Raw genomic sequence first — 55,266 nt, 5'->3', positions numbered from 1 at the left:
GCGGCAGCGGGATGCCGACGACGGGGGCCAGGCCCATCACCATCATCATGTTGATGGCGAGATAGAAGAACAGCGTCGACGTCAGCCCCAGCGCCAGCAGCCGCTGGAACTGGCCGCGCGCCTTCAGCGCCACCATCATGCCCCAGCCCAGCACGACGCCGAACATCACGATGATGAACATGCCACCGATCAGCCCCCATTCCTCGGCCATCGTCGCAAAGGCGAAATCGGTCTGCAACTCCGGCAGATAGTCGAGGTGGCTCTGGGTGCCGTTGAGGAAGCCCTTCCCCGACAGGCCGCCCGACCCGATGGCGATCTTGGACTGGGTGATGTGATAGCCGGCGCCGCGCGGATCGGTGGCGGGATCGAGGAAGATCAGGACGCGTTTGCGCTGATATTCGTGGAGCATCGACCAGACCAGCGGCATCGCCGCCACCGTCGCCAACCCAGCACTGGCGAACAGCCAGATCCGCACCCCGGCGAGGAACATCACCACGACGCCGCCAAAGGTGATCGACAGGGCGGTGCCGAGATCGGGCTGCAGCATGACCAGCGCCGCCGGCAGCGCGATCAGCGCCAGCGCCGGCAGCAGGGCGTTCCACCGCGTTTCAAAGCCCTTGGGCAGGAAATGATAATAGCGCGCCAGCACGAGAACGACAGCGATCTTCATGAACTCCGACGGCTGCAGCTGGATGAACCCCAGGTCGAGCCAGCGCTGGCTGCCGCCGCCGATGCGGCCGAGCAGCTCCACGCCGATCAGCCCGACCAGGACGGCGCCATAGATCGGCCAGGCCAGCCGCAGCCAGACATCGGGCCTGACCATCGCAATGCCCAGCGCCACGCTCATCAGGACGGCAAAGCGGATGCCCTGTTTCAGCGCCCAGGGCGTCAACGAGCCGCCGGCGGCCGAATAGAGCACGACGAGCCCAAAGCCGGTGATCGCCGTCACCACCAGCACGATGCCCCAGGGCAGCCGGCTCAGTTCCCGTAGCCACGGGCCGTTCAGCATCAGATCTCGTCCCGGGGCAGCTGCGGCTCGTCGGCCGGGCCGATCTCGTACTCCGGCGGCACGATGTCGTCGGTGCGCAGCCACGACGGCATCATCTCGGCCTGCACCGCCGCCGTCGCCTCCGCCTGCTGCTCGCGCTCCGCGGCGGCGCGCTCGGCGGCGAGCTGCGCCTCGATCGGGCCCAGAATTTTCAGCGCCCGCTCAGGATCGTACATGAAGGTCAGCACGTCGCGGGCGATCGGCGCCGCATAACGGCCTCCGGCGATGCCGTGCTCGATGATCACCGATACCGCGTAGCGCGGCTGCTCGGTGGGCGCGAAGGCGACGAACAGGGCATGGTCGCGCTGCTTCCAGGGCAGCGATTCATTCTTCTTGACGCCGCGCCGGCGCTCCTCGGCAGAAATCCGGCGGACCTGCGCGGTGCCGGTCTTGCCGGCGAAATGCACGCCGTCGATCGGCGACCGGGCGCCGCGCGCCGTGCCGATGCCGGCGTTGACGACATCGTACATGCCCTGCCGGACGATGGCGAGATGCTCCTCGGGAATGCCGAGCGAGGCGAACTGTGGCGGCGGCGCATCGTCGGCGGGCGCCAGCAGGCGCGGCACCACGGCGCGGCCGCTCGCCACCCGCGCCGTCATCACCGCCAACTGCAGCGGATTGAGCGCCAGATAGCCCTGGCCGATCGACGAGTTCAGCGTTTCGCCGATGCTCCATGATTTCTTGTAGCGTTTCTGCTTCCACGCCTGGTCGGGCACGATGCCGCCGGCCTGGCCGGGCAACGGCAGCGGGTATTTCTCGCCAAGTCCCAGCCGCCGCGCCATCGCCGCAATGGCATCGATGCCGATACGGCGGCCATATTCGTAGAACCAGACGTCGCAGCTTTTCGGCAGCGCGCCGTGCATGTCGACAAAGCCGTGGCCGCGCCGGCTGTGGCAGTGCCAGGTGTTGTTGCCGAGCTTGTAGCGGCCGGTGCAGCGCACCCCCTGGTCGGGCGTGGCCCCGGCCTTCAGCGCCGCCAGCGCCGTTACCATCTTGAAGGTCGACCCCGGCGGATAAAGTCCCATCGCGCTCTTGTTGAGCAGCGGATTGTGGTCGTTTTCCTGCAGATCCTTCCACAATGCCGCCGGGACCCGCGACGAAAAGATGTTGGGGTCATAGGCCGGCATCGAAACCATGGTCAGCACGTCGCCGGTCAGGCAGTCGATGACGATGACGCTGGCGCTGTTGTTGCCGAGCCGGCGCGCGGTGAAATTCTGCAGGTCGCGATCGATGGTCAGCCGCAGCGTCGCCCCCGGCACGTCGCCGCGGGTGTCGAGTTCACGCACCACCTTGCCGCGTGCCGTCACCTCCACCCGCTGCGCGCCGGCGCGGCCCCTCAGCGCCCGGTCCTCGTGCCGCTCGATGCCGTCCTTGCCGATGCGAAAGCCCGGAAAGATCAGCAGCGGGTCCTTCTGGTCCTTGTACTGGGCCGGCGTCGGGGCGCCGACATAGCCGAGCAGATGGGCGAACTGGTCGGCATCGGGATAGACCCGGCTGAACGCCCGCACCGGCTGCAGGCCCGGCACATCGGCGACCTGGACGTTGAGCGCGGCGAATTTCGGCCAGTCGAGGTCGCGCGCCACCTCGACCGGCATGTACGACGGCTGGATGGCGATATCGGCGCGGATGCGCAGTTCATCGGCAAAGCTGAGGCCGAGGATCTTGCCGAGCTGGGCGAGCACGCGGTCGAGGTCGGTGATCTGTTCGGGGATCAATTCGAGCCGGTAATCGGGCTTGTTGAGCGCCAGCGGCTTGCCATTGCGGTCGACGATCCAGCCGCGGCGCGGCGGAATCAGCCGCAATTGCACGCGGTTTTCCTCCGAAGCGAGGCGATATTCCTCGCCCTCGAAGATCGAAAGATATGTCATCCGCGCCGTCAGCATGGCGCCGACCAGCCCCATGCCGCCGCCCAGCACCAGCGCGCGGCGGGTGAAGCTCTGTTCGCGAATAGCCTCCGAACTCACGTGCGTTCGTCCCCGAAGGCGCGGCGCTGGACCCAGGCGCACAAGGCGACGACGAGCGGATAGGCGACGATGCTGGTCAGCACCTGCCAGGCCAGCGGCAGCAGCGGCACCGGCCGTCCCGCCAGCGCCATCAGCTGCCAGGTCAGCAGCTCGAAGACGACGACAAGCACCGCTGCGACCGCCCAGTCGAAGCCATGGGCGTGATGGCCGTAGCGCGTCTCGAACACCCGGACAAAGCCGGCGGCGGCGGCGAACAGCGTGGCGTTGATGCCCAGCGGCTGGGCGAACAGCAGGTCGGCGACAAGCCCGATCAGGAACGCCACCCAAGGGGTCATCAGCCCCGGTTGGAATGTCGCCCACACAAAGATGCCGATCAGCGCCAGTTGCGGCAACACCGGCACCGGCACCACCAGCGGTACCGTCATGGCGAACACCAGGCCGAGTGTCGTCGCCGCCGGCACGCCAAGCCGCCAGTGCCCCCACCAGTAGCGGCGACGCTCGGCGGCGTTCATCAGCCGCCAGGGCGGTGCGTTGCGGGTCATCAGGGCAGCGGCGCCGCGGGCTTGGCGGTGGGGGCACCGCTGCGGCGGGCCTCGATCGGCACCGGTGCCCCTGTCGGCGTGATCGGCGCCGTCTCGGGCAGCGGCAGATAGGCGGCTTCGACCGTCACATAGGCGGCACCGACCGGGCTGGCGGCGGGTCGCACCGCCGGCGGCTCCGCGGGATCGATGATGATGCCGACAGGAATACCGGGCGGGAACACGCCGCCGTCGCCCGACGTGACCAGCCGGTCGCCGGCCTGCAGCGGCACATCGGCACCACCGCGGTCCTGCAGCGTCAGCGAGGGGCGATTGGTGCCGACGACCAGCGCCGGTTGCCCGGTGCGGACGACGGTGACCGGGATGCGGCTGGCCGGATCGGTGAGCAGCAGCACCCGCGCGGCATGGCTGCCGGCCTCCACGGTGCGCCCGATCAGTCCGTCGGCGCCGATCACCGGCAACCCCGGCACGACGCCGTCGCCACGGCCGGCGGCAATCATCGCCGACCGCACGACGGAACCCGAAGTTGCCGACACGATGCGCGCCGTGCCGATGACCCGGCGCCCGGGCTCGCGCACGCGCTGCAACCGCTTCAGCGCCGCCAGCGCGGCGCGATCGGCGGCGGCGCGCTGCACTTCGGCACGGGCGGCGGCGAGTTCGGCGGTCAGCGCGCGGTTGCGATCGACGGCACCCAGATAGTCGCCGCCCCAGCCGAGCGCGCGCCCGACCCCGTCGAACGGCGCGCGGGCGACACTCCACACCGGCGTCACGATATCGAGCATCACGCCGCGCATGCGGGCAGCGCCATCGGGGTTGACGCGCGCGACCAGCACCAGCAGCAGCCCGGTGGCGATCACCGCACCCGACACGACCGCCCCCACGAGCGCGAGATTCTGCTCGCGGCGCATGGCGCTCGATCGGCGAGGCGCGGGCGTCCAGTCCATGTTCAACTCTCTGGCCCCGGCACGGCAACCCGCGCCGCGGCCCCGTTCACCCTGTTAATCAAATTATGACCGGACGTAACCTGCGAAAGCGCGGTGGCGTGAGGGCGCGGCAATCAGGCCGTCGTCAGCACGCCGCGGTACATCGGGTCCTCGAGCGCGCGGCCGGTGCCGATGGCGACACAGGTCAGCGGATCGTCGGCGATGGTCACCGGCAGCCCGGTCGCCTCGCGCAGCACGACATCGATGTCCTGCAGTAGCGCCCCGCCACCGGTCAGCACGATGCCCTGGTCGACGATGTCGGCGGCGAGTTCGGGCTGGGTGTTTTCCAGCGCCATGCGCACACCCTCGACGATGGCGGCGACGGGTTCGGACAATGCATCGGCGATCTGCGCCTGGTTGATGGTGATTTCCTTGGGCACGCCGTTCATCAGGTCGCGGCCCTTGATCTCCAGCGTCAGGCCGATGCCGTCGGCGGGCGGCTTGGCGGTGCCGATTTCCTTCTTGATGCGCTCGGCGGTCATTTCGCCGATCAGCAGATTGTGGTTGCGGCGGACATAGCTGACGATCGCTTCGTCCATCTTGTCGCCGCCGACACGGACGCTGGTGGTATAGGCGAGACCGCGCAGCGACAGCACGGCGACTTCGGTCGTGCCGCCGCCGATATCGACGACCATGCTGCCGATCGGCTCGGTCACCGGCATGCCGGCGCCGATCGCCGCCGCCATCGGTTCCTCGATCAGATAGACCTGGCTCGCCCCGGCGTTGTTGGCGGCGTCGCGGATGGCGCGCTTTTCAACGCTGGTCGAACCCGACGGCACGCAGATGACGATTTCGGGAAAGCGCGGCAGCTTCGACGTGTGCACCTTGGCGATGAAATACTTGATCATCTGCTCGGCGACATCGATGTCGGCGATGACACCATCGCGCAGTGGCCGGATGCATTCTACGTTGCCCGGCGTCTTGCCCATCATCACCTTGGCTTCATACCCCACAGCCTTCACCGTCTTGGTACCGCGGATGGTTTCGATGGCAACGACCGAGGGTTCGTTGAGGACGATGCCGCGGCCGCGGACGTAGACGAGGGTGTTGGCAGTGCCGAGATCGATCGCCATGTCCTGGCTGAGAAACGAGAACATCCGGCTGAACAGCGACATGGGGCGGGGGACCAAATCTAGGCGTGAGGAAAACGGGACAGGCCGCGCTGGCGCGACTCGTCGGCTTTAGTCGCTTGTCAGGCTGTTTTGCAAGGCGAGCCCCCTTGTTTCGAAGGCGATTAAACCGCTCGCCGCTCTCCGTTCACCGCAAGCCGGCACGGGTTGAACCGGGCGGTTTCGGCGGTGCGGGACCGGTCGGCACGATGCCGTCGGGCGCCGCGTCCGTTGCCCCCTGCCGCCCCGCCGCAAAGAAATCGCCCAAGTATCGAAACGAGCGGAACAAATTTTCGCGGTCGTGTCGCAAGCTGAGGCGCCGTTTGTGCTGACGCCGTCGTATCTCCGATACGACGCCGCGCCTGTCGCGCCCGCTGGTCAAAAGACTAATGGCGCGTTAAGCTGGCGTTGAGCTTGGCAGGCGTGGCGATTTTCCGTCCCGCCGACAGTCGGGACGCAGAATGATGACCACGCGAAGTGGCGTTTGGGGCGGGTTGCACTGGTCGACGGCAGCAAATGTCGGTGTCGCGACGGCGATGCTCGTGCTCGCGGCGCTGCTGTCGGCTGCGCCTGCCGCCGCGACCCTCCCGGTCGCCCCGCAGAGCGGCGATGCCGCCGAGGCCGCGGCGCCGCCGGCGCCACCACCGCCCGACGCGCCGTTCGTGCCGCCCGACAACAAGCCGGCAACCCTGCCGTCATCGCTGGCCGACGGCGTCGCGGCGCTGTCGCAGCCGTTGCCGAACGAGAGCTGGCAGGCCGCCTGGGCCCGGCGCGGCATGTCGATCAGCGATATCGGCCGGGCCGCGTCGCGCGAGCCGCTGCTGCTGCCGATCGCCGCGGCCGGCGTCGTCATGATCATGCTGGCCAGCTATCTTCGGCGCCGCCGTCGCCGCCAGGTCGGATGGGGCGTGCTGCCCGAACGCAGCATCCGCCGGGATCGCGACGCGCCCTAGGTTGCTTGCGAGCATGGAGCGTCGGCCGGTGCCGCCTGCCCAGGACCAGCGGGCTGGTACCATTTCGGCAGCGTCGGCGTGACTCGCGTCCGGCCGCCGCGTAGAACCCGTGCGTGCCCGTGATCCGCCGCCTTCCCGACAATCTCGTCAACCAGATCGCGGCCGGCGAAGTCGTCGAGCGACCGGCGGCGGCGCTGAAGGAGCTTGTCGAAAACGCCCTCGACGCCGGGGCGCGGCGCATCGCCATCGATCTCCAGGCCGGGGGCATCGACCATCTGTCGGTCGACGACGACGGCTGCGGCATGGCGCCCGCCGAGATGCGGCTGGCGGTCGAGCGCCACGCGACGTCGAAACTGCCGGACGGCGACCTGTCGACCATCGCCACCATGGGCTTTCGCGGCGAGGCGCTGCCGTCGATCGCCAGCGTGGCCACGCTGACGCTGACCAGCCGGGCGCGGACAAGACCGGGGGCCGGTGGCGACGGTTGGCAGCTGGTCATCGACAATGGCCGCATTGTCGCCGACGGACCGGCGCCGGCGACATTCGGCACCCGGGTCGCCGTCGATGCGCTGTTCGCCGCGGTGCCGGCGCGGCGCAAGTTCCTGAAATCCGAACGCTCCGAACTGTCCGCCTGCATCGATGTCGTGCGCCGCCTGGCGATGGCGCGACCCGATGTGGCGTTCGAGCTCCGGCATGGCAGCGGCGATGGCGGCAGCCGCCGGCTGCTGTCGGTCGCCGCCGCCGCAGACGCCGGACCGGCGGCGCTGGTGGCGCGGCTCGCGGCGCTGCTGGGCGCCGATTTCGCCGACAATGCCGTGCCGATCGATCTGGATCGCGAGGGCGTTGGCCTCGGCGGCCTCGCCGGCATCCCGACCTACAACCGTGGCATCGCCGACCATCAGTATCTGTTCGTCAACCGCCGCCCGGTAAAGGACCGCATGTTGATCGGTGCCTTGCGCGGTGCCTATCAGGACCTGCTGGCCCGCGACCGCCATCCGGTCGTCGCGCTGTTCCTCGACGTGCCGAGCGACTTCGTCGACGTCAACGTCCACCCGGCCAAGACCGAGGTGCGCTTTCGCGACGCCGCGATGGTGCGCGGGCTGATCGTGTCGGGCCTGCGCCGCGCCCTCGATGCCGCCGGCCACCGCGCCTCGACCCAGGTCAGCGCCACCGCACTCGGCGCCTTTACCGTGCCGGCGCCGGGCGTATCGCGGGTCGGTGATGCCCCGATGACCTGGTCGAACGGCGCGCCGCTCGCCGAGCCGCCGCGGCTGTTCAGCGATTTCCCGCCCGTGTTCGTCGCCCCCGATGCCGGGCTTGCCGCGGCGCCGCCGCCAGCGGCGCCCGCCGCCAACCACCCGCTCGGCGCCGCCAGGGGCCAGATCGCCAACACCTATATCGTCGCCGAAACCGATGATGCGCTGATCCTCGTCGATCAGCACGCCGCCCATGAACGCCTGACGCTCGAGCGGATGAACGCCGCGCTGGGGCAGGGCGGTGTCGCCGCCCAGGCGCTGCTGATGCCGCAGGTCGTCGAGCTCGACGAGATCGCCGCCGGCCGCATCGCCGACCGCGCCGCCGAACTCGCCGAACTGGGGCTGGAGGTCGAAGCCTTCGGGCCGACGGCAGTGCTGGTCCGTGCGACGCCGGCCTTGCTCGGCAGCACCGATGTCGAGGGCCTGGTCCGCGATCTTGCCGACGACCTGTCGGCCTGGGGGTGGGCGGTGACGCTGAAGGAACGGCTCGACGGCATCGCCGCGACGATGGCCTGCCACGGATCGGTGCGCGCCGGCCGGGCGCTGTCGATCGCCGAGATGAACGCGCTGCTGCGCGAGATGGAAATCACCCCCCATAGCGGCCAGTGCAACCACGGCCGCCCGACCTGGGTCAGGCTCGCCCGCACCGACATCGAAAAGCTGTTCGGGCGGCGCTGATAAGTGTTATTCCTTAATGCGAGGCGCTTGCATTAGCATCGCGAATCGGTGATAACGCGTCGCAACAACGCTGTTTTGCGAGGCCTGCCTTGATCGTCTGCGTCTGCAATGCCCTTCGCGAGAACCAGGTCCGCGAGGCCGCCCGCGTCACCCGCAGCGATTGTCCCGTCACCGCCTATGCCAAGCTCGGCTGCAAGCCGAAATGCGGCCAGTGCCTGCCGTTCGCCCGCGAAGTCCTGGCTCGCGAAAGCAGCTTCGCCTGATCGCGAATGCGACCGCTTTGCAGTCGCAATTTACTGATAACATTGGATAATTTGGCTGCGAGATTGACCACGGTCCGGCCTTGCGCCACAGTCCGTCGTGTTATCACGAAAGGCACGACATCATGCGCGGCGATACCAAGGTCATCGAATATCTGAATGCCGTGCTCAAGGGCGAGCTGACCGCCGTCAATCAGTACTGGCTGCATTACCGCCTGCTCGACAATCTCGGCATTAAGCGGCTCGCCGACTATGAGCGCCACGAATCGATCGACGAGATGAAGCACGCCGACCGGTTGATGGAGCGGATCTTCTTCCTCGACGGCCTGCCCGGCATGCAGGCGCTCAATCGCCTGCGCATCGGCGAGGATGTGCCCGAGGTTCTCGCCGCCGACCTGGCGCTGGAGCACGAGGCCTGCGCGCTGCTCAAGGACGCCATCGCCCATTGCGAGACGGTGCGCGACTACCCAAGCCGCGACCTGTTCGCCGAAATCCTCGCCGCCGAGGAAGAGCATGTCGATTTCATCGAGACCCAGCAGACGATGATCACCCAGATGGGCCTGCACAATTACCTGCAGCTGCAGTCGAAGCCCGCCGGCGAATAAGCGCCGACAGCGCGCATGAAAAAGGGCGCCATCCCGGCCGGGGTGGCGCCCTTTTCCTTTGGGTCAGGTCGGCTCAGGCAGCCTTGGGCGCCGCTGCCGCCGGGGCGCTGATGCCGCTATGGGTCGCAGCGTAGAGGCCCCAGAGATTGGCGATGTCCTTCATGCCGGTCTTCTCGCCGACGGCGGCAAAGCTCGTCCGCGCCAGTCCGGCATTGCCCGCCTTCATCGCGGCGATGCCCTTGAACACCTTGGCCTGGTCGGCATCGCTGCCGTTGGCGGCGATGGCCCGGTCATAGGCGGCAATGGCCGGCCCGAACTGGTTGATGCCGAAATAGGCGTTGCCGCCGCGCACCGCCGTCGCCGGATTGGCGGCGAGCTTGGGCGCTTCGGCGCCCGCCTTGGCCGCCATGCCGGTCGCCGCCTGCGCCAGCTTTTGCGCCATGGCGTCGCCGCCGGCACCGCCCTTGGCCAGCGCCGTGGCCGCCACACCGGCCTGGTTCGACACCAGCGCCAGCTTGGCGAATTCCTGGTAATCGACCGGGCGGTCGATGGTGCCGGTCGCGCTCATCAGATGGTACAGCGCCAGCTTGGCCTCGGGGCGCATCTGTTCCTGCTGGAAATTGACCAGCAGCGTCTTCCAGCGCGCCGGCGAGCCGTCGACGCGAACCAGCTTTTCGGTGGTGGCGAGATAGCCCCGCTTGTCGCCGGACTTGTACTGGGCGGCGGCGAGATTCTCGAGATAGGCGGCCTTGGGGCCATTGGCCTTGATCAGGTTGTTGTAGGCGGTGACCGCCTCGCCATATTTGCCCTGCTTGACCGACGCCTGGGCGATCAGGATCTGCATGTCCTCGCCGCCGGCCTGGCGAGCGAGGCCGACCGCCTTCCCATAGTTGCCGGCGCGATAATAGAGCGGTGCGAGCTGACGGGCGCCGGCACCGGCGCTTTCCAGCGCGGCGGCGGCATCGCCATAGCGACCGGCGCGGGTGTAGACATAGCCGGCCATCTGCGCCGACTTCTGCTTTTCCTCGGCGGTGGAGGCGGCATTGCGCGCCGCGTTGACGGCGCTGATCGCGGCGGCGGTATTGCCGGTCTTGGCGGCATTGGCGGCCTGGTTCAGCGCCTTGCCGACGGCCGGAGAAACGGCGGCCTGGGCGGGCATCGCGACGGCGAGGGCGAGTGCGGCGGCACCAAAGAGAGCCGAACGGTGAAAAGCATTGGCGGTCGGTGGCATGAACTTCCTCTTCGAACGGGAAAACAAGGGCGAGCTGTCGTCGGTATCTTCGTCCATCATGCTGCGCACCATGGCACGGCATGACTGGCCCGGGGATGAACGTGTCGATCCGGCAGGATCGATCGGTCACCATGGCCGCAGGTGCCTTACACTTATCGAATCCATCGCCCGGTGCAACGGGGATAAATGTCCACCCGCGCGCCTGTGGCGGCACTTTTGTTGCGCGCAGCTTTGTTGCACCTTGGCCGCGAACGGCTTAAGCGCCCAGCTTTCAGCCTGGGGAGGCCATCATCCGCGCTTTCATCTTTCCGGGGCAGGGCAGCCAGTCCATCGGCATGGGCCGTGGCCTCGCCGATGCCAGCCCGATCGCCCGCGCCGTGTTCCAGGAAGTCGACGATGCGCTCGGCCAGCATCTGTCGCGGCTGATGTGGGAGGGGCCCGAGGACCAGCTGACGCTGACCGAAAATGCCCAGCCGGCGATCATGGCGGTGTCGATCGCGGCGCTGCGCGTGCTCGAATCGGAAGGCAACATCAATCTCGCTGAAAAAGCCGCCTATGTCGCCGGCCACAGCCTGGGCGAATATACCGCGCTGGCGGCGGCGGGCTCGCTCGGCCTCGCCGAAACCGGCCGGCTGCTGCGGCTGCGCGGCTCCGCCATGCAGGCAGCGGTGCCGGTCGGCGAAGGCGCGATGGCGGCATTGCTCGGCCTCGGCTTCGACGCGGTGCAAGCCATTGCCGAAGAGGCTGCGCGCGAAGTCGGGCAGGGCCAGGTCTGCGCCGCCGCCAACGACAACGCCCCCGGCCAGGTCGTCGTCTCGGGCCATGTCGAGGCTGTGGCGCGGGCGATGGCGCTGGCCAAGACCCGCGGCGCCCGCCATTCGGTGCTGCTGCCGGTGTCGGCCCCGTTCCATTGCGCGCTGATGCAGCCCGCCGCCGATGCCATGGCCGAGGCGCTGGCGAACATCGGCATCCAGGCGCCTTTCGTGCCGCTGGTCGCCAATGTCACCGCGGCGCCGGTCACCGATCCCGACACCATCCGCCGCCTGCTCGTCGAACAGGTCACCGGCACGGTGCGCTGGCGCGAATCGGTGCTGGCAATGGCGGCATTGGGCGTCACCGGCTTTGTCGAGATCGGCGGCAAGGTGCTGGGGCCGATGGTTCGCCGCATCACCCCCGATGCAACGATGCAGAGCGCCGGCGACATGGCCGGCGTCGAGGCGCTGGCAAAGGATCTCTAGATGTTCGATCTTTCAGGCATGACGGCGCTGGTCACCGGGGCCAGCGGCGGCATCGGCAGCGCGGTGGCGGCGGCGCTGGCCGCGCAGGGCGCTCGCGTCGCGCTGTCGGGCACCCGCGCCGATGCGCTCGAAGCCGTGCGCGCGCGCCTCGGCGGCGACACCGTCGTCCTGCCCTGCAACCTGTCCGATCCCGCTGCCGTCGACGCACTGGTGCCGCAGGCGCTGGAGGCGCTCGGCGGTCGGCTCGACATCCTCGTCAACAACGCCGGCGTGACCCGCGACAACCTCGCGCTGCGCATGAAGGACGAGGAATGGGACACGGTCATCCGCGTCAACCTCGAAGCCGCCTTCCGCCTCGCCCGCGCCGCGCTGAAGCCGATGATGATGAAGCAGCGCTTCGGCCGCATCATCTCGGTCACCTCGGTGGTCGGCGTCACCGGCAATCCCGGCCAGGCCAATTATGCGGCGTCGAAGGCCGGCCTGATCGGCATGTCCAAGGCGCTGGCGCAGGAGGTCGCGTCGCGGAACGTCACCGTCAACTGCATCGCGCCGGGCTTCATTGCCTCAGCCATGACCGATGCGTTGCCCGATGCGCAGAAGACCGCGCTGACCGGCCGCATCCCGGCCGGCCGGCTGGGCGATGGCGCCGATATCGCCGCCGGCGTCGTCTATCTGGCGTCGCGGGAGGCGGGCTATGTCACCGGCCAAACCCTCCACGTCAACGGCGGGATGGCGATGATCTGAGCCGTCCTTGCTGAACGCCCGTTCACCGCGAGGCCTTGTCACGCCAAGCGCGGGCGGCTATCGCCAATCGTCATACAAACCCGCCAAAGCGCATATCGAAAGAGGGATCCCATGAGCGACGTCGCCGACCGCGTGAAGAAGATCGTCGTTGAGCATCTGGGCGTCGAAGCCGACAAGGTGACCGACGATGCCAGCTTCATCGACGACCTGGGCGCCGACAGCCTCGACACCGTCGAGCTGGTGATGGCGTTCGAGGAAGAATTCGGTGTCGAGATTCCCGACGATGCCGCCGAGAAGATCCTGACCGTGAAGGACGCCATCGGCTTCATCGCGGCCAATCAGAAGGGCTGAGCCGGGCGCGCCCGGCCGCCGGCACCCCGGCGTAATGCCATCAACCGACACTGGAACGGCCTTTCGCGGATATGCGGAGGGCCGTTTCGCGTATAATGACCTGCCAAGGCGCCTGCCGGCGAACAGCGGCGGGCCGAATTGGGGAAGGATGAAGTGCCGATGCGGCGCGTTGTAATTACCGGAGTTGGCATGGTGACCCCGCTGGGCGCCAATGTCGAAACAGTCTGGGCCAATATCCTGGCGTCGAAATCGGGCGCCGCCACCATCACGCGCTTCGATGCGACCGATTATGTCTGCCGCATCGCCTGCGAGGTCATCCGCGGCGACGGCTCCGGCGAAACCTTCAAAGCCGACACCCGTGTCGACTACAAGGTCCAGCGCCAGGTCGATCCGTTCATCACCTATGGCATCGATGCCGCGGGCCAGGCGCTCGAGGATGCCGGGCTGACCGACATGACCGAGGAACAGCGCTTCCGCGCCGGCTGCTCGATCGGCAGTGGCATCGGCGGCCTGCCGGGCATCGAATCGGAATCGATCGTGCTGCACGAAAAGGGCCCGCGCCGGGTGTCGCCGCACTTCGTCCATGGCCGGCTGATCAACCTCATTTCGGGCCAGGTCAGCATCAAATACGGCCTGATGGGCCCGAACCACGCCGTCGTCACCGCCTGTTCGACCGGCGCCCATGCCATTGGCGATGCGGCGCGGATGATCGCGCTCGACGATGCCGATGTCATGCTCGCCGGCGGCGCCGAAAGCGCCATCTGCCCGCTGGGCATCGCCGGTTTCAGCCAGGCCAAGGCGCTGTCGACGCATTTCAACGACGAACCGACCCGGGGCAGCCGGCCCTATGACCGCGACCGCGACGGCTTCGTCATGGGCGAAGGCGCCGGCGTCGTCTGCCTGGAGGAATATGAACATGCCAAGGCGCGCGGCGCCAAGATCTATGGCGAAGTCATCGGCTATGGCCTGACCGGCGATGCCTATCATGTCACCGCGCCGCATCCGGAGGGCTCGGGCGCCTTCCGGTCGATGCAGATGGCGCTGAAAAGGGCCGGGCTCGACCCGTCCGACATCGACTATATCAACGCCCATGGTACCTCGACGCCGATGGGCGACGAGCTCGAGCTGGGCGCTGTCCGCCGCCTGTTCGGCAATGCCATCGAGACCGTGTCGATGTCCTCGACCAAATCGGCGATCGGGCACCTGCTCGGCGGCGCCGGCGCGGTGGAGGCGATCTTCTGCCTGCTCGCCATCCGCGACCAGGTGGCGCCGCCGACGCTCAACCTCGATAATCCGTCGGAGGCCTGCACCGGCGTCGACCTGGTGCCGCATGTGGCGAAACAGCGCCCGATCAAGGCCGTGCTCAACAACAGCTTCGGGTTCGGCGGCACGAACGCGACGCTGGTGATGCGCGGCGTCTGATCGTGACCTGATGCGGCGCACCGTTACCGCCTTTGTCGGCCTGCTGCTGGTCGTCGGCGGCCCGCTGCTCGTTGCGCCCTGGTATGGCTGGGGCGCCACGCCCGGCGCGCCGGTGACGATCACCGTCGCCAAGGGCGCCAGCCTGACCGGCGTCGCCAACGACCTCGAGGAGGCGCGGCTGGTCGACAGCCAGCGCCATTTCCGGCTGCTCGCCCGGCTGCTCGGGTCCGACCGGCCGGTGCAGGCGGGCAGTTACACGCTGGAACCCGGCGTCGGCTGGCGCCGCTATCTGGAGGCGATGCAGCAGGGCCGCGTCACCCGCTACACCTTGACGATCCCTGAAGGGCTGCCGTCGGTGGTGATCGCCGACAAGCTGAACGCCGAACCGCGGCTGATCGGCCGGGCGCGGGTGCCCGACGAAGGCTCGGTGCTGCCCGACACCTATGATTTCCAGCCCGGCGAACCGCGCGGCCGGGTGCTCCGGCGCATGCAGGCGGCGATGACGAAAACGCTCGCCGAACTCTGGCCGAAACGCAGCAAGACGACCGTGGTGAAGACGCCGGAGGAAGCCATCATCCTCGCGTCGATCGTCGAAAAGGAAACCGGCAAGCCATCGGAACGCCGCAAGGTCGCCGGCGTCTATTCGAACCGGCTGAGGCAGGGCATCAAGCTCGATGCCGACCCGACGGTCATCTATCCGGTCACCAAGGGGCGCCCGCTCGGCCGCCGCATCCTGCGGTCGGAACTCAACGCCGACACCGGCTACAACACCTATCTGAAACCCGGGCTGCCCAAGGGGCCGATCGCCAATCCGGGCCGCGCCAGCATCGCCGCAGTGCTCGACCCGGAGCCGACGGACGCACTGTACTTCGTCGCCGACGGCAGCGGCGGCCATGTCTTTGCCGCCACGCTGCCCGAGCATAATGCCAATGTCGCCAAATGGTTCGCGATCCGCCGCCAGCGCGGCGAGATGTGAGCCGACGTCCCGCCCAGCGCCGGCCCGCCCCGCGCCCCGCAGCTGCCTCTCGCGGGCGCGGCGCGCCGCAGCGTACCGGCCTTATCGGCGCCATCGGCCGCATCGTGGCGTTGCTGGTGCTTGTCTGGATCGGTGGCTTCCTGTGGTTCAGCCTGACCCTGCGCGACCCGGCGCCGCTCGGCACGCGCACCGATGCCGTCGTCGTGCTGACCGGCGGTGCCGGCCGCCTGTCGCGCGGGCTGGCGGTGATCGAGGCCGGCAGTGCCCGCCGCATGCTGGTCTCGGGCGTCGGCCGCCAGACGACGCGCAAGCAGCTTGCCGCCGCCGCCGGCGTCGATGTCGACCGGCTGCGCCACACCGATCTCGGCTATGAAGCGGTCGACACCCGCTCCAATGCCGAGGAAACCGCGCGCTGGGTGCAGCGCAACGGCTATGGCTCGATCCGGCTGGTGACCTCGGCCGGGCACATGCGCCGGGCCCGGCTGGAACTCGCCCGCGTGCTGCCGGCGGGCGTCCGCGTGGTGCCCGATTCCGTGCCGGTCGAACCCCAGGCGCCGACGATCGCCACGGAATATACCAAGTATCTTGTCCGCCGCTTTGCCCTCGCCACCGGGGCGACGAGCTGATGGCGGCCCTGCGCTACGCCATCGCCCTGCTGCGCTCGCTGTTGTTCGCCATCGCCTTCTACGGCGGCTCGCTGATCATCGTGCCGCTTGTGCTGCTGACCGGGCGGCTGTCGCCCCGGCTGCTCTTCATCGGCCCCAAACTCTGGGCGGGCTGGTTCTGCTGGTGCGCGCGCTGGCTCGCCGGCATCCGGCTGCAGATCGATGGCCGCATTCCCGACGGCCCGCACCTGTTCGCGCTGAAGCATGAATCGGCGTACGAGGCGATCATGACCCTGTGGTGGTTCGCCCGCCCGGCGGTGGTGATGAAGGCCGAACTGCGCAAGATCCCGATCTGGGGCGCCGCGTCCGATCGCCAGGGCTCGATCTGGGTCGATCGCGAGGGTTCGGCGACGATGCTGCGGGCGATGATGAAGGCGGCGCAGGCAGCGGTGAAGGCCGGCCGGCCGGTGGTGATCTTTCCGGAAGGCACGCGGGTCGGCGTCGGCCAGACACCGGCGCTCGCCTCGGGCTTTGCCGGGCTCTACAAGATGCTGAAGCTGCCGGTGGTCCCGATCGCGCTCGACAGCGGCACCGTCTGGCCCAAGGCGTTCGTCAAATATCCGGGGACTGTCCACATGAAGGTCGGTGCGCCGATCCCCCCCGGCCTCGACCGCGCCGGTGTCGAGGAGCGCGTCCATGCCGCCATCAACGCCCTCCAGGCGTGACGGCATGAGGCGCATCCCGCTCTGGCTGACGCTGGTGCCGCTGGTCGTCGGCATCGCCATCTATGGCTGGCTGTGGTCGGGCTGGGCGCGCGAGTTCCGGGCGACGATCGAGGACTGGCTTCCCGGCGCGACGGTCAGCATCTCGGGCTTCCCCTATCGCATGGAGGCCGATGTCGCGGCGCCGCGCCTCGCCGGCGGCGATGTCGTCCGGCTGACCGCGGCCGCCGATCGCGCCCGAATCAATCGCGGCCCCTGGCAGCCCGAGCTGACGGTGATCGGCACCGATCGCCCGCGCTTTTCGGTGACGGTCGGCTCGCTGCTCAGCGCGACGATCGCCGGCAAGAGCGCGGCAAGCAGCGTCAAGGTCGTCAGCGAAGGCGGCGCCACGCGGCTGGTCCGGCTGTCGTCGGTCATCGAGGCGGCGACGGCGCGGCTCGGCTTCACGCCGGTGGCGATCGCCGCCGATTCGCTGGAACTGCACCTGCGCGAACGCCGCGACGAGGTTGCCATTCCGGGCAGTCCCGCCGGCGCGCCGCGCGGCCAGCTGGTGCTTGCCGGTGAACGGCTGCGCTTCGGCACCGGCGACGCGCTGACCTTCGCCGCCGACATGCTCGTCACCGGCGACACCCGGCTGACCGGCTATGACGCCTGGGCGCGATCGGGGACGATCGAGCTGACCAGCCTGACCCTTTCCGACGCCAGTGGCGAAATCGCCAGCGTCAAGGCGACACTGGCGCCCCAGGGGCGGACCGGGCTGCGGGTGGCGGGCACGATCACCACAGTCTGCCCCGCCAGCATCGCCGCCGCGCTCGCTGCCGCTCCGTCACCATCCGAGAAACGCCTGCGCGCGCCGGTGCGGCTGAGCTTCGAAGGCGTCGCCGGCGCGGTGACGCTGGGCGGGCTGCCGGCGGACCTGGCGACCCGGCCGACACGCGGGCAATTGCCGGCCTGCCCGGTGATCCGCCGCTAGGCGGACCAGGCCGCGGGATCGTCCTCCTCGCCGATCAACGCCAGCCCGTGCGCGATCGACGTCAGTTCCCCACCCGTCGCGATCCGATCCACCCCGAAGCGATGAGTGAAGATGCGCGCGATCCGCGGGATCAGCGACGATCCGCCGGTCAGGAATACCCGGTCGATGGCCTCGCCCGCCACGCCGGCGCTCGCCAGGGCGCGATCGACCGCGGCCTCGATCGCCACGATGTCGGGCGCAATCCACGCCTCGAACGCCGCCCGCGTCACGTCGGCGGCGATCTCCAGCCCAGCGCCATTGAAGCGGAACGTCGCCGCCTCCGCCGTCGACAGGTCGCGCTTCACCTGGCCCACCGCCTCGTGCAGGCGAAAGCCCTGCTCCTGCTCGATCACCGCGATCATGCGCCCGATGGCGGCAGGGTCGAGCGCGCTGCGCTGCAGCTTGTGCAATTCCGCCATCGTCCGCCGGTTGCGCATCAATGCCAGCCGCGACCAATCGGCGAAATCGGCGAAATAGCCGCCCGGAATTTCCAGCGTCTTGTCGAACGACCGGTAATGCCCGCCCTTGCCGAGCAGCGGCATCACCAGCGCCTCGACGATCCGCGCATCGAAACGATCCCCCGCGATACCGACGCCGGCATGGCCAAGCGGCTGGCAGCGTCGTGCGGCACCCCGGGCGGCAATGCGCACCACCGAAAAATCGCTGGTGCCGCCGCCGAAATCGGCCACCAGGATGGTCGCCGGCGCATCGATCCGCGACGCATAGCTGAACGCCGCGCCCAGCGGTTCATAGACGTAATGGACGTCGGCCCCCAGCGGCCCGAACATCGCGGCATAGCGCTGCCGCGCCAGCGCCTCGTCGGGGGCGTGGCCGGCATAGACCACCGGCCGGCCGACGATGACCCGCGCCGGCGCGTCGAGCGCGCCGTTGCTGCGCGCGACAAGGCTGTCGAGGAACAGGCGACCCAAGTCCTCGAAGCGGTAGCGCCGCTCGAAGATCGTGGCGTGCTCGAAACCGGCGTTGGCGGCGACCGACTTGAACGACTGCAGGAAGCGGCTGCCTTCCGGGAACGCCAGATATTCGGCGATCGCCCAGGGCCCGGCCTCGGCCGCGATGCCGCCGCGGACCGCCTCGTCCTCCCAGAAACACAGCGCCGACCGGAAGGCCGGCTCCATCCCGGCCGGGGCGTCGAGGTCGACAAGCGTCGACACGCCGCCACGCGCGATCGCCGCGACGGAATTGGTCGTGCCGAAATCGAGGCCGACGGCGTGGGACGGGATCATCATGGGGCCGGCGTCGCTACACGCAACCGGCGCGCAAGCAAAGCCTTCAGCCGCTGTGCGACCGCATCAGCGCGATGCCGGCGAGGTTCTGCGTCCGCTTGATCGTCCGGATATTGGGCATCACCGCGCCGGCGACTTCGCGGAACGCCGCCATATGCGCCACGCTGTTGCCGCGGCACTTCACCTTGCCGTTGGCCTGGGCGACGACCGCCGCCGAATCGCCGAGCAGCACGAAGTCACCCCCCAGCGATTGCCCGATGCGTAGCGCCGCGATCAGCGCCAGCCATTCGGCGTCCATGCTCGATCCGGACCCGAGATCGTGGCGGATATGGACCTGGCCCGCGGCGACGACGGCATATTCCATCGCGCCGGGATTGGGGCGGCAGCCACCGTCGAAGAAGATTTTCGTGCGTGTGGTCATGCTGGATACTTTCTGTAACGGGTCGGCGGTTGTGAAGGCATGGGCAAAGCCCATGCCGACGTCAGACGAGTTCGGGCGTAAGGCTCGCCCGCCCCGCTGGCCGGCCTGGCGCGGGTCCGCGCGCAGCAGGCGATTGCTGCACAATCGCTCCGCTGCTTCCGGCCGCGCTGCGGCTAGTGTTTCCGCCCGAAATCGGGCTCCTCGGTGTCCTGGCCCTCATCGATGATCGACCGACGGATGGCGCGGGTCCGCGTGAACAATGCTTCCAGCGTCTCGCCCTCGCCCCAGCGGATGGCGCGTTGCAGCGCCACCAGGTCCTCGGTGAAACGGCCCAAAGTTTCCAGCACCGCCTCGCGATTGTTGAGGAAGACATCGCGCCACATCACCGGGTCGCTGGCGGCGATGCGGGTGAAATCGCGAAAGCCGCCGGCCGAATATTTGATGACTTCGCCGCGCGTCACGGTCTCCAGGTCGCTCGCCGTGCCGACGATCGAATAGGCGATCAGATGGGGCAGGTGGCTGGTCACCGCCAGCACGCGGTCGTGGTGCGCGGCGTCCATCGTCTCGACGCGGGCGCCGAGCAGCCGCCAGAAATCGCCCAGCCGCGTCACCTGCCAGGCCTCGGCATCGGCCGGCGGCGTCAATATGCACCAGCGGTCCTTGAACAGGCTGGCAAAGCCTGCATCCGGCCCGGATTTCTCGGTGCCCGCCACCGGATGCGCCGGGATGACGATGACACCGGGCAGCGCCGCGACGAGGTCGATGAGCACCTTTTCCTTGACAGAACCGACGTCGGACACAATGGCCCCCGGCGCCAGCTCCGCGGCGATCTCGGCGCCGATCGCCCCCATCGCGCCGACCGGCACGGCGAGGATGACCAGTTCCGCATCGACGACAGCTGCGCCGGCATTTTCGGTGACATCGTCGGCAAGGTCGAGCGCCAGCACCCGTTCCCGCACGGCCGCGTCACCATCCGACACCGTCAGCCGCACCGTCGGCATCGCCTTGCGCACCGCGCGCGCCAGCGACGACCCGATCAGCCCCATGCCGATGATGGCAACCCGAGAAAACGGCAGCATCAGCCGGTGGCGCCGGCAACAAAGGCGCGGAGCGACGCCGCCGCCGCCCGCGTCTCCGCCTCGGTGCCGATCGAGATGCGGATGCAGCGCGGCATCGCCTGGACGGCGAGATAGCGTGCGATGATGCCGTCCTCCAGCAGCGCCGCATTGGCGGCAGCGGCATTCACCGGGCCGTCTTCCGGAAACTCGACCAGCACGAAATTCGCCGCCGAAGGAATGGCGCGCAGCCCGGCATTGCCGAGCGCAGTGATCTCGCCGGCCAGCCAGTTGCGCCACTGCAGGGTATGCGCACGGGTCTTTTCCACCCAGTCGGTATCGGCGAGCGCCGCGATGGCGCCGGCCTGCCCGGTCGCCGGCACGTTGAACGGCGCCCGGATGCGGTGCATCGCGCCGACCAGCGATTCCTGGGCATAGGCCCAGCCGATGCGCTGGGCGGCGAGGCCGTAGATCTTCGAAAAGGTCCGCAGCGCCACGACATTGGCGTGGGCGCGGGCCAGCGCGATGCCGTCCTCGTATTCACCTTCGGCGAACTCGGCATAGGCGGCGTCGAGCGCAAACACGATGTCGGGGCGCAGCCCGGCGTGCAGGCGGCGTACCTCGGCGGCCGAAATGATCGTGCCGGTCGGGTTGTTGGGATTGGCGAGGAACACGACGCGGGTGCGATCGGTGACCGCCGCCAGCACCGCATCGACGTCGCAGGTATAGTCGACATCGTCCGCCACCACCGGCGTCGCGCCGACCCGGCGCGCGGCAATGTCGTAGACGGCAAAGCCGTGGCGGACATAGACGATCTCGTCGCCCGGCCCGGCAAAGGCGCCGGCGACGAGGTGGATCAGTTCGTCGGATCCGGTGCCGCAGATGATGCGCCCGGCCTCGATGCCGTGCAGGGCGGCCAGCGCCTCGCGCAGCGCGGTCGAGGCCGGATCGGGGTAGAGATGGCTGGCGCCAAGCACCGCCGTCATCGCCGCGACGGCGTGCGGCGACGGCCCGAACGGGTTTTCGTTCGACGACAATTTGGCGACGACCGGCCGGGCATCGAGCTTGGCCTTGCCGGGCACATAGGCATGGATCGCATCGATCCAAGGCTTCATCTGGGGGGCGCTGTTCATGGCCCGGCCTTACGGGCAATCGCCCCGAAACAAAAGGGGCCGCGGCGTCAGCCACGGCCCCCGACTGTCGGCTGCTGCCGCGGTTACATCTTGTAGCTGATGCGCAGGTAACCGAACTGGCCCGGCACGTCATAGGTGGTCGGGTCGTAATTGGGGCCGGTGCAGCTGAAGCAGGCTGGCGGATCCTGGTTGAACACGTTGTTGACGCCGATCGCAAAGGCCATGCGGCGATCGAGGAACGACGGCGTGTAGACGACCTGGACGTCGCCGTAGAAGGTACCGTCGAGCTGGCGATTGTCGAACTCGCGCACCGCCTTGATGTAGCGGCCGGTGAACGAGGCGCCGATATCGCCGATCGTCCAGTCGACGACGCCGGTGCCCTTGAACTTGGGATAGGACTGGTCGGGGAAGCCGCGGGTCACGCCTTCGTAGCTCGTCGTCGTGAAGCCGGTGCTCGACGGCACGGTTTCCGAATAGTCGAACAGGAAGTTGCCGTTCAGCGACAGGCCGAAGGTACCGGCCGAGGTCGCCTGGCTGCGATAGTTGAAGGTCACGTCGAGGCCGCGGGTGGTGATTTCCCCGATGTTCTGGAGCAGGCCGTTGACGCGGATGATGTTTCCACCCGGCGACCGCGAGATGGAGTTGCAGCTGAGCGGATCGGCGGTGTTGACGCAGCGCGCCAGCGTGATGTCGGCGCCGATCGGGGCGATCGCGCCTTCGACCTTGATGTCGTAATAGTTGACTTCAAGGCTGAGGTTGCTGGCAAAGCCGCTTTCGCGGGCCCAGGCCGGGGCATAGACGCCGCCGAACAGCAGCGTGCGCGAGGTTTCCGGCATCAGCGCCAGGTTGCCGCCGGTGGTGATCGAAACCTGGCCGCCCAGCGGTTCCTGGTAGCTGCCGTTGGCCGGCACGCCGTTGGCCGTGCAGTTGGCGCGGACGGTTGCCGACGTCTGGTACGGCGAGCCCGGCACGTTGGTGCAGGGATCGTCGATCGGTGCGTCGGACCGCGAGGCGGCACCGAACAGCTCGCCGATGGCGGGGGCGCGGAAGCCCGTCGCGTACGAACCGCGCAGCAGCAGGTCGCTGAACGGCTTCCACTGGGCGCTGCCGGTGTAGGTGGTGTTGCTGCCGCTGGTCGAATAATTGACGTGGCGGACGGCACCATCGACTTCGAGCAGCTGGAAGAAGGGCACGTCCTTCAACAGCGGGATGCGGATTTCGCCATAGACTTCGTCGGAATTGAAGCCACCGCGCGACGGCTGCGCCGGGATGTCGGAACCGAGGCCGGCCGTGATGATCGGATCGGGATCGAAGCTGCCGCGCTGGACGCGGTGTTCATAGCCGACGGCGAAGCCGACCGCGCCGCCGGGCAGGTCGAACAGGTCACCCGACAGGTTGGCGGTATAGTCGTTCAGGGACTGGCTGCTGCGGCTGCGCTCGTCGAAGCCGACGAAGGCGAGCATCGCCGGGGTGACGGAGCCGACGCCGCCGAAAATGTTGAAGGGCACGCATTCGCCGGTGCAGTTGGCGACCGGGCCGAGCGCCTGTGCCAGCTTTTGTGCATTGACGTTGCCGGTGAACAGCTGGCGGGCGTTGTTGTAGCCGAACACCGCATTGGCATCCCAATACCATTTGCGCGCGCCGACGTTGAACGAGCCGTCGAGGCCCATGGTCAGCGACATGGTGTCGACATTCTGGGTATAGGTGCGCTGGCCGGCCTCGACGAGGCGGCGGCGGATCGTCGAATAATTCGCCGGGGCTTCACCGGGCTTGCCGGCCGACAGGGTGAAGCCGAACGGGTTGAACGGGTTGGTCGCATCGACCGAGATGATGTCGAGCAGGTTGCCGTTGCCGGCGTCGGGGCCGACGAACAGCGGCAGGAAGGCCGCCTGGTTCTGCGAATTGCGCCGGTTCCACAGCGCCTTGACGCGGAAGTTGATGGTGTCGGTCAGCTCCTGCTTGGCGCTTATCCAGGCACCATAGCGTTCGGACGGGGTGAGGAAATAGTTGAACGGCGCGAAGTTGAAGGCATCGGCCGACGTGAACGACTTGAAATCGCTGTTGGGGCCGGTGGGATTCAGCGGATCGAAACGCGGGCGCCCGCTGACCGGCGCCTTCAGCGTCAGGTTGCCGAAGTTGCCGACGGTGACGCGGCCGTTGGGAATGGCGCTTGAGCAGCCGCCGATGGGATCGGCGCAGCTCGTCTGGCCGGGATTGGGGAATTGCGAGGTGTCACGGTCGGCGGTGCGGACTTCGTCCTGCTTCACATAGCTGCCGCCGAAGACGATGCTCGTCGTCGGCCCCTGGATGCCATAGCTGGCCTGGTAATCCTGGGTGTGGCCATCGCCCTGCCGGAACGTGCCGAACTGCCCCGAAACCTGCAGGCCTTCCTGCTGCTGGCGGGTGATGATGTTGACGACACCCGAGATGGCGTCGGAACCATAAAGCGGCGACTGGCCCGACTGCAGCACCTCGATGCGTTCGATCATATTGGCGGGAATGGTGTTGAGGTCGACGTTGGCCGGGATGCCGCTGGCCGAGGAGCCGTTGACGAAGCGCAGGCCGTCGACGAGCACCAGCGTGCGCTTCGAACCGAGGTAGCGCAGGTTGATTTCGGCCGAGCCGGCGCCGACACCGCCGCCATCGGGCGGGTTGCCGATGTTGCCGCTGTTGTTGACGCGGGTGTTGAGGCCGCCGGCGGAGCTCGGCAGGCGCTGCAGGATGTCGGCGATCGACGAGATGCCGGTGCGCTGCAGCGACGCGGTATCGAGGGTGACGACGGGCGCGCGCTGCGACAGCGGATCCTGGCGGATGCGCGAGCCGGTAACGATGATCGCCTCGGCTTCATCGGGTACGGCGACCGGCGAGGTGCTCTGCGCCAGAGCGTTGCCGGTCTGCATGAGCGCGGCGAGCGTCACGCCACAGGCAAGCATCGATCGTACCGTCATGTCAGTCTCCCGCTGTATTCAATTCGCAACACAGTCTCCCGCGCCATTACGCCTGACAACCCCGAAACATTACAATTCTGTCACAAGCGTTGCCTTTATGTCCTGTTGTTGCCGAACCGACACACAAGGTTTCATGTCGGTGAAGGCGCAGGCTGGCGGCCGCAGGCGTGACATCGCGGCGATTAGCCCGTAACCGGCGGTCATCATGCCTGCGACCGCGTCCGCACCTTCCGACAGCCGCTTCGGTCTCGACCGGCGCGTGGCGCTGCCGGGCCCGTTCGCGCTGGCGTCCGGCCAAAGCCTCGCCGGCCTCGACATCGCCTATGAAACCTATGGCACGCTGGCGCCGGACGGCGGCAACGCCATCCTCGTCTGCCACGCCCTGACCGGCGACCAGCATGTCGCCAGTGTCCACCCGCGCACCGGAAAGCCCGGCTGGTGGGCGCGCCTCGTCGGCCCCGGCCAGCCGATCGACCCGGCGCGGCACTTCGTCATCTGCGCCAATGTGCTCGGCGGCTGCGGCGGCAGTTCCGGCCCCGGCAGCCGCGACCCCGCCACGGGGCTGCATTATGGCATGGCCTTCCCGGTCATCACCATCCGCGACATGGTCAACGCCCAGGCGGCGCTGCTCGATCATCTCGGCGTCGGCGTGCTGCAGGCGGTGGTCGGCGGCTCGATGGGCGGCATGCAGGCGCTCGACTGGGCGGTGGCGCATCCGGGCCGGGTGCGCAGCGTCGTCGCCATCGCCACCGCCGCCCGCCATTCGGCGCAGAACATCGCCTTTCACGAGGTCGGTCGCCAGGCGATCATGGCCGATCCGATGTGGCTTGGCGGCAACTACCCGGAACGGCAGCCCCCCGCCGCCGGCCTTGCCGTGGCGCGCATGGCGGCACACATCACCTATCTGTCGGAAGAAGGGCTGACCGAGAAATTCGGCCGCCGGCTGCAGGATCGCGAGGCGCTGGGCTTCGGCTTCGACGCCGAATTCCAGGTCGAATCCTATCTGCGCCACCAGGGCCTCGCTTTCGTCGAGCGCTTCGACGCGAACTCCTACCTCTACATCACCCGCGCCATGGACTATTTCGACCTCGCCGCCCCCCATGACGGCGTGCTTGCCAAGGCGTTCGCCGCCACGAAAGCCCGCTTTGCGCTGGTCAGCTTCACCAGCGACTGGCTCTACCCGACGGCGGAATCGCGCCGCATCGTCCGCGCCCTCAACGCCGCCGGCGCGGCGGTCAGCTTCGTCGAGCTCGAAAGCCCGTTCGGCCACGACGCCTTCCTGCTCGACGCCCCGGAAATGAACCGGGTGGTCGACGGGTTTTTGAGGGCAGGGGCTTGAGCCTCCGCCCCGACCTCGCCGCCATCGCCGATGCGGTGCCGCCGGGCGCGCGCGTCCTCGACATCGGCTGCGGCGACGGCGCGCTGCTGTCGTACTTGCGTGACACCAAGGGAGTCGACGCCCGCGGCATCGATGTGTCGGCCGCCAATGTCGCCGGCGCCGTCGCGCGCGGGCTTTCGGTCGTGCAGGGCGATGCCGATGCCGACCTGCCGGATTACCCCGACGATGCCTTCGACATGGCGATCCTGTCCGACACGCTGCAGGCCATGCGCCGGCCGGGGGCAGTGCTCGACCAGCTCGTCCGCATCGCCAGCCGGGCGGTCGTCAGCTTTCCCAATTTCGGCCATTGGCGGGTGCGCGGATCCTTGCTGTTCGGCGGCCATATGCCGGTGACGCGATCGCTGCCGGTCAGCTGGCACGAGACCCCCAACATCCATTTCTGCACCATCGACGACTTCCGCGACCTCGTCGCCCAACGGGGCTTGCGCGTCGAAAGCGCCGCCTTCCTGTCCGGCGGCACCCGGCGCGGCGCCGGCCTCGCCAACCTCCTCGCCGAACAGGCGGTCTTCGTGCTGGCGCGCTGACGTGAAGGACGGACCGACCGACCCGGAGCTGATCCGCTTCCTGCAGGAAGAGCTCGGCGAGGCGCTGCCGGCGGGCGGCCGCTGGACCTTCACCGGACCGCTGTGGCTGTGGCGCGGCAAGGCCAAGGACGGGTCACCGACCAGCACGGCCTGGCATTTCGTCACCATCAACGGCGCCGTCGCCGACGCCATCCGCGCCGCCGCGCCGGGGCGCAGCGCCGCCTGGGGCTCGGTCTATGTGTCGGTAACGGTCGGCACCACGGGCTGGCAGACCTCGGTGTTCCCTAGCAAGGACGTCAGCGGCTATCTGCTGCCGGTCAAGGCCAGCGTGCGAAAGGCCGAAAAGCTGATCGAAGGCGATATGGTGACGATCGAACTGACGATCTAGAGCACCATCTGCGTCTGCGTCGTCAGGCTGATCAGCTTGCCGCCGTCCGTCTCCACCCGCGTCGTCCACACCGATGTCCGCCGCCCGGCATGGACCAGCGTCGATGTCGCCACCAGCCGCGATCCGACCGGCGCCGCGCCGATCATGTTGGTCTTGCTGTCGATCGTCGTCGTGCCCTTCGCCCCTTCGGGCAGCACCTGCATCGCCCCCGCGGCGCCGGCAAAATCGGCCAGCGTCATCAGGAAACCACCATGCGCCGTGCCCCCGGCGGTGCAATATTCCGCCCGCAACAGCACCGAAACCACGACTTTTTCGCGTTCACACACCTCAAGATCGAACCCGAGATGCGCCGAAAACGGCACCATTTGCACCACTGCCGCCCGGGTTTCCGCGTCCATTTCCGCCTCCGTCACGCCGTTGCCGGCACGATTTCCTCCACCACCCGCCCGATCAGCGCCGGCTTCAACCCGTCGCGCTTCGACACCAGCACCAGGTGATGGCGGTCGGGCAGGGTCTCCACCTGCCAGTCGAGCACCTCGAACATGCCATCCTCGAGCACCGGTTCCAGCGCCTCGCGCACCCAGCCGGGCGCCGCCCATTGCCACGCGCGCCGCGCCTTCACCACCAGCAACGCCATGCCGGCGGGGGCGAGAACGCGCCACAATTCGCGCAATTGTGCCTTGGCTTCGACCTCCGGCAGCGGCGATGTCACCAGGGCCTTGTCGAACAACGCCTCGGCAAAGGGCAGGTGGAGGGTGTCCGCCACCACCGCGCCCGTCGCCGGTTGCCCCGGCCAGGCCAGCCAGGCGACCCGTTCAAAACCATCGGTGTCGGGAATAATCAGCGCCGACGGAGTCCGCCCGGCAATCAGCAGCCGGTGCTGGTCGCCGCCGGTGAACAGCCGCGCCATCGGGCTGTTGTCGATGTGGCGGTAGGGGGTCATTGGAATGGTGCTGCCCGGGGGTGCCGCGGCAAAGCCGCGTCACACGTCAGACGGGTTCGGCGGCGGTGCGCCGCCGCCCCGCTGGCCGCGCTGGCGCGAGTCGGTGCGCTGGTCGGCAATTGCTGCGCAATTCCCTCGCTACGCACCGCCGCGCTCAGCGCTCCACACAAATCGCAATCCCCATGCCGCCGCCGATGCACAGCGTCGCCAGCCCGCGCTTCACATCCCGCCGCACCATCTCGTGCAGCAACGTCGTCAGCACCCGCGCCCCCGACGCACCGATCGGATGGCCGATGGCAATAGCGCCGCCGTTGACGTTGACCTTGGTCGGGTCCAGCCCCAATTCCTGCCCGACGGCCAGTGCCTGCGCCGCGAATGCCTCGTTGGCCTCGATCAGGTCGAGGTCGGCGACCGTCCAGCCGGCCTTTTCCAGCGCCTTCTTCGATGCCGGCACCGGGCCGATGCCCATGACAGCGGGGTCGACGCCCACCGATGCCCAGCTGGCGATGCGCGCGATCACCGGGCTGTTGCGCCGGCTGGCCTCGGCCTCGCTCATCACCACCAGTGCCGCGGCGCCGTCGTTGAGGCCCGATGCATTGGCCGCCGTCACGCTGCCGTCCTTCTTGAAGGCGCCGCGCAGCCCCGAAATGCTGTCGATCGTCACGCCGTCACGGATATATTCGTCGGTATCGACGACCGTGTCGCCCTTGCGGCCCTTGATCGTCACCGGGGCGATCTGGCCCTTGAAGCGCCCTTCCGCCCGCGCCGCGCTCGCCTTGTTCTGGCTCGCAACGGCGAATTCGTCCTGCGCGGCGCGCCCGATCTGATAGCGTTCCGCCACATTTTCGGCGGTGATGCCCATGTGATAGCCGTTGAAGGCGTCCCACAACCCGTCCTTGATCATCGTGTCGACCAGCTCCAGCGCGCCCATCTTGGTGCCGGCGCGTAACGCCTGGGCATGCGGGCTCAGGCTCATCGATTCCTGGCCGCCGGCGATCATGATGCGGGCATCGCCGGACTGGATGGCCTGGCTCGCCAGCGCCACCGCGCGCAACCCCGATCCGCAGACCTGGTTGACCCCCCAGGCCGGGGTTTCCTGCGCGATTCCCGCCGCCATCGCGGCCTGGCGCGCCGGGTTCTGGCCCTGGCCGGCGGTCAGCACCTGGCCCAGGATGACCTCGTCGATCTCCCCGGCATCCACGCCGGCATCGGCCATCGCCGCCATGATCGCCGCCTTGCCCAGTTCATGCGCCGGGGTGCTGCCGAACGCCCCCATGAAACTGCCGACGGCGGTACGGCGGGCGGCGGTGATTACGGTTCCGGTCATGGCGCGATCCTCGAACATTGTGCGATTCGACTGGCGCGGACGCTAGGACCAGTGCTCGCAAAACGCCAGATGCGCGCCGATTATCGCCCCGTCATTGCGCGCCGGCGGGCACTTCGCCCATCGGCATCACCTCGTAACGCGGGTTCCCGGCCCGCCGCCGGATCAGGCTGCCCACCGGAGTCCGATAATCCGCCGTCAGCGAATAGCGTTCGATGCGGTAATGCCCGGTCTTGCCGCGGCTGGGCGTATAGCGCCGCGCCGCGATCCAGCGCGTCAGCGGCGCGGTCCATGCGCGGGTGCGCGAGCCGCGCAGCACGCTGATGTCGTCGACGCTGCCGTCGGGCCTGATCCAATAGCCGATGTCGGCCCAGCGCAACCCGGTCAGCGCTGCGCCATTGGCACCGCGATCCTGCCCGATGGGGTCGCTGGGGTCATCGGTGTCGCCGCGCCCGGGCTTCGGCTGTTCGGTCTGCGACAGCAATTGCGGCACATCGCCGTCGGGAATGGTCTCGAATTGCGCCAGATAGCGCCCGGCCAGCGCCTCGTCCCCGGCATCGGTCGCCAGCCGCACCGCTGTCGCCAGCGCCGCGCGCTGCACCTGCGCCGCATCGCCCGCGGTCCGCCCCGGTGCCACCGGGCGCGCCGCCAGGCTGTCGAGCAACGCAAAGGCCGCGGGCCGACGCTTCAGCCACGCCAGCACCTGCGCCCGTTGCAGCACCGCTGCATCCGCCAGCTCGGCATGGCCGGCCGCGGCGGCCGTCTCGGCAATCTCCGCCAGATGACGCTCCGCCATCGCGGCGCGGCCGACACGGACCTCCCATACGGCCCGGCGATAGGCGGCGCTCAGCGTCGGCAGCGCCGTCCGCCCCAGCCCGTCGCGCAGCACCAGGTAACCTGCATTGGTCGCGCGCTCGGTGATGCGCTGGTCACCCTCGTGCGCCGACAGCGTTGCCTGGGCGGTATAGACCTGCGCAACGGCGATCGGCTCCTGCGTGGCGGCGCGCTTGACCCGTGATACCGCCGCGCCGAGCGTCTGCTTGGCCTCGTGATAGCGGCCCTCGTCGAACAGCGCCGATGCATAGGCGACCGAAACCGCCGCATCCTGACGCGTCGGGCAGGGTCTCGCCACACAGGCCGCCGCTGCGGCGGCCAGGTCCGACAGCCGCGTCGCCGTCACCGTGATGGTGCCATCGTCGGCGATCACCGCGCCGGGCGGCGGCGTTGCGGCCTGCAGCAGAACCATCACGACCGGCAGCATCACGGTTTTCCCTGACCGTTGGTAGCAGGCGCAGAATTACCATCGCGAAACCGGCCCGGCAAACCGCGGCGCCGTGACAAAACCGCGCCGCCAAAGCGACCGGGCGGCCTATTCCCGCAACCACCGTGCCAGCGGATCCCACAGGATCTGCGGCGCCCGGCCCCCGACCACCATGCCGACATGGCCGGCATCGAGCGGCAGGGCGGTGCCGATCCCGCACATCGACAGCGCCGCGCCCGGCGGCACGATGCGGTCGCGACCCGCGATGATGTCGAGGATCGGCAGGCGCAGCGCCGCGGCATCGACGCCGGCGCCACCGACGCACCAGGCGCCGCGGCCCGGCCGGTCGTCGCGGAACAGGTCCTCGGCCAGCCCCCGCGCCGCCGCCAGTGATAGCGGCTGGCCGGTGTTCGACCAGTCTTCCAGCGTCACAAAGGCGTCGGCGGCTGGGCCGTCGGGCAGGTCCGCGAACCTTTCGTACTTCGCCGCCAGCGCCGCACTGTCCAGTTCCCAGAATGCCGGCTGCAGCAACTCCATCGGCAACGCCCCCAGACCCGTCGCCAGTGGCCCGGCGCCGGCCCACCAATCGGCCATCGCCGCGCGCGCCGCGGCCTCATAGCCGCCGAAATGCCAGGGCGTCGCCAGCAGCGCCAGCCGCCGCACCCGGTCGCCGAGCAGCGCCGCCGCCGCCACCGCGAGCGTACCGCCCAGGCAATAGCCGGCCAATGACACCGGCGCACCCAGCCCGGCCAGCAGCGGGACCAGCCGATCTTCGACGAGTTCCGCCAGTCCCAGCGGCTCGGTCACGCCCCAATCCACCGAAAACACCTGCAGGCCGCGCGCCGCCAGCCCGTCGAGCAGCGAGTTGCCGGGCGCCAGGTCGAGCACCGAGGGCGGGTTGATCAGCGACGGCACCACCACCACGACCGGCCCGGCGCTGCCATGGTCGCGCCCGGCCCCGCCATGGCCTCGCAACGTCACGTTGCCGGTCTGCGCCACGACCGCCCGCAGTGCCCGCGCCGGCGCCGGTGGCGCCTCCTGATAGCGTCGCAGCCCCGCCAGAATGCGCGCCAGCCGCTCCCGATCACCGGCACAGGCCCGCGTGGCATGGGCAAGGAACAACGGCAGCGGATGCGGACCGCGCGCCCGGCCGCCGGCGCCGGCATGCTGCAGCGATTCCGCGCCCTCTGCTGCGCCGTGTTGCGGCGCAACATCACTCTGTGATAGGCCCATGCTTTCGCTGCCTTCAGGAAATCCCATGGCCGATGCTCCCCGTTCGCATGACCCCAAGGAGCCGGTGGTCATCAAGAAATACGCCAACCGTCGGCTGTATAACACCGAAACGAGCAGCTATATCACGCTGGAACATCTCGCGACGATGACCCGCGAGGGCCGCGACTTCCAGGTTTTCGATGCCCGCAGCGGGGAAGACATTACCCGGTCGGTGCTGACGCAGATCGTCATGGAGGAGGAATCGACCGGCCAGACCATGTTGCCGGTGCCGTTCCTGCGCCAGATCATCGCCATGTACGGCGATTCCATGCAGTCGATGGTGCCGCATTACCTCGAAGCGTCTATGGCGGCCTTTGCCGAGAACCAGAACAAGTTCCGCGATGCCGCGCTGAAACCCTTCGAACAGCTCGCCAAGCAGAACATGGCGCTGTTTCATGCCGCCACCGAGATGCTGACTGGTGGCCGCGGCGTGGCAGCTAAGGGCAAGCCGATGGCAGGTCCTGCCCCCGCCGCGTCTGTCGCCGGCCGTGACGACGAGATGACCGCGCTCAAGGCACAGCTCGCCGCGCTGCAGGCACGCCTCGACAGCATCGCCAAGGGCTGACCCCGATACAGCGTCGTAACCTCAATATTTCGTACGCTTTCCCACCCGTTGCCCGCTTGCCCGCCGTCGCCGCCATCGCTATGAGCCGGGCCGGGGAACGGGTGTCCGCTTCTGGACAGCCGGATCGGTCTTGCCGCGGTGCTGGCCGGGGGGTCGGCGGCACCTGAGCGACCGTAGGGTGGAGTCGTTTGAATGGATTCGTCGGCACCAGTGCGGGACACCAATGACAGCGAGGCCGCGGGCGATATCGCCGGCGCCAGCGATGTTGTCCTGCCGCTCGGCTATCGTCCCAGCGCGGACGAAGCTTTCATGAACCCGCGCCAGCTCGCCTACTTCCGGCGCAAGTTGCTCGATTGGAAGGATTCGATCCTGCGGGAAGCCGCCGGCACGCTCGAAACCCTGAAGGCCGAGCCGATGCGGGAGCCCGATGTCAACGATCGCGCCTCGAGCGAGACCGACTGGGGCATCGAACTGCGCACCCGCGACCGCCAGCGCAAGGTCATCTCCAAGATCGACTCCGCGCTCCGCCGCATCGAAACCGGCGACTATGGCTATTGCGAAGTCACCGGCGAGCCGATTTCCCTGCAGCGCCTGGAAGCCCGGCCGATCGCCACGATGACGCTGGAGGCGCAGGAGCGGCATGAGCGGGATGAGAAGATAACGAGGGATGAGTGAAGCGCCGCGGAGCGTAACGCCGCCGATTGCGTAGCGATCGGTGCGTTGCGCGCCGACAGGCGCAAGCTCGGCCGGCGGGGCGCCGCCGCCTTCCCGCGGCGAACCCGTCCGACGTCACGGCGTGGCTTTGCCACGACGCTCTTGCTTCTGCCTAAATCCTTGAGCGCCCAAGCCGCCGCGGCAAAACCGCGTCGTGACGCAGACGGGTTCGGCCGGCGGAGGACCGGCCGCCCCGCTGGCCGCGCGGCCGCGCCTTGCCTAATGCAACCGCTCAATCTCTTCCTTCAGCTTCAGCTTCTCCCGCTTCAACCGCGCCAGCCGGACCTGGTCGGGCAGGGGGCGGCGCGTTTCGGCGTCGACCGACGCGTCGAGCGCGGCATGGCGGGCGTTGAGGCTGGCGAGATGGGCATTGGCCATCATGTTCTCCCGTTGAAGTTACCGGACATTTTGCCGGTGCCCTTGGGGAAGGGACGGCAATAGAAACATAGACGGCAGGGGTTGTCCAAGCTTGATTCGGGCGTCGGGGCGGGGCGGTATCTAGTTGCGTCGGGGCGGCATCTACCGCCAGATATGGTGTGGCTGGGCAGCGTCGAAACCAGTGGTTAAACCGTCTTTCGATACAGCGAAGACGACTCGGGGCAGCACAGGAGGCCGGCGACTTGGAGGAGCAGGAAATCCGGGCGCGTATCGAGATCGCGCGGCGCGACCACCGGGATCTGGACACCGCAATCGAGGCTTTGCGCCTGATGCCGACGGTCGACATGATCCAGTTGCAACGCTTCAAGAAGCGCAAGCTGCGGCTGCGGGATGAAATCGCCATGCTCGAGGACATGCTGATCCCCGACATCATTGCCTGATCGTTCCGTGTCGATCGACTCGGTGGTAGAACACACCATGATTCGTGGGGATTTTAACAGTGCTCGGGGCGTTGCGGCGCTGGCGGCGATGCTGTTGCTTTCGGGATGCATGACCATGACCGCAACCGGCGGGCCGAACGGCGCTGTCAACGCCGGCCGGTGCCTGGCGGCGGCACAGCGCACCCCGGCGCCACGCCGGGCGCTCCAGCCGTGCAATGCCGCGCTCGGCGATGCAGCGCTGTCGGCGGGGGACCGGGCTGCGACGTTGATCAACCGCGGTATCGTCCATATGCACCTGAACAATCTGCCCGCCGCGATCGCCGATTTCGACGCCTCCATTGGCAGCCGGCCCGAGGTACCCGAGGCCTATGTCAACAAGGGCATAGCGCTGGTCAACATGGGCGAGCGCGACGCGGAGGCAATCGCCGTGCTCAACGCGGCGCTGGAACGCAACCCGGCGCGACCGGCGCTGGTCTATTACTCCCGCGCCGTCGCCAACGAACAGCTCGGCCGTGCCCGCGCCGCCTATGAGGACTACAGCCGCGCGGCACAGCTGGATCCCACCTGGACCGAGCCGGCGACGCAGCTGCAGCGCTTCCGTGTCGTGCGCGGCAAGACGGCTTCGGGGTAAGAAAAAGGCCCCCTTCCGGCGGGAAGGGGGCCTCACGTCTGGCCGCCGGATGCCGTTATTCGGCGGCGAGCTGCGTCACCTGCGACGGGGCCAGGTCGACGCGCGGGGTGGCATCCACCGGTGCACCGATTTCGACCTTGCGCGGCTTCTTGTGCTCGGGGATTTCGCGCACCAGCTCGATGTTGAGCAGGCCGTGCTCATAGCTGGCACCCGTCACCTTGATGGTGTCGGCGAGCTGGAACCGGCGCTCGAACGCGCGCTTGGCGATGCCGCGATGCAGGAACGTGCGCTCGTCGGCCTCGGCTTCCGCCTTGGCGATACCGGTGACGATCAGGGTGTTCTCCTGAACGGTCAGGTCGAGCTCGTCCTGGCCGAACCCGGCAACGGCCATCGCGATGCGATAGGCGCCGTCGCCCAGCTTTTCGATATTGTACGGGGGATAGGCGGTTTCGCCGCCATCGACGCGGCCGGCAAATTCGACGAGGCGGTTGAGGTTTTCATAGCCGATCGACGAACGCAGCAGCGGAGAGATGTCGAATGCACGCATGGCATGTCCTTTCACAAGCGAGTTGCCAAATTGCTCCGCCCGTAGGGCCGGAGTCGCCGCCATCCCGTTCGGCGATGGCGACAGCAGGGATTTCGGAATCGCCGAGGCGGAGTTCAAGGGGGTAGCGCGATATCGTGGCGTCGGGCAGAACGCCGCTATGGTCGAGCCAAGGCGCCAGGAACTCGAAAGGCTGTATCGCGAAGCCGTGACGGTCGCCGACCGGGCGCGGGGCTGGTTCGACGGCCCGGGTGCCCGCTGGCGGGCTGGCCTGTCCCCGGACAACCAGGCGCTCGTCGCCACCGAGAGCCTGGCCGCGACGTCGCGGCTGATGGCATCAATGTCGTGGCTGCTCGATCCGTCCCATGCCGTCGAAGGGGCACCGCTGCCACCGTTCAGCGGCGATACCGGCGGCACGGTGCCGGCGCTGTTCACCGGCACGCCGGGAGAGGCCATCATCATCGCCTCACGCCACATCGCTGCCCGCATCGCGGCTCTGTCCCAGGAGAGTGCATGATCGCACCGTTTCACCTCGCCATTCCCGTCGACGACCTTGCCGCCGCGCGGCATTTTTATGGCGAGGTGCTCGGCTGTGCCGAGGGGCGATCGTCCGAAACCTGGGTCGATTTCGATTTCCAGGGGCATCAGCTGGTCATCCACCGTGCGCCGCGCGCCGCCATCGTGCGCAATCCCGTCGACGGAGACGCCGTGCCGGTCCCGCATTTCGGCCTCGTGCTGGCCTGGGACGACTGGCAGGCGCTTGGCGACCGCATCGCCGCCAGTGGCACCGCATTCGAATTGCCGCCGCATGTGCGCTTTGCCGGCAAGCCGGGGGAGCAAGGCACCTTTTTCCTATTCGATCCGGCCGGCAACGCGCTCGAGTTCAAGGCAATGCGCAACCCCGCCAACCTGTTCGCCAAACAGTAGCTAAAGCGACCGCACCAGCTGGCGCACGACGGCGATCCACGGCGCATCGAGCACCAGTTGCCGCGCCCCCGATGCCGCCGGCAGCAATTGCACCCGGCCGCCTTCGGTGGCCACCAGCCGGCCGAAGGCAAAACGTCCCACCGGGCGCGGCACCAGCACATCGCGGTTGATCGCCCGACCAAATGTCTCTGGCTCCAGACGTTCGGCCCATAGCGCGTCGCCGGCGCGATAATCGCCCTGGGTGACCTCGACGATGATGCCGACCATCGTGCTGGCCGGCGTCGGCGGCAGCAGCGTGATCGGCTTGCGCGGCGCCGCGGCACCGTCGGCACTGATCAATGCCGCCACCGGCAGCTCGAAGCGATCGGGCAGCGTCACCAGGTCGGCCGCTTCGACCCCGAGGGCGGCCGCGATGCGGTTCAGCCAGCCGACCGACACCGTGCGGGTGCCGGTTTCCAGGCGCCCGATGGTCTGCGCCGTCGTCGGCGGCGTGCAGCGCGCAGCCACATCGTGGAGCGTCAGCCCCTTGGCCTTGCGCACTTCACGGATACGCGTGAGCATCGTCGCCTCTATCTATTTGAACCGTTCAGGTTCTCTCTGTCCTACACTTTGCAATTCGTGGCAAGACTTTCCGTGTGCGATGCCCGTGCGCAGAAGGAGGATCACGAACCATGAAGGCTCAAAAGACCGTCAAGCAGCCCACCGACGTTGCGCCGCCGACGATGAACCGGATGTTGGCCCAGCGCCGACTCGCCCCTGGTGATGCCATCGACCGGCTGGATGTTACCGTGAACCTGGCCGAATCGCCCCTTGCCTGGCTGGTCCGGCGCGGCATGGTCACGCCGGCCCAGTTCGCCGCCAGCGAGCGGCTGCGCCACGATTTCATGGTCGCCGGCCGTGCACCGCGCGTCACCATGCGCTGGGATCCGGCTCCGGGTGGCCACGGTGGCGGTGCCGGCCATGATCCGACGACGGCACAGATCAGTGCCCGGCAGCGGTTCGATGCGGCGGTCACCGCCGTCGGACCCGGGCTGACCGATGTCCTGTGGCGCGTGATCTGCCTCGGGGAGGGGCTCGAAACCGCCGAGCGGGCGCTGGGCTGGCCCAATCGCGCCGGAAAACTTGTACTCAAGCTGGCACTCGATCGTCTGGTCGCGCATTACGGCCTCGCATGATGCTGCCATGGGAGACGAAAATGCGCCTGCTGCCACTGTTGCCGTTGTTGATGATGCCGGTCCTTGCCGCGTGCGGCGCGCAGGGCGAATCGATGGGCCGCATGGGCGGCGCCGCGCCGCGGCTGATGATCAATACCCAGCTGCTTGGGCCGGGCGGGGAGCAGCTTGGTACGGCGACGCTGGCGCAGGAGTCCGACGGGGTGAAGGTGACTGCGGCGATGACCGGCCTGCCGGCCGGCAACTATGCCATTCATCTGCACGCCGTCGGCAAGTGCGAAGGCCCCGCCTTCACCACCGCCGGCGGTCATTTCAACCCGGCGATGAAGCAGCACGGCAACATGAACCCCGCCGGCGAACATGCCGGTGACCTGCCCAACATCACCGTCGGCGCCGATCGCCGCGGCACGCTCGACGCCATGCGGCCCGGACTGCGGCTGGCCGACGGCGATGCGCCGCTGCTCGATGCCGATGGCGCCGCCATCGTGCTGCACGCGGCGCCCGATGATTACCGCACCGATCCGTCGGGCAACAGCGGCGCGCGCATCGCCTGCGGGGTCATCACCCGCAGCAGCGCCGCACCGTCCTGACTGGGGTTTCGCTGGGGCGACCGACGGGGATTGAACCCGCAACCTCCGGTACCACAAACCGGCGCTCTAACCAATTGAGCTACGGTCGCCACGCGAGCGGCTGCCGATAGCGGAGGCAGCCGCCGCGTGCAAGTCCGCGCGCCTGTGCCATTTACACTTTCGCCGGCGGCTGAGTTCATTTATTGCGCAATGGCGTAATTTTCTAGCCGCGAGACCGCCATGCTTTTCGACGCCGCCGATTTCGATGCCCATGAAGCCGTGCATTTCGTGCACGATGCCGCCACCGGGCTGCGCGCCATCATTGCCGTGCACTCGACTCATCTGGGCCCCGCCGCCGGCGGCTGCCGCTGGTGGTTCTATGAGGATGACGTGGCGGCGCTCACCGACGCGCTGCGCCTGTCGCGTGGCATGAGCTACAAGAACGCCATGGCGGGGCTGCCGATGGGCGGCGGCAAGTCGGTCATCCTGCGATCCGACGCGGCACCCAAGTCGGAAGCGCTGCTCGAAGCATTCGGCGCCGCTGTCGACAGCCTTGGCGGGCGTTATGTCACCGCGGAGGACGTCGGCATTTCCGTCGCCGACATGCAGATTGCAGCACGCCGCACCCGCCATGTCACCGGGCTGCCGGTCGCTGGTGGCGCGGCCGGCGGCAATCCGGGGCCGTTGACGGCCGAGGGCGTCTTCGTCGGCATGCGCGCCGCCGTGGCACACAAGCTCGGCAAATCGGACTTTGCCGGCGTTCATGTCGCCATCCAGGGCCTTGGCAGCGTCGGCGGAGCGCTCGCCGAAAAGCTGGCGGTCGGCGGCGCGGTGCTGACGCTGGCCGACATCGACGCCGATCGCGCCCGCGCCTTTGCTGCCCGGCTGGGTGCCACCGCCGTACCCGTCGACGCCATCGCCGGGGTCGCGGCCGATGTGTTCAGCCCCAATGCGCTCGGCGCCGGGCTCGATGAAGCGACCATCGCCGCCCTCCAGGTCGCCGTCGTCGCAGGTGCCGCCAACAATCAGCTCGCCACCCCTGCCGATGGCGCGCGCCTCGCCGCGCGCGGCATCCTTTATGCTCCCGATTACGTCATCAATGCCGGCGGCATCATCAACGTCGTCGCCGAATATCTGGGGCAGGGCGACGCCGCCTCGGTGGCCCGGGCCATCGCCCGCATCGAGGAACGGTTGGCCGATATCTTCGTCCAGGCCGATCGCAGCGCCACCCCGACCGATGTCGTCGCCGATACGCTGGCGCGGGCCCTGATCGGGCGCTGACCGGGCGCCGATCGGGCCGGCGCAACGCCGGTTCAATAATCCCGCTTCCACCGCAGGTTGGCGCTCGTCCCGCCCAGCGTCGCGACTTCCGAAAGGATCGACAGCGAGCGCGTCAGCGACACCTCGATGTTGGTGGCGGTATAGCCCTGGGCATCGGTCGCCAGCTCGACATAGACATTGCGGCCGATGTACTGGCCCGCCGCCACCGCGGTCTTGCGGCCGTTGGCTGTATCGGCGGGCAGGATACGCAGCCGATCGATGCCAAGGCCCTTCCGCACCGCGTTGATCGGGTTGAGCCCGCCGCCACCGCCGCGCAACGAGGCAAGCGCGCCGGCGAGCTGGATGGCTTCGGGTGCCGACAGGTTCGTCACCGAACTGCCGAACAAGACCCGGCTCAGCACCTCGTCCTCGGGCAGCGACGGTACCGAGCTGAACTTGATCTCGGGCCGTGTCGCGGTGCCATCGATATCGAGCTGCGCCGTGAAGCCCGACGTCGTGCTCGTCGCCGACACATCGATGATCGGATCGGGCGGATAGCCGCCGGCAAAGCGCAGCGCGCCCTTGGTCAGGTTGAAGCGCTTGCCGGCGAAATCATAGTCGCCGCGCACCAGATCGACCCGGCCGATGACCTCCGGCGTGCGCGCGCCGCCCTTGATCTTCACATTGGCGCTCCATTCCGACTCGACACCCATGCCCGACACCATGAGCCGCCGGTCACCGCGGACATCGAGGCTGAGCAGCCAACGCTGCGGCGGCAGATAGGTGGCGGCCCGGCGCCCGAGCACGCGGGTGTTGCGTTCGGTCACCTGCAGCACTGGTACCTCCACCGCCGCGGCCCGGCCGAGCCGGAACGATGCCTTTTCGACCGTCAGCTTCCCCGACACGACGCCGCCATAAGGGTCGGTCGCGATGCGAACGCTGCCGCTGGCGGTGCCGGTATAATCGTCGCGATTGAGCAGCTGGGCGTTCTTCAGCGCCAGGCGAATGTCCATCGGAAAGGCGCGTTCCGCCGACAGATCGATGCCGCCGGTACCGGTGATGGTGCCGTCGCGCCCGGCCCGGCCCGAAAAGCGCGTCAGCTCCAGCCGCGAAGCGGTGAAGCGGCTGTCGAGCGAGACCTGGTCGACGACGGCGCCGAGCAGCGTCGATTCGACCCGCGCGCCCTCTGCCCGGGCCGTGCCGGTGATCTGCGGGTCACCCAATTGCCCGCGCACATCGGCCGCGACGGCAATCGGCCCGCGCACATCGAGCGCCTCGATCCCCGAAAGCCCCCACAGCGACTGCGCCGGGCCATTGTAGCGCGCCTGGGCGAACACCGGGCTGGCAAGCAGCCGCGCCATGACCGTGCCGGCGCCGCCCTGGATCGGGCCGATCCGGGCCTGGGCGCGCCCCTCGACCTTGCCGCCGCGGACGATGACGGCGCGGGCGATGATGCCGGCCTGAGATAGTTCGGCGTTGAGGCCGACGTCGATCGGCGTCGATGCGGATGCCAGGCCGGCGCGCGACAGGCTGTTGAGCCGCAGCGTCGCGGTGCCCGACGGGACGTTGCCGGGATCGAAGGCAAGATCGACATTGCCCGAAATGCGCCCGCTGAAGTCGAGCGTCGGCCAGGCGGTGGTCAGCAGCGCCAGCGACACCTTGTCGAAACGCGCATGCAGGTCCTTTCGGGCGCCGAACAGCCCCGACAATTCGGCGCTGCCATCGGCCGTCACGATGCTGACCGGTGCCAGCGCCCAGCCGGCGGCGCTGCGGCTGAGCACCGCGGGGCCGCTGAGGCGTACCGGTTTGTTGTCGAGTTTGCCGCTGGCGGTGACGGTCACCCGGTCCGGCGTGAAATCGACCGACGTGTCGAGCGCAAAGTTCGCGCTGGTGGTGCCGCTGACCGTCGCCGTGGCGCGGCCGCGGCCGCCGGCATAGGCGATGTTGCCGGCACCCTTGTCGATGCGCAGCCCGTCGCGTTCGATGCCGGCCACGTTGAAGCTGCCGGTGGCGCTGGGCCCGCCAGGCGGCAACAGCACCGACAGACGCAGGCTACCCCGGTCGATCGTCACCGGCACATCGAGTGCCAGCTGGGCATTGTCGGCGGTAACGTCGATGTCGGCCCGCTGCACGGCACCGGCGGCGGCCAGCAGCGCGGTACCGTCCAGCCCCGGGCCGGTAAAGCCGATGCGCCCGGCAAAGGGCCCGGCGGCGGTCTGCGCGATGCGGCCCTGGCCGGTCAGCCCGGCGATTGTCGCACTCGCGACCTCGATGGTCACGGGCGAGGTCGCGGTGCGGATCAGCCCGCGGCCGGTGACCGGGCCGTAGGTCGAGGCGCCATTGGCGACAAAGCGCCAGCCTTCCGGCGCCGGCGCCACATTGGCGGCAAGGTTGGCAAGGCCGATGCCGAAGCCGGGCCGGACCAGCACGACATCGACGACGGGCGCATTGATCGGCCCCTTCAACGCCAGCGTCAGCGGTCCATAATCCCGCGAATTGCCGCTGCCGCGCGCCGTCACCAGCCCCGCCGGCGTGCGCGTGCCCGCCGCTATCAGCGCAATGCCGGGCGATGTCAGCCGGGCATTGCTGAACGCCAGCGACAGGTCGCCGAGCACATCGATATCGGCGACGATGCGCGGCAGGCCGCCGGTAAGCGCTGCAAAGAAGCCATTGTCGAGGCGCGTCACCCTGATATCGGTGCGTCCCGTGACACGCGCACCACCCGGCGCCGGCACGACGCGCAGGTCGGCCAGGATGTCGGTGAGGCCGAGGCCTTGCACCAGGTAGCGCGGCAGGCCGCCCTTCACAGTCAGCAGGAAGCGCTGGCCGTCGATGACATCGGCAGTCGCGGTGCCGTTCAGCCGATCGGAGCGGAAGGCGAGCGCCTTCGACACCAGCCGCCCGCCGGCGAGGGTCAGCGGCCCGTCGATGCGAATGTTGGTCAGCAGCGGGGCAGCCACATCGCCAAGGCCGGTCAGGCGCGCCGCCGACAGGCTGACCGGGATGACCAGCGGCCGCCGGCCGCCGTGGACGATGCCGGCGGCGCGGATGTCGGTGGCGACGGCCTGGCGCCAGCCGGCGCTGGCGGCGGTCAGGCGATAGTCGATCAGCGGGTCGGCGAAGGTGCCGGCGAGCCTTGCGGACAGCTGCATGTTGCGCGCCGAGACCGCCGGATTGATGGCGCGCGGGTCAAGCAGCCGCGCGCTGACGACCACATTCTCGATCGATTCCGTGCTGAAATCGATATTGCCGCGTGCGTCGGCGGTCACCGCAGCGGTCACCGCGCGCAATGCCAGCTGCGCCTTGCTGCCTTCGACCCGCGCGCTGCCGTCGATGTTCAGCACCGGCCCCGCCAGCCGCCCGGCGACACCGCGCAGCAGACGCGCCGGCGTGGCCGTGCCGCGTGCCGTGAACAGCCCCGATCGCGCCGTGATGGCGACATCGGCCAGCGGCGTGCCCCCTAGCCGGGCATTGAGCCGGCCCTGCCAGACCTGCCAGCTGCCATCACCGCCCAGCGCGATATCGAGCGGCTGGGCAAGGCCGAGGACCCCGGCGATGGCACCGCCAAGGGGTGCGGTGACCAGGGCATCGACATCGAAGACATTGCGATCGGGTTCCGAATCCAGCGACAGCCGGACCGTATCGCCTGCGCCGGTCACCCCGGGCTGGGCCAATGTCAGCGCCACCAGCTGCAAGCGGGCGCGACCGGCCCGGATATCGGCGCTGCCGCCGACGCCGAGCACGCGCAGCCGCCCGCTGACTGGCGGTTCGAGCACCAGCCGGTCGATCTTCAACCGGGCGATGTCGAAGTCGAAATCGGGCAGGATGCGGTCGCTGCCGCTCGGCCGCAGCGCCGGCTTGCGCAGGATGCGGACCTCGGGCGCCAGCAGATAGCGAGCGGTGAAGCGTTTCTGGACCAGATCAAGCGGCCGCCAGTCGATCGAAAGCAGCGGGATCGTCGCGAAAGCGCCGGCCGGATCGCCGATGACGATATCGTGGATCGTCGCCTGGCCGAACAGCGAGCCGTCGATGCGGCCGGCGCGGATCGTCAGGCCCGACGCCGGCTTGTAGCCCGGGAGCTGCCGGACAATGAAGGCGCGGCCGCTTTCGGTGTCGATCCAGCGCGTCGCGCCATAGACGAGCCCGGCCAGCAGCACGACGACGAGCACCACCAGCAGCAGGATGCGGGCGATGCCGTTGCCGCCGGCACGGCGCAAAGGGGCGTCGTCGGCCATCAGAAGGCCTGGCCGATCGATACATAGAAGGCGACGCGGGGGTCGCCGGTGCGCCGGGTCACCGGCGTCGCCACGTCGATGCGCACCGGGCCGAAGGCAGTGTAGTAGCGCAGGCCGATGCCGGCGCCGATGCGCAGGCTGTCGAGCTTGGGCAGCGTCGAGGCATAGACCTGGCCGGCATCGACGAAGCCGACGACGCCGAGATCGTTGCCGAACGCCTGGAAGCGGTAACGGACTTCGGCCGAAGCCTCGGTCAGGCTGTTGCCGCCGGTCGGCGTGCCGTCGGCATTCTGCGGGCCGACGCCCTGGAAGTCGAAGCCGCGCACCGAGCCGCCGCCGCCGGCATAGAAGCGCCGGTCGGGCGCGATGCGGCCGCGGCTGGCACCGGCGATGCCACCGAAGTGAATGCGCCCGGCCAGAACGATGGAGTCACCAAGCGGCCGATAGACAGAGCCTTCGACCTGCAGCTTCACATAATTGAGGTAGGAGCCGCTGCGGAGGGTGAATTCGGGCGAGACGCGCCCGGTCAGCCGGAAACCGCGGGTCGGATCGAGCAGATTGTCGGACTGGTCCCAGGTCACGTTGCCGGGGAAAGCCAGGATGAAATAGGTGTTGTTGGGGTCATTGGGGGCCGATCGATCGCGCTGGCGCGTCACCAGCAGCTCGCCGCCGATCGAATAGGTGATCGGCTTTTGCCAGATGATGTTCGATTCCCGCGCCACCGCGCCACCGATGGCAAAGGTCGATGCGTCGAAAGCGTTCTGCTGTTCGGCCGACAGGCCCATGCGCAGCGACAGCGTCTGGTCGCGCTTCTTCCAGTTGCGCCGCTGGATCTCGCCGGCGAGCACCTGCTGGCGCTCGGCGGCGACCGTACGGACCGTCAACGCGCCTTCGGGCGGGAACAGGTTACGGTGCGTCCAGCTCGCCTCCACGCGCAGGCCCTGGCCGGTCGAATAGCCGCCGGTAGCGGCGACGGTGCGCACCGGTGCCGCTTCGGTGGTGACGACCAGGTCGACGACCTGGGCACCATCGGCGTTGATGCGGCCACCCGGCACCGGCTTGACGATGACGCCGCCGAACAGCCCGGTCTGGATGAGCGCGCGGCGGAGGTCGTCGCGGCCGGCCTCGGTATAGGGCTGGCCGGGCTTGAAGCGCGCCAGCACGGCGAGATGCTCGTCGTCGAACTTCTGGGTTTCGCCCTCGATATGCAGGCTGCCGAAGACGCCGCGCGCGCCGAGGTCGATGGTCTGCGCCAGTGTGGCGGTGCGGGTGGCATGGTCGACGACGATGTCGGGCTTGCCGATGACGGGGAACGGGTAGCCGGCGTCGGCGAGCTTGGCGGGCAGCGTGTCCTGCGCTGTCGTCACCCGGGTGGCATTGATCGGGTCGCCGGCGGCAATGCCGAGCAGCGGGGTAACCACGGCGGTCACCTGCGCGGCGCTGCCGGCGGCATCGGCGGGCGGCGACACGATGACGCTGTCGAAGCGGTACTGCGGGCCGGGATCGACCGTCAGCGTCACGCTGGTGGTCGCCCCAGGGTCGGTCGGGGTCGCTACGACGACCTGGGTGTTGCCGCCATAGCGGCCGATCGAGCGCAGCAACTGGTCGATCAGGTCGCGATCTTCGGCGATGCGGCGGTTGATCTGGGCCAGGTTGGACACTTCCCCCTTGCGCGTCCACAGCGACGACAGCGCCCGCCATTCGTCGTCGAGGCCGGTTTCCGCGAGGCCGGTCAGGGCCACGGTGTAGCGGACGTCGCCGGCGGGGGCCACGGCCTCGCCGGCGGTGGTGGTCTCCACGGTCGGCCAGGGCACATTGCCCGGCAGCGGCGCGAATTCGTCGAGCGATGGTTCCCCGGTCGGCAGGGGTACGGCGGTGGGCGGTGCCAGGTCGGCCGGCTGCGCCGCAGCGGCCATCGGCAGCAGGGCCAGCAGCGAGACGCCGAGCGCCCGGCCCAGCAGCCGCCTTTTGGTCCATTCCCGCGCTTCCACGCCAGCGGTCCTAGCCCAGCCCGGGCAAAGCGCAAAGCCGTCGCGGGTCCGCAAGGGACTGGCGGCCCACCGATGGGCGTGTCAAAGCACCCTCATGCCGACTACGCCACCCGAACCGCCCGCGTCCCGCCGCCCAGTCCAGGGTGGTGGCTGCCTGATTGCCGCCGGGCTGATCATCGGCCCGATCGTCGGAATGCTGTTCGGAGAGACGTCGATGGGGCTGGTCGGCGGGCTCGTTTTGGGCGTTATCGGGGCCATTGCCGTCGCCGTGATCGACCGGCGGCGCTAGGTCGCAGGCGCCAGTTCACGACCTAGTTGAGGCGCCGGCCGACCCACACCACCCGCCCGATCACCGTTACCCCGGCCGGATCGCAGTCGTCCCAGCTCGGATAGGCGTCGTTGTCGCTGCGGATCGTCAGCCGGCGGGTCGCCGGATGCACCGACAGCCGCTTGACGAGCAGGGCATCGTCGGTGCGCAGCACATAGATACCGTCGCGCAGCCGCTCGCGATCATCGGTGTCGACGAGGATCTGGTCGCCATCGGCGAGCGTCGGCAGCATGGAATCGCCTTCGACATTGATCACCGACAGCGCCTCCGGCCGGCCATTGGCGACGCTGCGCACCCAGCTCGCCTGGAAGGCGAGGGTCGCGAGCGGGGTCTCCTCGCCCGGCTCCACACCCGGACCCGCCGATGCGCCGATGGCGAGCTGCGGGATGAGCACATAATCCTCGCTGCGCTGCACGAGACCGGGCCGGGCGACCACGGCCCTGGCGGTGCTGTCGTCGGGACCGCCGAGCAGACGTTCGGCGATGCCGAAATGCTGGGCAAGCACGCGCCGGTCGTTTTCCGACAGACGGCGGGGCACGCCGCGTTTGACGAATTGCTGGATATAGGTGGGATTGCGGCCGAGACGCCGGGACAACGAGGCATAATCCTCTCCACGCGACGCAATCAGCCCGTCCAACCGCTTGCGGATGGCGAAACTGTCCATAACTCGCGGAACCTCCTCTCCCGGTCCGCTTGAATCGAACTCTACCATAGTTTTTTACCTAGACTAGTAGGATTTTGCAGGCGATGTTTTGTCGAACCTGCCGAATCGGACGTGATTTGGCGCCATTGGGGAGGTAAGCTGATGTCTTTGCTCGTAACTGTCGAACGCCATCTCCGGCGCCGGGCGATACCACCGTCGCGATTCGGCCGCGACGTGGTCGGCGATCCGCGATTCGTCTTCGACCTGCGCCGCGGCCGCGAGCCGCGCCCGGCCATGGCCGATCGGGTGCTATCCTTCATCGCGCGCGAAGTCGGCGATACAGACCGAAAGGGTGCCGCATAATGCAACATGGGGGCAACCACATCGCGCTGGCCATCGTGCGAGGGATCAGCGAACTGAGCAGCTTGGCGATTGCGGATAGGCAAAAACCGACTGTCGTAGTCGAACACGTCAGCTCGACCGATTGGGCGAGCGCAACCTTCATCGGCGCCACCCATGAAATCGCACTGCAGATCGTGGGCAACGACGACGCCGTTCGGGCGGCCTTGGCCGCGATCAGCGCCGGGTTGCCCGATCACGAGTTCACCATAGCCGGACATATCGTGGCGGAAATCGCCGTACTCCCAGGATGCGAGGCTGCAGTTGCTGACCATATGATTTCTAAATCATTAACAGTCAATGCGCTCACGATCAGTGATTAACGCACTGTTCGCAGATAAGGTGCCAAAGCCCACAGTCCGCCTCTGCGACAAAGTTGAGCGCTGCTCAAAAAAGCGGTTGCGCAACAATCTCCCGGCCCTATTGATATGAGTCGCAATCAAATTCGGTTGTCGAGACGGGCGGGCGAGCGATGCAGCGGGGGCAGGAGCGATCCATCGGACTGGGGCTGGTGTTCACCCTTGTCGCCGGGTGCCAGGCCTCCACGCCGCCGCCTGCGGCCGCCACCGGCGATGCCTTGCCGGTGGCCGTCACGCCCGCCGTGCCGGCGACCGGCACCGCCAGCCTGGAGCTCAGCGGCACTGTCAGGCTGAAGCGGGAGACGGCGCTGGGCTTCAACACTGCCGGCCGCATCGCCGCGATCATGGTGCGCGAAGGCGACAGTGTGGCGCGCGGCCAGGTGCTTGCCCGGCTCGATCCCACCAGCCTCGATGCGGCATCTGCTTCGGCCGGCGCCGAAGTCACGCGGGCCGACGCCGATTATCGTCGGCTGGCAGCGCTGTTCGACAAGGGTTGGGTGACCGCGCCCCGCGTCGAGACAGCACGTGCCGCGGCTGCCGCCGCGCGCGCCCGGGCCTCGCAGACCGGTTTCGACGTCGGACTCGCCACCATACGCTCTCCGTCGGCCGGTATCGTTCTGCGCCGCCCCGCGGAACCTGGCCAGATCACCACGCCCGGCCAGGTGGTGCTGATCGTGGGTGAACGCTCCTCGGGCTATGTGCTTCGCGTGCCGCTGGCCGACGCCGACCTCGCGCGGGTCAGGCGCGGGCAATTGGCCGCCGTTACCCTGCCGGCGCTCGGCCCCGAGCCATTGGCGGCGACCGTCAGCGAGATCGGCGCGCGCGGCGACGACACCACCGGCACCTTTCGCGTCGAACTGACGCTGCCCCCGCGGGACGACATGCGGTCGGGCCTGATCGGCACGGCGCGGCTGCGCTTTGGTGGGGTCGGGCCGGTGGACGGCGATGTCACGGTGCCGGCAACGGCGATCTTTGCCGCCCGCGCCGATGAAGGCTTTGTCTATGTGCTGGACGGCGCCGGTTCGACGGTACGGCTGCGCCAGGTTGCCCTTGGACCGCTGGGCGACACCGCCGTTACCGTCACCTCCGGCCTCAAACCCGGAGAGCGGGTGGTGACATCGGGTGCCGACCGGCTGCGCGACGGCATGCGCGTCAAGGTTGCGCAAGCCGCCGTGACCACGGCCGCCCGGCCTGCAGCAAGACCCGCCGCCTGACATGGGCTTCATCGCCTTTGCGGTCCAGCGCTGGCAGATCACGCTGGTGGCGTTCGCGCTGCTCGCCGCGATCGGCATTTCCGCCTTCCTGACCATCCCGCGCTCGGTCGACCCGCATTTTCCGTCGCCGTTCGTCAACGTCGTCGCCACCGTCCCCGGCGCCGAGCCGTCCGATATGGAAACGACGATCGCCAAGCCGATCGAGGATGTCATCCAGGGCCTCGACGGGATCGTCCGCGTCCAGTCGCGATCGACCGACGGCACTGCCGTCATCACCGCCGAATTCAGCTGGAACGGCGACCCCGAGAAGAATTACGACGAGGTCGTCCGCGAGGTGAACGCCATCCGCGGCACGCTGCCGTCGGCCCTGCAGCGGCTGGAATTCCAGAAGACGCGGACCACCGAGGCGGCCGTCGTCCAGTTCGCGCTGGTCAGCGACACCGCCAGCTACCGCCGCCTCGAAAAGCTCGCCAAGGACCTGCGCGAGCGGATGAACCGGGTGTCGGGAGTGCGCAACAGCCGGGCCTGGGCGATCCCGACGCCGGAGGTGCGCGTCGCCATCGATGCCGGCCGCATGGCGCAACTCGGCCTGCCGGTGACGGCGCTGACAGATGCGCTGCGCCAGGGTTCCACCGACCTGCCGCCGGGCAGCGTCCACATCGGCGACCAGCGATTGAACGTCCAGGCCGGCGGCGCCTTTCGCAGCATTGCGGAAATCGCCGACGAACCGGTCCGCGCCAGCGACGGCCGCGTCGTCAGGGTCCGCGATGTCGCCGCCGTCGGCTGGAATTACGAGGAACAGCCGCATTACGCCCGCTACAACGGCAAGCGCGCCGTCTGGGTAACGATGACGCAAAAGGACAATCTCAACGTCCTCGATATCCGCGATGCGGCTGTGAAATCGGCGGAAGAGTATCGCAAGCTGCTGCCGCCCGATGTGCAGCTGGAAATCGCCTTCGACCAGTCGCTCGACATTTCGCGCAAGCTGGACCAGCTCGGCCGCGATTTCGCCATCGCGCTCGGCCTGGTGCTGATCACGCTGCTGCCGCTCGGCTGGCGGGCATCGCTCGTCGTCATGGTGTCGGTGCCGCTGTCGCTGGCGATCGGCTGCGCGGTGCTGGCGTTTTCGGGCTTCACGCTCAACCAGCTGGCGATCTCGGGCTTCATCATCGCGCTGGGGTTGCTGGTCGACGATTCGATCGTCGTGACCGAGAACATCGCCCGCCATTTGCGCGAGGGCGAGAGCCGGGAGGCGGCGGCGCTGACGGGCACGCGCGAGATCGCCGTTGCGGTCATCGGCTGCACCTTCGTGTTGCTGTTCGCTTTCCTGCCGCTTGCCTTCCTGCCCGAAGGCGCCGGCAAGTTCACCCGGTCGTTGCCGGTCGCCGTGCTCGGCACCGTCGCCGCCTCGCTGCTGGTGTCGCTGACCATCGTGCCGTTCCTCGCCAGCCGCATCATGCCGCGCACCGAAAGTGAGCATGGCAACCGGTTCCTGCAGACCATCCAGGGCGGCATCCAGCGCTTCTATGCGCCGACGCTGCACTGGTCGCTGACCAACCCCTGGAAGGCGATGGCGGCGGCAAGCGTGCTGGTGTTTTCGGGCTGTGCGCTGGTGCCGTTTATCGGGTCGAGCCTGTTTCCGCCCGCCGATGCGCCCTATTTCCTGGTCAGCGTCACTGCCCCCGAAGGCGCCGCCATCGCCCAGACCGAGCGCGCCGTGCGCCATGTCGAGGCCGCGACACGCGGCGAACCCGACGTCGTCGCGGTGATGGCCAATGTCGGCCGCGGCAACCCGCAGATTTTCTATAACCAGCGCAATTTCGACCAGCGCAGCAACGTCGGCGAAGTGCTGGTGACCCTGAAGGGCTGGGACCCGATCGCCGGCCCGGCGCTGGTCGCGCGGCTGCGCCAGCGTTTCGAAACCAACCCCGATGCGCAATTCGTGCTGAAGATCTTCCAGAACGGCCCGCCGATCGATTCGCCGATCTCGGTCAAGATCGTCGGGCCCGAGCTCGACGTGCTGAAGCGGCTGGCGGCGGAAACCGAGGCGGTGATGCGCAAGGTTCCCGGCACCCGTGACGTCGTCAATCCGGTGGCGGTCGATCAGCAGCGGCTCGATCTGGGGCTCGACGCCTCCAAGGCGGCGCTGCTCGGCGTCGTCCCCGGGGCGCCGCGCCGGGCATTGCGGCTGGCGCTGTCGGGTGAAAATGCCGGCCGGCTGCGCGACCGCGAGGGTGACAGCTATAATGTCGTCGTGCGGCTGCCGCTCGATGTCCGCCACGAACTGTCTGAACTCGACAGGATCTATGTGCCGACGGCCGGCGGTGCCATCCCGTTGCGCCAGATCGCAACGCCGCAGCTCGACAGCGCGCCGCCGCGGATCAACCGTGAACGCCAGCAGCGCATCGTCTCGGTCCAGTCGCAGATCGTCGATGGTTTCCTGACCGCAAAGGTCAACAGCGCCGTCTATGAGGCGATCAAGGCGGTGAAGCTGCCCGCCGGCTACAGCTTCGACCAGGGCGGCGAGGCCGAAGTCGCGGCGCGCAGCTTTGGCGGGTTGGGGCCGATCATCGCGATCGCGGTATTCGGCATCCTGGGCGTGCTGGTCATCGAGTTCGGCCGCTTCCGCGAGACCGCGGTGGTGGCGGGCGTCATTCCGCTCGGGCTGTTCGGCGGGCTGGTGGCGCTGTTCCTGACGGGCAACTCCTTGAGTTATACCGCCGTCATCGGCTTCGTCGCGCTGATCGGCATCGAGATCAAGAATTCGATCCTTCTCGTCGATTTCACCACCCAGTTGCGGCAGAAGGGCATGGGCCTGCGCGACGCCATCGAGCGCGCCGGAGAGGTGCGTTTCCTGCCCGTGCTGCTGACCAGCGTGACGGCGATCGGCGGCCTGCTGCCGCTGGCGCTGTCGGGATCGGGACTCTATGGCCCGCTCGCCTGGGTGATCATCGGCGGGCTGATCTCGTCGACATTGCTCAGCCGCATCGTGACGCCGGTGATGTACCTGCTGATCGTGCGCGGGCATGAACCGATGCCGGTGGCGACGGCCTGATGCGGGGCCAGCCGGCTGCCGTTGCGCTGCTTATCGGGCTGATGTGCGTCGTGCGTTTCGGGCTGGCGGCCTATGGCTATCTGCTGCCGGCGGCGCTGATGGAACAGCTCGCAGCGCCGGCCGCGGATAACTTGCAGATGCCCTATATCATCCGGGTCTGGGCGGTGCGTGACATGGTCATCGCCGTGCTGGTGGCGAGCGCAGGGCCGGCGATGATCCGCACGCTGCTGATCGCCTGCATCGCCATCGATGCCAGCGATATCCTGTCGGCCTGGCTCGGCGGCCGGGCCGGGCTGTTCGATCCGGGGGCGACCCTGTCGCTGATGACCACCGCTATCGCCGCACTGGTGCCCGAGAGCCTGGCATTGCTGCTGATCGCGCGGCGTCGCTAGCCATCCTCCCCAATGCAAGCGGTGTCACCGCGCCGGCGGCGTGCTAGGCTGCTGATATTGGGAGAGTGACATGGCAGATTATGACCTGGTGATCCGGGGCGGCGAGATTCACGATGGGCTCGGCAATGCGGGCGTTGTGGGGGATGTCGCGATCAGCGGTGACCGCATCGTCGCCATCGGCACCGTCACCGGCAGCGGCATCGAAGAGATCGACGCGACCGGCAGGATCGTCACCCCGGGTTTTGTCGACGTGCACACCCATTATGACGGCCAGGCGACCTGGGAACACCGGATGACGCCGTCGTCGGGGCACGGCGTCACCTCGGTGGTGATGGGCAATTGCGGGGTCGGTTTCGCGCCGTGCAAGCCCGACCAGCACGGCATGCTTATCGGGCTGATGGAGGGCGTAGAGGACATCCCCGAGGTGGTGATGACCGCCGGGCTGCCGTGGAACTGGGAGACGTTTCCGCAATATCTCGATGCCCTGGCGGCGCGCCAGCTCGACATCGACGTCGCGGCGCAGCTGCCGCATTCGGCGCTGCGCGTCTATGTGATGGGCGAACGCGGCGCCAACCGCGAAGCGCCGACGGACGCCGATCTCGCCGAAATGCGCCGCCTGACGACCGAGGCGATCCACGCCGGCGCGCTCGGCGTCACCACGTCGCGCAACATGCTGCACCGGACGCGGGCGGGCGAGCTGGCACCAAGTCTCAATTCGCCCGAGGACGAGCTGCTGGCGCTGGCGGCCGGGCTGCGCGATGCCGGCGCCGGTGTGTACCAGCTGATCCCCGACATCCATGGTGAGGCCAGCGACGAGTTCGCGCTGATGCGCCGGGTGGCGGCGGCTTCGGGGCGGCCACTGTCGTTCTCCCTGCTGCAGATGGCGACCGGCGACGAGGACGGCTGGCGCCAGTATCTGAGCGCGCTCGAAGCCTCCCATGCCGAGGGCGTTACCATTCGCGGCCAGGTCTATCCGCGGCCGGTCGGGCTGTTGTTCGGCCTCGACCTGTCGTTCCATCCGTTCTCGCTGCACCCGAGCTTCCGCCCGCTCGCCGAGTTGCCGCTGGCCGAAAAGGTCGCGGCGCTGCGCGATCCGGCCCTGCGCGCGCAGCTGCTGTCGGAGGAGCCGAGCGACACCAATCCCTTCTACATGGCGATCGTCCAGGCTTCGACCGCGACCTATGTGATGGGCGAGCCGCCGGTCTATGACCCGGCGCCGGAGGATCGTATCGACCGCATCGCCAAGCGCGAGCAGCGTACGGCGGCCGAAGTCGCCTATGAGCTGCTGATCGCTAACGACGGCCGCAACATCCTGTTCCTGCCGGGCGCCAATTATCGTGACGGCAATCTGGCGGCCGCGCGGGAGATGTGCACCCACCCCGACACGATCATCGGGCTGGGCGACGGCGGCGCGCATTATGGCGTCATCTGCGACGCCAGCTTCACGACCTATTATCTGCAGCGTTTCGTCCGCGATGCCGCGCCCGGGCAGGCGGTGCCGTTGGCCGCGGCGATACGATCGCTGACGTCGGTGCCGGCAACGGCCGTCGGTCTCGACGATCGCGGCCGGCTGGCGCCGGGCTACAGGGCCGACATCAATGTCATCGACATGGCTGCGTTGACGTTGCACGCGCCGACCATGGCGCGCGACCTGCCCGCCGGCGGCAAGCGCCTGCGCCAGCTCGCCGACGGTTATGCGGTGACGATCAAGAGCGGCGTCGTCACCTATCGCGATGGCGTGCCGAGCGGCGCGCTGCCGGGCCGGCTGGTGCGCGGCGCGCAGGTCGCTGCCTGACGCCGCGCTGCGGGATCAGGCGTCGGCGTGTGAATGGCCGTGGGCGTCCATGTATTTCTTGACCTGCGCCGCATAACGCTGGCTTACCGGCTTGAAATCATTGGCGGCTTCGTCATAGGCATAGACCTCGCCGTCCTTGATGTCATAGACCCAGCCGTGGAGCTGCAGCGTCCCCATCGCCAGCGCCACCGCTACCGTGGGGTGCGTCTTCAGGTGGTTGAGCTGCAGGATGACATTCTGTTCGAGCAGCAACAGCATGCGGGCATGGTCGTCGAGATCGCCGCCGATCGCCGCCACGATATCGACGGCCGCACGCGAATAGCCCAGCCAGTCGCGGACATGCGGCAGCGCGTCGAGTTTTTCAGGCGCCACCGCGCCCTTCATGGCGCCGCAATCGGTGTGGCCGCAGATGACGATGTGCGGCACCTTCAGCCCGCCGACGGCGAATTCGATCGCCGCGGTCGTCGCCCCGGTGGAATTGGAGTGCGGCGGCACGATGTTGCCGGCGTTGCGCACGACGAACAGGTCGCCAGGCTCGGTCTGGGTCAGCATGCCGAGCTCGATGCGCGAATCGGAGCAGGTGATGAACAGCGCCTCGGGCGATTGGCCCTTGCTCAGCGTTTCGAACAGCGGCTTCTTCTCTGGGTAGACGTCGCGCTGAAAACGCACGACGCCGGCGGCAAACTTGGGCACGGGCTACTCCTGTGATGGCAGCCGCTTCTACAACCAACATTACAAAAGAGCAATGTTGGACCGTGGTGCCCCCTCGTCAGTCGTATGCGAGGCGCGGATACCAGCTGGCCAAGCGGCCGCGCGGCGTCTTGTCGAGCAGGTTCCACAAGGGCGCGATGTCGGGTGCGCCGCGCGGATCCTGGCCGGGATCGGCGGTGTTGCCGCCCAGTTCCTCGGCCCAGAAATGCCGGACGACGCCGTCTTGGCGGACGAACACATTGAGCGCCGCCGGGTCGTCGCCGCCGGTTTCATAGCCGGCATAGTCGCGCAAGTACGCGTCGTTGTCGTCCTGGTAGAGCGGGATCGGGGCCCAGCCGCGTTCCCGGGCAAAGGCCGCCAGCCGCTCGTAGGGCGACCGCGCGACGACCGCCAATGCCGCCTGCTGGCCGATATCGGCGGCGTTGGCGGCCAGCGGCCCGATGAAATTGGTGCACATCGGGCAGGGCCGCGCGCGTTCCGGCCCGAACATGAAGCTGTAGACGATCAGCGTGTCATGGTCGCCGAACAGCCCGGCAAAATCGCTCGCGCCATTGTTGCCGATGAAACGATAATCGCCGCGCACCTCGCCACCCGGCGGCAGCGCCTGCCGCGCTTCGGCAACGCGCGCCAGCCGGCGGCGCAGTTCGATCTCCTCGGCCAAAAGCGCGGTGCGGGCGGTGCGATATTCGGCGCTCTCGTTAGGAAAGCGGATCGGCGTTGCTTCGGCAAGCTGCCGTGCTGGAACGAGGGTCATTCGGTCCTCCTGTCGGGCATGGTGTCGAAAACCGTGATATCGGGCGGCAGCGGCACCCACGCCGGGCGGTCGCGCGCGAAGATACCGATGCGGGGGGTGAACGCTGCCGGGTCATCGAGCGAGCCCGCATAAATGGTGTGGTCGGTGTCGATCCCGATGATGCCGCCGAACACCAGGCCCCCGCACGTCGGGCAAAAATTGCGCACGGAATCGGTACCACGCGCCGCGCGCCCGACGTGCTGCCGGGCCGCGCCACTGAAGCGCAATGCCGCCGCGTCGAAATTCATGAACGGCATGAACCCCGATCCCGATGCCTTGCGGCAATCGGCACAGAAGCAATAGCCGGCCATTGCCGGCGCGGCCGAAGCCGCATAGCGCAGGGCGCCGCACAGGCAGCCGCCGGCAATCGCCGCGCGGCTGCCTGTCATCGGGCGTCCAGCCGCTCGGCGACCTCGGCCAGCTGGACGGCAACGGCGCCCCAGCCGGTTGCGAAGCCCATCGCCTCATGGGTCTGCTTCGTCGCCTCATCCCAATGCCGGGCGGTGGCGCGGTAATCGGTACCGCCATCGGCAGCCGGTGCGA

Annotated in this window: 56 protein-coding genes and 1 tRNA gene (2 of these 57 cut by a window edge); 30 read left to right on the top strand and 27 right to left on the bottom strand. The window is 68.5% G+C overall.

The window, feature by feature from the left end:
- The 5 genes from rodA to ACP7AI_RS07385 all read right to left on the bottom strand — a co-directional run.
- Positions 1-1,009 carry the 5' portion of a rod shape-determining protein RodA gene (gene rodA / locus ACP7AI_RS07405; protein WP_426165671.1) on the bottom strand. It extends 95 nt beyond the left edge of the window, so 1,009 of the gene's 1,104 nt are visible here — the first part of the coding sequence; the start codon lies at positions 1,007-1,009; its stop codon lies off the left edge, out of view.
- Entirely contained in the window at positions 1,009-3,012 is a 2,004-nt protein-coding gene (gene mrdA, locus ACP7AI_RS07400) for a penicillin-binding protein 2 (protein WP_426165669.1), read from the bottom strand. Before mrdA ends, rodA begins: the two co-directional genes overlap by 1 nt.
- Positions 3,009-3,554: a rod shape-determining protein MreD gene (mreD, locus tag ACP7AI_RS07395; RefSeq protein ID WP_426165667.1), complete on the bottom strand. Its 546-nt coding sequence runs from the start codon at positions 3,552-3,554 to the stop codon at positions 3,009-3,011. The genes mrdA and mreD overlap by 4 nt, the downstream gene beginning before the upstream one ends.
- Complete coding sequence (gene mreC, locus ACP7AI_RS07390; protein ID WP_426165665.1) at positions 3,554-4,495, bottom strand: rod shape-determining protein MreC; 942 nt, start codon at positions 4,493-4,495, stop codon at positions 3,554-3,556. Before mreC ends, mreD begins: the two co-directional genes overlap by 1 nt.
- 113 nt (positions 4,496-4,608) lie before the next feature.
- Positions 4,609-5,649 (bottom strand): rod shape-determining protein, encoded by a 1,041-nt coding sequence (locus tag ACP7AI_RS07385; protein ID WP_426165663.1) that lies wholly within the window; start codon positions 5,647-5,649, stop codon positions 4,609-4,611.
- Between the two features lie 458 nt (positions 5,650-6,107).
- On the opposite strand from ACP7AI_RS07385, the gene ACP7AI_RS07380 reads away from it, so the two are divergent.
- The 4 genes from ACP7AI_RS07380 (at position 6,108) to bfr (ending at position 9,395) form a co-directional block, all read left to right on the top strand.
- A complete protein-coding gene (locus ACP7AI_RS07380; protein WP_426165661.1) occupies positions 6,108-6,596 on the top strand; it encodes a hypothetical protein in 489 nt (162 codons plus the stop codon).
- A 119-nt stretch (positions 6,597-6,715) separates the two neighbouring features.
- A complete protein-coding gene (mutL, locus tag ACP7AI_RS07375) occupies positions 6,716-8,530 on the top strand; it encodes a DNA mismatch repair endonuclease MutL (protein WP_426165659.1) in 1,815 nt (604 codons plus the stop codon).
- Between the two features lie 89 nt (positions 8,531-8,619).
- Positions 8,620-8,793, top strand: a complete 174-nt coding sequence (locus tag ACP7AI_RS07370; RefSeq protein WP_426165657.1) for a (2Fe-2S)-binding protein — start codon at positions 8,620-8,622, stop codon at positions 8,791-8,793.
- Positions 8,794-8,915: 122 nt separating this feature from the next.
- The gene (bfr, locus tag ACP7AI_RS07365) at positions 8,916-9,395 is read left to right on the top strand and encodes a bacterioferritin (protein ID WP_426165655.1); all 480 of its coding nucleotides are present in this window, start codon (positions 8,916-8,918) and stop codon (positions 9,393-9,395) included.
- A 73-nt stretch (positions 9,396-9,468) separates the two neighbouring features.
- On the opposite strand, the gene ACP7AI_RS07360 is transcribed toward bfr, so the two are convergent.
- Positions 9,469-10,626 carry a tetratricopeptide repeat protein gene (locus ACP7AI_RS07360; RefSeq protein ID WP_426165653.1) on the bottom strand — a complete coding sequence of 386 codons (1,158 nt, stop codon included), beginning with the start codon at positions 10,624-10,626 and terminating at the stop codon, positions 9,469-9,471.
- A 290-nt stretch (positions 10,627-10,916) separates the two neighbouring features.
- Between ACP7AI_RS07360 and fabD the strand changes: the two genes are divergently transcribed.
- The 8 genes from fabD (at position 10,917) to ACP7AI_RS07320 (ending at position 17,657) form a co-directional block, all read left to right on the top strand.
- Positions 10,917-11,864: an ACP S-malonyltransferase gene (gene fabD, locus ACP7AI_RS07355; protein WP_426166576.1), complete on the top strand. Its 948-nt coding sequence runs from the start codon at positions 10,917-10,919 to the stop codon at positions 11,862-11,864.
- Complete coding sequence (gene fabG, locus ACP7AI_RS07350; RefSeq protein ID WP_426165651.1) at positions 11,865-12,608, top strand: 3-oxoacyl-[acyl-carrier-protein] reductase; 744 nt, start codon at positions 11,865-11,867, stop codon at positions 12,606-12,608.
- A gap of 111 nt (positions 12,609-12,719) precedes the next feature.
- Positions 12,720-12,959, top strand: a complete 240-nt coding sequence (locus ACP7AI_RS07345; protein WP_426165649.1) for an acyl carrier protein — start codon at positions 12,720-12,722, stop codon at positions 12,957-12,959.
- A gap of 159 nt (positions 12,960-13,118) precedes the next feature.
- On the top strand, positions 13,119-14,381 hold the full coding sequence (gene fabF / locus ACP7AI_RS07340; protein ID WP_426165647.1) for a beta-ketoacyl-ACP synthase II: 1,263 nt from the start codon (positions 13,119-13,121) through the stop codon (positions 14,379-14,381).
- 10 nt (positions 14,382-14,391) lie between these two features.
- Positions 14,392-15,357: an endolytic transglycosylase MltG gene (mltG, locus tag ACP7AI_RS07335; RefSeq protein WP_426165645.1), complete on the top strand. Its 966-nt coding sequence runs from the start codon at positions 14,392-14,394 to the stop codon at positions 15,355-15,357.
- Entirely contained in the window at positions 15,354-15,983 is a 630-nt protein-coding gene (locus ACP7AI_RS07330; RefSeq protein WP_426165643.1) for a YdcF family protein, read from the top strand. The genes mltG and ACP7AI_RS07330 overlap by 4 nt, the downstream gene beginning before the upstream one ends.
- A complete protein-coding gene (locus tag ACP7AI_RS07325; RefSeq protein WP_426165641.1) occupies positions 15,983-16,687 on the top strand; it encodes a lysophospholipid acyltransferase family protein in 705 nt (234 codons plus the stop codon). Before ACP7AI_RS07330 ends, ACP7AI_RS07325 begins: the two co-directional genes overlap by 1 nt.
- A gap of 4 nt (positions 16,688-16,691) precedes the next feature.
- Positions 16,692-17,657: a hypothetical protein gene (locus ACP7AI_RS07320; RefSeq protein ID WP_426165639.1), complete on the top strand. Its 966-nt coding sequence runs from the start codon at positions 16,692-16,694 to the stop codon at positions 17,655-17,657.
- Here ACP7AI_RS07320 and ACP7AI_RS07315 read toward each other — a convergent pair.
- The 5 genes from ACP7AI_RS07315 to ACP7AI_RS07295 all read right to left on the bottom strand — a co-directional run bounded on the left by ACP7AI_RS07315 (position 17,654) and on the right by ACP7AI_RS07295 (position 24,497).
- The gene (locus ACP7AI_RS07315; RefSeq protein WP_426165637.1) at positions 17,654-18,943 is read right to left on the bottom strand and encodes an Hsp70 family protein; all 1,290 of its coding nucleotides are present in this window, start codon (positions 18,941-18,943) and stop codon (positions 17,654-17,656) included. The genes ACP7AI_RS07320 and ACP7AI_RS07315 overlap by 4 nt on opposite strands.
- A gap of 43 nt (positions 18,944-18,986) precedes the next feature.
- Entirely contained in the window at positions 18,987-19,361 is a 375-nt protein-coding gene (locus ACP7AI_RS07310; RefSeq protein WP_426165635.1) for a ribonuclease HI, read from the bottom strand.
- A gap of 173 nt (positions 19,362-19,534) precedes the next feature.
- Positions 19,535-20,440, bottom strand: a complete 906-nt coding sequence (locus ACP7AI_RS07305; RefSeq protein WP_426165633.1) for a prephenate/arogenate dehydrogenase family protein — start codon at positions 20,438-20,440, stop codon at positions 19,535-19,537.
- Positions 20,440-21,549 carry a histidinol-phosphate transaminase gene (gene hisC / locus ACP7AI_RS07300; protein ID WP_426165631.1) on the bottom strand — a complete coding sequence of 370 codons (1,110 nt, stop codon included), beginning with the start codon at positions 21,547-21,549 and terminating at the stop codon, positions 20,440-20,442. Before hisC ends, ACP7AI_RS07305 begins: the two co-directional genes overlap by 1 nt.
- Positions 21,550-21,632: 83 nt before the next feature.
- Positions 21,633-24,497, bottom strand: a complete 2,865-nt coding sequence (locus ACP7AI_RS07295) for a TonB-dependent receptor domain-containing protein (RefSeq protein ID WP_426165629.1) — start codon at positions 24,495-24,497, stop codon at positions 21,633-21,635.
- A 205-nt stretch (positions 24,498-24,702) separates the two neighbouring features.
- On the opposite strand from ACP7AI_RS07295, the gene metX reads away from it, so the two are divergent.
- Genes metX through ACP7AI_RS07280 form a run of 3 tightly spaced genes read left to right on the top strand, consistent with a single transcriptional unit; the run spans position 24,703 to position 26,808 of the window.
- Positions 24,703-25,836 (top strand): homoserine O-acetyltransferase MetX, encoded by a 1,134-nt coding sequence (gene metX, locus ACP7AI_RS07290; RefSeq protein ID WP_426165627.1) that lies wholly within the window; start codon positions 24,703-24,705, stop codon positions 25,834-25,836.
- The gene (gene metW, locus ACP7AI_RS07285; protein ID WP_426165625.1) at positions 25,833-26,420 is read left to right on the top strand and encodes a methionine biosynthesis protein MetW; all 588 of its coding nucleotides are present in this window, start codon (positions 25,833-25,835) and stop codon (positions 26,418-26,420) included. The genes metX and metW overlap by 4 nt, the downstream gene beginning before the upstream one ends.
- A 1-nt stretch (position 26,421) precedes the next feature.
- Positions 26,422-26,808: a DUF1905 domain-containing protein gene (locus ACP7AI_RS07280; RefSeq protein ID WP_426165623.1), complete on the top strand. Its 387-nt coding sequence runs from the start codon at positions 26,422-26,424 to the stop codon at positions 26,806-26,808.
- Here the strand turns inward: ACP7AI_RS07280 and ACP7AI_RS07275 are convergent.
- From ACP7AI_RS07275 to ACP7AI_RS07255, 5 genes are all read right to left on the bottom strand, one after another.
- Positions 26,805-27,206, bottom strand: a complete 402-nt coding sequence (locus tag ACP7AI_RS07275) for a PaaI family thioesterase (protein WP_426165621.1) — start codon at positions 27,204-27,206, stop codon at positions 26,805-26,807. The two genes, ACP7AI_RS07280 and ACP7AI_RS07275, sit on opposite strands and share 4 nt — an antisense overlap.
- 11 nt (positions 27,207-27,217) lie before the next feature.
- Positions 27,218-27,751, bottom strand: coding sequence for a hypothetical protein (locus ACP7AI_RS07270; RefSeq protein ID WP_426165619.1), 534 nt, complete (start codon positions 27,749-27,751; stop codon positions 27,218-27,220).
- 154 nt (positions 27,752-27,905) lie between these two features.
- Positions 27,906-29,078: an acetyl-CoA C-acetyltransferase gene (locus ACP7AI_RS07265; RefSeq protein ID WP_426165617.1), complete on the bottom strand. Its 1,173-nt coding sequence runs from the start codon at positions 29,076-29,078 to the stop codon at positions 27,906-27,908.
- Positions 29,079-29,169: 91 nt separating this feature from the next.
- On the bottom strand, positions 29,170-30,339 hold the full coding sequence (locus ACP7AI_RS07260) for a hypothetical protein (protein ID WP_426165615.1): 1,170 nt from the start codon (positions 30,337-30,339) through the stop codon (positions 29,170-29,172).
- Positions 30,340-30,444: 105 nt separating this feature from the next.
- Positions 30,445-31,596 carry an alpha/beta fold hydrolase gene (locus ACP7AI_RS07255; protein WP_426165613.1) on the bottom strand — a complete coding sequence of 384 codons (1,152 nt, stop codon included), beginning with the start codon at positions 31,594-31,596 and terminating at the stop codon, positions 30,445-30,447.
- Between ACP7AI_RS07255 and phaR the strand changes: the two genes are divergently transcribed.
- Entirely contained in the window at positions 31,595-32,173 is a 579-nt protein-coding gene (gene phaR / locus ACP7AI_RS07250) for a polyhydroxyalkanoate synthesis repressor PhaR (RefSeq protein ID WP_426165611.1), read from the top strand. The two genes, ACP7AI_RS07255 and phaR, sit on opposite strands and share 2 nt — an antisense overlap.
- Before the next feature lie 192 nt (positions 32,174-32,365).
- Positions 32,366-32,848, top strand: coding sequence for an RNA polymerase-binding protein DksA (dksA, locus tag ACP7AI_RS07245; RefSeq protein ID WP_426165609.1), 483 nt, complete (start codon positions 32,366-32,368; stop codon positions 32,846-32,848).
- A 258-nt stretch (positions 32,849-33,106) separates the two neighbouring features.
- On the opposite strand, the gene ACP7AI_RS07240 is transcribed toward dksA, so the two are convergent.
- A complete protein-coding gene (locus ACP7AI_RS07240) occupies positions 33,107-33,265 on the bottom strand; it encodes a YdcH family protein (RefSeq protein ID WP_426165607.1) in 159 nt (52 codons plus the stop codon).
- 242 nt (positions 33,266-33,507) lie between these two features.
- Here ACP7AI_RS07240 and ACP7AI_RS07235 point away from each other — a divergent pair, with 242 nt between their 5' ends.
- Both ACP7AI_RS07235 and ACP7AI_RS07230 read left to right on the top strand, forming a co-directional pair.
- Complete coding sequence (locus ACP7AI_RS07235; protein WP_426165605.1) at positions 33,508-33,705, top strand: YdcH family protein; 198 nt, start codon at positions 33,508-33,510, stop codon at positions 33,703-33,705.
- Between the two features lie 109 nt (positions 33,706-33,814).
- Entirely contained in the window at positions 33,815-34,336 is a 522-nt protein-coding gene (locus ACP7AI_RS07230) for a tetratricopeptide repeat protein (RefSeq protein WP_426165603.1), read from the top strand.
- 55 nt (positions 34,337-34,391) lie between these two features.
- Here ACP7AI_RS07230 and ACP7AI_RS07225 read toward each other — a convergent pair whose 3' ends face one another.
- Positions 34,392-34,883 carry an Hsp20 family protein gene (locus tag ACP7AI_RS07225; protein WP_426165601.1) on the bottom strand — a complete coding sequence of 164 codons (492 nt, stop codon included), beginning with the start codon at positions 34,881-34,883 and terminating at the stop codon, positions 34,392-34,394.
- 157 nt (positions 34,884-35,040) lie between these two features.
- Here ACP7AI_RS07225 and ACP7AI_RS07220 point away from each other — a divergent pair, with 157 nt between their 5' ends.
- Positions 35,041-35,397 carry a DUF1465 family protein gene (locus ACP7AI_RS07220; RefSeq protein WP_426165599.1) on the top strand — a complete coding sequence of 119 codons (357 nt, stop codon included), beginning with the start codon at positions 35,041-35,043 and terminating at the stop codon, positions 35,395-35,397.
- Positions 35,394-35,807: a VOC family protein gene (locus ACP7AI_RS07215; protein ID WP_426165597.1), complete on the top strand. Its 414-nt coding sequence runs from the start codon at positions 35,394-35,396 to the stop codon at positions 35,805-35,807. Before ACP7AI_RS07220 ends, ACP7AI_RS07215 begins: the two co-directional genes overlap by 4 nt.
- Here ACP7AI_RS07215 and ACP7AI_RS07210 read toward each other — a convergent pair whose 3' ends face one another.
- Positions 35,808-36,368, bottom strand: coding sequence for a helix-turn-helix domain-containing protein (locus tag ACP7AI_RS07210; RefSeq protein WP_426165595.1), 561 nt, complete (start codon positions 36,366-36,368; stop codon positions 35,808-35,810). It lies immediately after the preceding gene.
- A gap of 161 nt (positions 36,369-36,529) precedes the next feature.
- On the opposite strand from ACP7AI_RS07210, the gene ACP7AI_RS07205 reads away from it, so the two are divergent.
- Together ACP7AI_RS07205 and ACP7AI_RS07200 are read left to right on the top strand one after the other, a co-directional pair.
- Complete coding sequence (locus tag ACP7AI_RS07205) at positions 36,530-36,982, top strand: DUF6456 domain-containing protein (RefSeq protein WP_426166574.1); 453 nt, start codon at positions 36,530-36,532, stop codon at positions 36,980-36,982.
- A complete protein-coding gene (locus ACP7AI_RS07200; protein WP_426165593.1) occupies positions 36,979-37,569 on the top strand; it encodes a superoxide dismutase family protein in 591 nt (196 codons plus the stop codon). The genes ACP7AI_RS07205 and ACP7AI_RS07200 overlap by 4 nt, the downstream gene beginning before the upstream one ends.
- Before the next feature lie 12 nt (positions 37,570-37,581).
- Here ACP7AI_RS07200 and ACP7AI_RS07195 read toward each other — a convergent pair.
- Positions 37,582-37,658: transfer RNA gene (locus ACP7AI_RS07195), tRNA-His, on the bottom strand.
- A 130-nt stretch (positions 37,659-37,788) separates the two neighbouring features.
- On the opposite strand from ACP7AI_RS07195, the gene ACP7AI_RS07190 reads away from it, so the two are divergent.
- Positions 37,789-38,829, top strand: a complete 1,041-nt coding sequence (locus ACP7AI_RS07190) for a Leu/Phe/Val dehydrogenase (protein ID WP_426165591.1) — start codon at positions 37,789-37,791, stop codon at positions 38,827-38,829.
- Between the two features lie 32 nt (positions 38,830-38,861).
- Here the strand turns inward: ACP7AI_RS07190 and ACP7AI_RS07185 are convergent, their stop codons facing one another.
- Both ACP7AI_RS07185 and ACP7AI_RS07180 read right to left on the bottom strand, forming a co-directional pair.
- The gene (locus ACP7AI_RS07185) at positions 38,862-43,043 is read right to left on the bottom strand and encodes a translocation/assembly module TamB domain-containing protein (RefSeq protein ID WP_426165589.1); all 4,182 of its coding nucleotides are present in this window, start codon (positions 43,041-43,043) and stop codon (positions 38,862-38,864) included.
- A complete protein-coding gene (locus tag ACP7AI_RS07180) occupies positions 43,043-45,034 on the bottom strand; it encodes an autotransporter assembly complex protein TamA (RefSeq protein WP_426165587.1) in 1,992 nt (663 codons plus the stop codon). The genes ACP7AI_RS07185 and ACP7AI_RS07180 overlap by 1 nt, the downstream gene beginning before the upstream one ends.
- A gap of 94 nt (positions 45,035-45,128) precedes the next feature.
- Between ACP7AI_RS07180 and ACP7AI_RS07175 the strand changes: the two genes are divergently transcribed.
- Positions 45,129-45,323 (top strand): hypothetical protein, encoded by a 195-nt coding sequence (locus ACP7AI_RS07175; protein WP_426165585.1) that lies wholly within the window; start codon positions 45,129-45,131, stop codon positions 45,321-45,323.
- 22 nt (positions 45,324-45,345) lie between these two features.
- Here ACP7AI_RS07175 and ACP7AI_RS07170 read toward each other — a convergent pair whose 3' ends face one another.
- Positions 45,346-46,026, bottom strand: coding sequence for a S24 family peptidase (locus tag ACP7AI_RS07170; protein WP_426165583.1), 681 nt, complete (start codon positions 46,024-46,026; stop codon positions 45,346-45,348).
- A gap of 341 nt (positions 46,027-46,367) precedes the next feature.
- Here ACP7AI_RS07170 and ACP7AI_RS07165 point away from each other — a divergent pair, with 341 nt between their 5' ends.
- The 5 genes from ACP7AI_RS07165 (at position 46,368) to ACP7AI_RS07145 (ending at position 53,219) form a co-directional block, all read left to right on the top strand.
- Positions 46,368-46,727 (top strand): hypothetical protein, encoded by a 360-nt coding sequence (locus ACP7AI_RS07165; protein WP_426165581.1) that lies wholly within the window; start codon positions 46,368-46,370, stop codon positions 46,725-46,727.
- A gap of 149 nt (positions 46,728-46,876) precedes the next feature.
- Entirely contained in the window at positions 46,877-47,977 is a 1,101-nt protein-coding gene (locus ACP7AI_RS07160; protein ID WP_426165579.1) for an efflux RND transporter periplasmic adaptor subunit, read from the top strand.
- 1 nt (position 47,978) lies between these two features.
- Positions 47,979-51,032, top strand: coding sequence for an efflux RND transporter permease subunit (locus ACP7AI_RS07155; protein WP_426165577.1), 3,054 nt, complete (start codon positions 47,979-47,981; stop codon positions 51,030-51,032).
- Complete coding sequence (locus ACP7AI_RS07150) at positions 51,032-51,424, top strand: hypothetical protein (RefSeq protein ID WP_426165575.1); 393 nt, start codon at positions 51,032-51,034, stop codon at positions 51,422-51,424. The genes ACP7AI_RS07155 and ACP7AI_RS07150 overlap by 1 nt, the downstream gene beginning before the upstream one ends.
- 70 nt (positions 51,425-51,494) lie before the next feature.
- Positions 51,495-53,219, top strand: coding sequence for an N-acyl-D-amino-acid deacylase family protein (locus tag ACP7AI_RS07145; RefSeq protein WP_426165573.1), 1,725 nt, complete (start codon positions 51,495-51,497; stop codon positions 53,217-53,219).
- 15 nt (positions 53,220-53,234) lie between these two features.
- On the opposite strand, the gene ACP7AI_RS07140 is transcribed toward ACP7AI_RS07145, so the two are convergent.
- From ACP7AI_RS07140 to ACP7AI_RS07125, 4 genes are all read right to left on the bottom strand, one after another.
- Positions 53,235-53,912, bottom strand: a complete 678-nt coding sequence (locus ACP7AI_RS07140) for a carbonic anhydrase (RefSeq protein WP_426165571.1) — start codon at positions 53,910-53,912, stop codon at positions 53,235-53,237.
- Between the two features lie 76 nt (positions 53,913-53,988).
- A complete protein-coding gene (locus ACP7AI_RS07135; RefSeq protein WP_426165569.1) occupies positions 53,989-54,684 on the bottom strand; it encodes a DUF899 family protein in 696 nt (231 codons plus the stop codon).
- Positions 54,681-55,112, bottom strand: a complete 432-nt coding sequence (locus ACP7AI_RS07130) for a GFA family protein (RefSeq protein ID WP_426165567.1) — start codon at positions 55,110-55,112, stop codon at positions 54,681-54,683. The genes ACP7AI_RS07135 and ACP7AI_RS07130 overlap by 4 nt, the downstream gene beginning before the upstream one ends.
- Positions 55,109-55,266, bottom strand: the final stretch of a protein-coding gene (locus ACP7AI_RS07125) for an SRPBCC domain-containing protein (RefSeq protein WP_426165565.1). 307 nt of this gene lie beyond the right edge of the window; 158 of the gene's 465 nt are visible here — the last part of the coding sequence; its start codon lies beyond the right edge, outside the window; its stop codon occupies positions 55,109-55,111. The genes ACP7AI_RS07130 and ACP7AI_RS07125 overlap by 4 nt, the downstream gene beginning before the upstream one ends.

It is taken from the genome of Sandarakinorhabdus sp. DWP1-3-1 (assembly GCF_049896705.1).
Lineage (GTDB): Bacteria > Pseudomonadota > Alphaproteobacteria > Sphingomonadales > Sphingomonadaceae > Sandarakinorhabdus.
Note: the sequence above shows the minus strand (reverse complement) of the source record. Positions and strands in the feature narration are given on the sequence as shown.

Coding starts and splice junctions, on each gene's coding strand:
- mreD (WP_426165667.1), bottom strand. CDS start 3,554: ATGACCCGCAACGCACCGCCCTGGCGGCTGATGAACGCCGCCGAGCGT.
- mreC (WP_426165665.1), bottom strand. CDS start 4,495: ATGGACTGGACGCCCGCGCCTCGCCGATCGAGCGCCATGCGCCGCGAG.
- ACP7AI_RS07385 (WP_426165663.1), bottom strand. CDS start 5,649: ATGTCGCTGTTCAGCCGGATGTTCTCGTTTCTCAGCCAGGACATGGCG.
- ACP7AI_RS07380 (WP_426165661.1), top strand. CDS start 6,108: ATGACCACGCGAAGTGGCGTTTGGGGCGGGTTGCACTGGTCGACGGCA.
- bfr (WP_426165655.1), top strand. CDS start 8,916: ATGCGCGGCGATACCAAGGTCATCGAATATCTGAATGCCGTGCTCAAG.
- ACP7AI_RS07360 (WP_426165653.1), bottom strand. CDS start 10,626: ATGCCACCGACCGCCAATGCTTTTCACCGTTCGGCTCTCTTTGGTGCC.
- fabG (WP_426165651.1), top strand. CDS start 11,865: ATGTTCGATCTTTCAGGCATGACGGCGCTGGTCACCGGGGCCAGCGGC.
- ACP7AI_RS07345 (WP_426165649.1), top strand. CDS start 12,720: ATGAGCGACGTCGCCGACCGCGTGAAGAAGATCGTCGTTGAGCATCTG.
- fabF (WP_426165647.1), top strand. CDS start 13,119: ATGCGGCGCGTTGTAATTACCGGAGTTGGCATGGTGACCCCGCTGGGC.
- mltG (WP_426165645.1), top strand. CDS start 14,392: ATGCGGCGCACCGTTACCGCCTTTGTCGGCCTGCTGCTGGTCGTCGGC.
- ACP7AI_RS07325 (WP_426165641.1), top strand. CDS start 15,983: ATGGCGGCCCTGCGCTACGCCATCGCCCTGCTGCGCTCGCTGTTGTTC.
- ACP7AI_RS07320 (WP_426165639.1), top strand. CDS start 16,692: ATGAGGCGCATCCCGCTCTGGCTGACGCTGGTGCCGCTGGTCGTCGGC.
- ACP7AI_RS07315 (WP_426165637.1), bottom strand. CDS start 18,943: ATGATGATCCCGTCCCACGCCGTCGGCCTCGATTTCGGCACGACCAAT.
- ACP7AI_RS07310 (WP_426165635.1), bottom strand. CDS start 19,361: ATGACCACACGCACGAAAATCTTCTTCGACGGTGGCTGCCGCCCCAAT.
- ACP7AI_RS07305 (WP_426165633.1), bottom strand. CDS start 20,440: ATGCTGCCGTTTTCTCGGGTTGCCATCATCGGCATGGGGCTGATCGGG.
- hisC (WP_426165631.1), bottom strand. CDS start 21,549: ATGAACAGCGCCCCCCAGATGAAGCCTTGGATCGATGCGATCCATGCC.
- ACP7AI_RS07295 (WP_426165629.1), bottom strand. CDS start 24,497: ATGACGGTACGATCGATGCTTGCCTGTGGCGTGACGCTCGCCGCGCTC.
- metX (WP_426165627.1), top strand. CDS start 24,703: ATGCCTGCGACCGCGTCCGCACCTTCCGACAGCCGCTTCGGTCTCGAC.
- ACP7AI_RS07275 (WP_426165621.1), bottom strand. CDS start 27,206: ATGGACGCGGAAACCCGGGCGGCAGTGGTGCAAATGGTGCCGTTTTCG.
- ACP7AI_RS07270 (WP_426165619.1), bottom strand. CDS start 27,751: ATGACCCCCTACCGCCACATCGACAACAGCCCGATGGCGCGGCTGTTC.
- ACP7AI_RS07265 (WP_426165617.1), bottom strand. CDS start 29,078: ATGACCGGAACCGTAATCACCGCCGCCCGCCGTACCGCCGTCGGCAGT.
- phaR (WP_426165611.1), top strand. CDS start 31,595: ATGGCCGATGCTCCCCGTTCGCATGACCCCAAGGAGCCGGTGGTCATC.
- ACP7AI_RS07255 (WP_426165613.1), bottom strand. CDS start 31,596: ATGGGATTTCCTGAAGGCAGCGAAAGCATGGGCCTATCACAGAGTGAT.
- dksA (WP_426165609.1), top strand. CDS start 32,366: ATGGATTCGTCGGCACCAGTGCGGGACACCAATGACAGCGAGGCCGCG.
- ACP7AI_RS07240 (WP_426165607.1), bottom strand. CDS start 33,265: ATGGCCAATGCCCATCTCGCCAGCCTCAACGCCCGCCATGCCGCGCTC.
- ACP7AI_RS07230 (WP_426165603.1), top strand. CDS start 33,815: ATGACCATGACCGCAACCGGCGGGCCGAACGGCGCTGTCAACGCCGGC.
- ACP7AI_RS07225 (WP_426165601.1), bottom strand. CDS start 34,883: ATGCGTGCATTCGACATCTCTCCGCTGCTGCGTTCGTCGATCGGCTAT.
- ACP7AI_RS07220 (WP_426165599.1), top strand. CDS start 35,041: ATGGTCGAGCCAAGGCGCCAGGAACTCGAAAGGCTGTATCGCGAAGCC.
- ACP7AI_RS07215 (WP_426165597.1), top strand. CDS start 35,394: ATGATCGCACCGTTTCACCTCGCCATTCCCGTCGACGACCTTGCCGCC.
- ACP7AI_RS07210 (WP_426165595.1), bottom strand. CDS start 36,368: ATGCTCACGCGTATCCGTGAAGTGCGCAAGGCCAAGGGGCTGACGCTC.
- ACP7AI_RS07205 (WP_426166574.1), top strand. CDS start 36,530: ATGAACCGGATGTTGGCCCAGCGCCGACTCGCCCCTGGTGATGCCATC.
- ACP7AI_RS07200 (WP_426165593.1), top strand. CDS start 36,979: ATGATGCTGCCATGGGAGACGAAAATGCGCCTGCTGCCACTGTTGCCG.
- ACP7AI_RS07190 (WP_426165591.1), top strand. CDS start 37,789: ATGCTTTTCGACGCCGCCGATTTCGATGCCCATGAAGCCGTGCATTTC.
- ACP7AI_RS07185 (WP_426165589.1), bottom strand. CDS start 43,043: ATGGCCGACGACGCCCCTTTGCGCCGTGCCGGCGGCAACGGCATCGCC.
- ACP7AI_RS07175 (WP_426165585.1), top strand. CDS start 45,129: ATGCCGACTACGCCACCCGAACCGCCCGCGTCCCGCCGCCCAGTCCAG.
- ACP7AI_RS07170 (WP_426165583.1), bottom strand. CDS start 46,026: ATGGACAGTTTCGCCATCCGCAAGCGGTTGGACGGGCTGATTGCGTCG.
- ACP7AI_RS07165 (WP_426165581.1), top strand. CDS start 46,368: ATGCAACATGGGGGCAACCACATCGCGCTGGCCATCGTGCGAGGGATC.
- ACP7AI_RS07160 (WP_426165579.1), top strand. CDS start 46,877: ATGCAGCGGGGGCAGGAGCGATCCATCGGACTGGGGCTGGTGTTCACC.
- ACP7AI_RS07155 (WP_426165577.1), top strand. CDS start 47,979: ATGGGCTTCATCGCCTTTGCGGTCCAGCGCTGGCAGATCACGCTGGTG.
- ACP7AI_RS07150 (WP_426165575.1), top strand. CDS start 51,032: ATGCGGGGCCAGCCGGCTGCCGTTGCGCTGCTTATCGGGCTGATGTGC.
- ACP7AI_RS07145 (WP_426165573.1), top strand. CDS start 51,495: ATGGCAGATTATGACCTGGTGATCCGGGGCGGCGAGATTCACGATGGG.
- ACP7AI_RS07135 (WP_426165569.1), bottom strand. CDS start 54,684: ATGACCCTCGTTCCAGCACGGCAGCTTGCCGAAGCAACGCCGATCCGC.
- ACP7AI_RS07130 (WP_426165567.1), bottom strand. CDS start 55,112: ATGACAGGCAGCCGCGCGGCGATTGCCGGCGGCTGCCTGTGCGGCGCC.